Source organism: Colwellia sp. MB02u-10 (assembly GCF_014077185.1).
In the GTDB taxonomy this organism is placed as follows: Bacteria; Pseudomonadota; Gammaproteobacteria; order Enterobacterales; family Alteromonadaceae; genus Cognaticolwellia.
Genome location: NZ_JACGVK010000072.1, coordinates 1 through 57,671, shown reverse-complemented (window position 1 = coordinate 57,671; position 57,671 = coordinate 1). Strand labels below are relative to the sequence as shown.

The following is a 57,671-nucleotide window of genomic DNA, read 5'->3' as shown; positions in this document are numbered from 1 at the left end:
TATTGCTGTTTTCAGGGTTATGGTTGTTAGTGGTTTATGCACCGGTTACTCATTGGGTTTGGGGTGGTGGCTGGCTTGCACAAATGGGCGTTTACGATTTTGCCGGTGGTATTGTTGTTCATATTACTGCTGGTGTTGCCGCACTTGTAGCGGCGTTAGTGTTAGGTCCTCGTCACGGTTTCCCAAAAACGCCGATGTTGCCGCATAACCTAACAATGACAGTGACAGGCGCTGGTATGTTGTGGGTGGGTTGGTTTGGTTTTAATGGTGGTAGTGCTCTAGCGGCGAATGGTGATGCTGCAATGGCCATGTTAGTCACGCATTTGTCTGCTTCAGCAGGGGCACTTACTTGGGCTGCTATCGAATGGAAAAAGTTTGGTAAAGCCAGTGTACTTGGCGCCGTAACCGGTATGGTTGCAGGCTTAGGTACGATTACACCCGCATCAGGTTTTGTTGGACCAGGCGGAGCGTTAATTATTGGTGTTTCAGCGGGTGTTGTTTGCTTTTATTCTACGGTTTACATTAAACATAAACTGAAAATTGATGACTCATTAGATGTCTTTCCTGTGCATGGTATTGGCGGTATTTTAGGTACGTTACTTGCCGGTATTTTTGCCTCAACTGAGCTAGGAGCCTTTAGTGGTTTTGGTTACGCTGAAGGTATTAGTACCATGATAGGACAGGTAACCGTGCAGCTGATTGGTATTGGTGCGACTATTATTTATACCGCGATTGTCTCTTACCTATTATTTAAACTAGTGGCGTTAATGACCAAGGGATTACGTGTGTCGAAAGAGCAAGAAATCACCGGGTTAGATATAACTGAGCATGACGAAGTGGGTTATAACCTTTAAGCACTAACTATTTAATCTGTCATAGGAAAAGGCTGTAACAAGCCTTTTCCTAATATCTCCACCTTGTTTATCTTTAATTCCAAACGCCATTATGGTTAAAATCAGTTACTTTTATAAAAGTAAAAGTTAAATAGCACTTTTTTTCTTGAAAAACGTAGATTTACCCTACTTTATCGATGATTTTTTGTGTAAAATTATCCATCATTTTATTAATCGAAAAAGTCTAGCTAAAGGCCAATATTAGGCCGATGTTAATGCCCGATATTTTTGCATTTAAAAACTATCGGTGCTTTAAAAACGCTTTAGAGGAACTCATGAATTTAGACGATATTATATTGCAGGCAGAACAAGCCATTGCTGCGGCGACTGATCCTGTAGAACTTGACCAAGTTCGCGTTAACTTCTTAGGAAAGAAAGGTTTGTTCACTGAACAAATGAAAGGCCTAAGTAAGTTGTCAAAAGAAGAGAAGCCCAAAGCGGGTCAAGTGATTAACATCGCTAAACAGCAAGTGCAAAAGTTGTTAACTGAACGTGGTGAATTACTACGTGCAGAAGTTATTAAGCAACAACTTGCTGCGGAATCTATTGACGTAACATTGCCAGGTCGTGGTGATGAGTTAGGCGGTTTACACCCAGTTACTCGCACAATCGAACGTATTGAGAGTTTCTTTGGTGATTTAGGCTTTTCAGTAAAGCAAGGACCAGAAGTTGAAGACGACTTTCATAACTTCGATGCCTTAAATATTCCAGAGCATCATCCTGCTCGCCAAGACCACGATACTTTCTATTTTAACCCTAAGTTAGTCTTGCGTACTCAGACCTCTGGCGTGCAAATTCGCACCATGGAAAAAGAACAACCGCCATTGCGAATTATCTCACCCGGTAAAGTTTATCGTAATGATTATGACCAAACCCATACACCTATGTTTCATCAAGTAGAAGGGTTAATGGTTGATAAAGATGTCAGTTTTACGCATTTAAAAGGTGTTTTACATGACTTTTTACATCACTTTTTTGAAGAAGAAGTAGAAATTCGCTTTCGCCCGTCATATTTTCCTTTTACTGAGCCTTCTGCAGAAGTAGATATCATGGGTAAAAATGGCAAATGGCTAGAAGTATTAGGCTGTGGCATGGTGCATCCAAATGTACTGCGCAGTGTTGGCATTGATCCTGAAGTTTATACCGGTTTTGCCTTTGGTATGGGGGTTGAACGTTTAACCATGTTACGTTACGGCGTAAATGACTTACGTTCATTCTTTGAAAATGATCTTCGCTTCTTAAAACAGTTCAAGTAGGAAAGCCATATAATGAAATTTAGTGAATCTTGGTTACGTGAGTGGGTAAATCCTGCTATATCTTCAGATGAATTAGCACATCAAATTACCATGGCTGGCCTTGAAGTTGACGCCGTAGAGGCTGTTGCAGGTGAGTTTAGTGGTGTGTTAATTGGTGAAGTGGTTGAATGTGGCCCGCATCCTGATGCTGATAAACTGCAAGTAACAAAAATTAATTTAGGGCCTGATTACAATAATGGCGAGCTCGCTGATATTGTTTGTGGTGCCAAAAACTGTCGTTTAGGCTTAAAAGTTGCCGTTGCCACCGTTGGTGCTGTTTTACCGGGTAACTTTAAAATTAAAAAAGCAAAACTGCGTGGCGTAGCATCAAATGGTATGTTGTGTAGTGAGTCAGAAATAGGTTTATCTGAAAGTGCTGACGGCATTATGGAGCTAGCAAGTGATGCACCGATTGGTATGTGCGTGCGCGAATACCTTGATCTTAACGATGTAAGCATAGATGTTGACCTAACCGCGAACCGTGGTGATTGTCTTGGCTTAAAAGGTCTTGCACGCGAAGTAGGCGTATTAAATAGCTTAAGCGTTACTGAGCCAAACATTACAGCCGTTAAGTCAACCATTGACGATAGCGTTGCAATTACCTTATCAGCTGAAAAAGCTTGTCCGCGCTATTTAGGGCGAGTTATTAAAAATATTAACATTAAGGCCCAAACGCCTTTATGGATGGTGGAAAAGCTTCGTCGTTGTGGCACACGTGCAATTGACCCTGTGGTTGACGTAACTAACTACGTTTTACTAGAGCAAGGCCATCCGATGCATGCTTTTGACTTATCAGCCATCGAGGGTGGTATAGACGTACGTTACGCCAATGAAGGCGAGAAGTTAACCCTATTAGATGGTAATGAAGTTAGCCTATCACCACAAACACTCGTCATTGCAGACCAAGAAAAAGCACTCGCTATGGCGGGTATTTTTGGTGGTTTAGCTTCAGGTGTTACGAGTGAATCAACAGACATTTTTCTAGAAAGTGCCTTCTTTGCCCCTTTAGCTATTTTAGGTAAAGCCCGTCAATATGGTTTACATACTGACGCGTCACATCGTTATGAACGTGGTATTGACCCTGAACTACAGCGCGATGCTATGGAACGTGCGACTAAGCTTTTACTTGATATTGTTGGTGGTGAAGCAGGGCCAATCGTTGAAGCGGCATCTAAAGAACATATTCCTGCCGAGCGAACAGTCATACTTCGTCGGACAAAACTTGATAGTCGTATTGGTCATCACATTGATGATACCAAGGTTAGCGAAATATTAACGCGCCTAGGCTTTACTGTCGCAGAAAAAGGTACAGAGCAAGATAAAGTTTGGACGGTTGTTGTACCGGCATATCGTTTTGATATCAGCATTGAAGTTGACTTAATTGAAGAAGTAGCCCGCATTTTTGGTTACAACAATATTCCCAATGTTTTGCCAAAAGCAACCTTAGCAATGCGCGAGCAAAAAGAAGCCAAGCTACCTTTAAGCAAACTACGTCATGTTTTAGTTAACCGTGGCTACCAAGAAGCGATTACTTATAGTTTTGTTGATCCAAAAGTACAAGCGCAGCTTCATCCTGGTCAGGCTACTATGATATTACCACATCCTATTTCATCTGAAATGTCAGAAATGCGGGTGAGTTTATGGACAGGATTATTGCAATCAGTTGTCTATAATCAAAATCGTCAACAGAACCGCGTGCGTTTATTTGAAACAGGTTTACGTTTCATTCCGGATGAAAGTGTTGAAAATGGTGTACGCCAAGAAAATATGATTGCCGGTGTACTGAGTGGTCAACGCAGCGAAGAACATTGGGATATTGAAAAAGCAGCAACAGATTTTTATGATATTAAATCTGACGTTGAAGCCTTGCTTGGTTTAACGAGCGACGAAAGTGCATTTGTATTTTCAAAGGCTGAAGTAGACGCTTTACACCCAGGACAAACTGCCGCTATTCACAAGAATGGTGTGCTGGTTGGATATGTAGGAGCCTTACATCCTGAATTAGAACGAAAATTAGGCCTTAATGGTCGGACATTAGTTTTTGAACTTTTATTGTCTGAAATTTGTACACAGAATATACCGCAATCGCGCGACATATCTCGCTTTCCGGCCAATAGACGTGATATTTCTGTAGTGATTGAAGAGCAAGTTAGTGCAAATAAAGTACTACAACTTATTGAAAAGGTTGGCGGAAATTATTTAGTTGATCTAAACTTGTTCGATGTATACCGAGGTAATGGTATTGACTCTGGTTTTAAGAGCTTAGCAATAGCAATGATATTGCAAGACAATAATAAAACCTTAGAAGAAAAGGATATCACTGACGTGGTTAACCGTGTGGTTGACACCTTGAAAACTGAACTAAATGCATCTCTGAGGGATTGAATAATGGCGCTAACAAAAGCAGAAGTAGCAGAACATTTATTTGAAAAAGTTGGGCTGAGTAAGCGCGACGCAAAAGATATGGTTGAAGTGTTTTTCGAAGAAGTTCGTGAAACACTCGAAGCAGGCGAGCAAGTCAAATTGTCTGGTTTTGGGAACTTTGACCTTAGAGTGAAAAGTGAACGTCCTGGACGTAACCCTAAAACGGGTGAAGATATTCCAATTTTAGCACGTAAAGTGGTGACGTTCCGCCCAGGTCAAAAACTTAAAAGTCGTGTTGAAAACGGTAACGGCGAATAAGTTAGCAAGTCAGCTTTGCATTAGCATCGTATAAAAAATCGTATAAAAAAGGTTGCCTCGGCAACCTTTTTTATTGTGAAAAAAATAGCGCTTCTTTTAAATATGGCTTCAAATAATCGTAGTTTTCTTGCTTTTAAAAGTACGTTTAATAGTGAGTAGCATTAACTCTTTCAATAATAATGCACCAATTGCCAGCGATGCACCAGTAGCAATAGCATTTAACTCAAGTGGAATAGCCATGGAAAAATGCTCAGCAGTACCACGAGCAATTTCTTGATCTAAATGCCAAATGAATTGATAAACGCTATGGAGATAATCTGCTTGGGTAATTTGCGTTAAATGACTGTCTAGGTATTCAACACGAACAGACAAACGCTCAATTAGCTCACCTGTGCTGATAATAGATGCTTCAGTATTGTCTTTGTAACGTGTAATCATGGTGATTAGACTGCCATCAAAGTGTTGCTGAGCGATGTTCTCAAATTGGCTTAATTGCGAGCTAGCTTCAGTTAATTGGCCAGCGAGTCGCTGTTGATATTGCTGCATAAACTCAGGCAGTTGCACGCCTAATATAAAAGTAAGCGTGAAAAAACAACGATCAATAACATTGTTAATTAAGGCAAACATAATGGCTAGTTACCTTGTTAGTAGAATAGCCTCACGTTAGCACAACTTCTGACAAAGTTCATCGGCAATATAATGTTAATTCAAAAGTCAGGTTTTTCAGATATTCATACAGAATCGATGTTAATATACTGACCATCAAAACAGTTGCTTTTGACTGAAATTCAATTGGAAATTACTAGCGATTATGCGCAGATCCTCTCATCAACCCGATCATGAAGTCACCACCTTTAATTGGCGTGTTGTTAAACTTTTACTGCCTTATTTATTTGAATTTAAAGCACGTATCTTTTTAGCCTTAGCCTGCTTAGTGCTAACAAAAGTTGCCAGTGTTTATTTACCTTTTATTCTTAAAGATATTGTTGATATTTTAGATAACCAAGAAGAAAACCGAGTTTATTTAGTCCCCTTTGCACTAGTCGGTGCTTATGGCTTGGTCAGACTAACCACGGTTATATTTGCAGAAATTCGCGATACTTTATTCGGCAGAGTAACTGAACGGGCGATCCGCAGAATTGGCTTAAAGGTTTTTCAGCACCTACATAAGCTAGATTTAGACTTTCATTTAAATCGCCAAACCGGTGGGTTATCGCGTGATATTGACCGTGGTACCTCGGGTATTAATTTTTTAATGCGCTTTATGGTTTTTAACATTATCCCCACCTTAATTGAAATTATCATGGTAGTGGGTATTTTGTTCTTCAATTATGGCATTTGGTTTGCGCTAATTACCCTATCTTCTATTGTGTTCTATGTGGTGTATTCTGTTTATGCGACAGATTGGCGCACACGTTTTATACGCGAAGCCAACAAGGCAGACTCATCAAGTAACACCCGTGCTATCGACAGTTTACTTAATTATGAAACGGTAAAATACTTTACCAATGAAGATTTTGAAGCAAAAGCATACGACAGCCAATTAGCGACTTGGGAACAGGCGAAAATGAAGAATCGCTTATCTTTATTTGCCTTAAACGGTGGCCAAGCCCTTATTATCTCTTTTTCGATGACCGCTATGTTGGCATTAGCAGCATACGAAGTTACTTATGGAAAAATGACCTTAGGTGATTTTGTGCTGATTAACGCTTTCATGATGCAGCTTTTTATCCCGCTAAACTTTCTAGGTTTTGTTTATCGCGAAATTAGAGGCTCATTGGCCAACATTGAGCATATGTTTGACTTGATGCTAAAGAAACCCAAAGTAGAAGACAATGACGATGCGGACACTTTGGCCCTATCTGATGCAGAAATTAAATTTACAGATGTATCGTTTGCCTATGATATAAAGCGACCCATCATCAAAAATATATCATTTACTATCAAGTCAGGACAAAAAGTGGCGGTAGTTGGTGAAAGTGGCTCAGGCAAATCTACCTTAGTTAAGTTACTGTTTAGGTTTTACGATTGTGACAGTGGTAAAATAACCATTGATGGGCAAAATATACGTCAAGTAACTCAGCACTCGCTGAGAAAAAATATTGGTATTGTGCCGCAAGATACCGTGTTATTTAACGATACACTTTTTGCCAATGTTAATTATGGTGCACCTGAAGCCAATGAAGAAATGGTTAATAAGGCTTTTAAGCTAGCACATTTATCTGACTTTGTTAGCAGATTACCCGATGGCGCAAAATCTATGGTAGGAGAGCGCGGCTTAAAACTCTCAGGCGGTGAAAAACAACGTGTTGCTATTGCCCGTACTATCTTGAAAAACCCTCGTATTTTGGTGTTTGACGAAGCAACTTCCTCACTTGATAGTCAATCAGAACAAGCAATACTCAGCGCCATTAAAGAAGTTGCCGAACATAGAACTAGTTTGGTGATCGCCCATCGACTATCCACGATAGTGGACGCGGATAATATTATTGTTATGCAACAAGGTGAGATTGTTGAGCAGGGTACACATCAAGGTTTATTGGTTAAAAAAGGCTATTACCACAAAATGTGGCAACTGCAACAAAGTGATAACAGCTAATAACCTAGCGGTTGCTGAGCACCAGTAATAGCAGGTTAGTAAGTCAATACCAGTAGCCAATACCAGTAAGCCAACACCCATATGTAAATAAGTAGAATATTGAGTAAGTTGTTATGAGCACAAGAGATGAAGTTGACCAAACCAAACAATGGCTAGAGCAAGTAATTATTGGGCTCAATTTTTGTCCATTCGCAAAAAAAGAGTTTGTTAATCAAACTATTCATTATTTTACTAGCGATAAAGAACAGCTAAAGTCAGCGCTAGTTGAATTTTTATCGCAATGTCACTACTTACATAACAATCCTGAAATAGAAACGAGTTTATTAATCTATAATCAAGGTTTTAGAGACTTTAATCGCTTTTTAGACTTGGTTGATTATGCCAATGACATTATTGTTGATTATAGTTTTGAAGGCATATTCCAAGTGGCTACCTTTCACCCTGAATATTGCTTTGCTGAGGCTGATTATGACGATGCGGGCAATTTTACCAATCGTTCTCCCTATCCTACCTTACATTTAATTCGTGAACACAGCATGGCAAAAGTACTTAGTGTCTATAAAAATCCTGAGACCATCCCAGATAATAATATCGCTGTAGCCAAGAAGAAAGGCGCTTACTATTTTAAAACCTTGTTGATGAATATTAAAAACAATTATTAGCCTTTTATAACGTTAAGCTCTGTTATCAGTATGTCAGTTTAATCTATCATTACCTCCTGTAAATTGGTATTTATGCCGTGAAGTTAACTGGCTTACCCTATAACCTTGGTAAACTGACTAGGCTGAATGTTAATAACTTTTCTCTGCTTATTCACAGGCAGTGGTTAATTACGATATACTGGTGGCAATTAAGAAAAGCGTCAGTGATACGCTTACTCATTAGGTAATATTTTTGTGGAAAAACTTCCTGTTGAAAACGTTGGTGGTAGTGTCGAAGAGGCTGTAAAAGGTGAATATCACCTTGATGTAGCAACTATATTGAAAGAAGGCTGGCAAATAACCTTAAAATCGCGCATGGCGATTAATTTAGGGCTGTTTACTTGTTTGATGATTGGCATGTTGGTTTCATTGTTAGTGAGCAGTCAGTTGGGTGGTATTGAAGTGGCCATTCAAGATCAAAGATCAGCCACTCTACTTAATATTATCGTCACTTTAGTGGTTTATCCTTTTATCGTTGGTGTTGAAATGATGGGTATTTTCCATTCAGTTGGCTTAAAAACCCGAGCAAAATTGGTTTTTGGTTTTTTAAAGCGAGGCAGCTGGGTTGCTGTTAGTGCCTTATTAACCTCAACCTTGGTTACCATAGGTTTAACATTATTTTACTTGCCTGGTATATTTTTGGCGGTAGCCTTGTCACTCGCATTGCCTTTGGTGGTAGAAAAAAAAATGTCGCCTATAAAAGCCATTTCAATAAGCATTCAAGCTACCCGTTTTCAATGGTTTAAAATTTTCGCCATTTATCTGATACTGGCTTTAGCTGTACTGATATCAGCTTTACCTGTTGTAATGGCGGGTGAATCTGAACTTAGCTTTATCGCTATCGCATTTTTCTTATTTTGTTTAGCTTATATAGTGCCGTTGTTTTATAACGTAAAGGGAATTTTATACCGAGAAATATTTGGTTTACAGATGGAAATAGCCGCTGATCAAACCAAGACAATAAATGACACTTTTTCAGCCTGATTTACCGTATTTTTTCAATATATGAGATTAAAGATCATTGTATAAGGAGCTATTAGCTTGACGATATTTAATAAGCAAAACTTTTTAGGGTTTATTTTTTTAGTTTTGCTGAGTGTGGGGTTAATCGCACCATTTACCTTCTTACCTTTGCCTCAAAGTACACCGACTGAAGAGCCGGTGCCGGTAATACCGAAAACGGTTAAGAAGGTCATTAAAGTAGTTGAGCAACCGTTACACAAAGTCATTTTACCAGACTTCGCTAAAATTCGTGATGTAAAAGAGAAAAAACGTCGTTTTTTTGCTTTTATTAAACCCGCAGTACAGGCTGAAAATAAAAAAATACTGATTTTGCGTGCTGAAGTGGCACGCTTAATTGCACAGTTAACCTTAGAACAGCCCTTTAGTGCGGAAGAATACACTTTAGTAAGCAGTTTGAGCAAAAAATATAAAGTCAGTGAAAAGTTTTCTCTATTACGACAATTATATGAATTACAGCTTAAAATTGACATTATTCCACTAGCCCTTGTTTTAGTGCAAGCGGCCAATGAATCTGCTTGGGGAACCTCTCGCTTTGCTCGAATAGGTTTAAACTTTTTTGGCGTCTGGTGTTATAGGAAAGGTTGCGGCATGGTGCCAGGTAGTCGTAATACCGGTGCTAAGCATGAAGTCGCCGCTTATAGCTCTATTAGTTTAGGTATCGCACGTTATTTGCACAATATTAATACTAACGGTGCTTATACGGTATTTAGATCGATTAGAGGCCAATTACGCGATCAAAACCAGCCGCTAGCACCAGAAATTCTTGCAACAGGATTAATGCGTTATTCTGAGCGTGGCATAGATTATGTTTTGGAATTAACTGACATGATCCGCCATAATCAACATTACTTCGCGCTATATAATAAATAAGCGATAATAAATAAGCGCTATCCAAATGTGCTATTCCTAATTTATGTATAAAAATGGATTTATAAATAAAATCAAATGTTAGGCCAGTTAAAAATTTGCGCTTGAATTGCTTTGAAAAAGTAGTGTTTCCTCAGTTTTTTATCAGTAAAAATAATAACCTCTAAATTAACTATTCTCTTATTATAATGCTATCACAGGTAACTGTTTGGCATTATTTACTTTGGGGACATTATCGTCAAATATTTTAGCTAAAGGCCGTTAAAACTTCAGTCATAGTGCGCTTTTGCTTGAAGAAAAGGTCGATTTTGCATCAGATTTCTTTATAAACCCCTAATACCAATCTCACTAATTATTTGGTTATTTTTACTGGTTAAAATAACCAACTACTGCGTTATTTATTTAATAATTAGAACAACTAGTTATTAAATAAATGCCTTATATTTGGCCATTTTTCCTGCGTATAGAGTAGACCACCTAATTAATGAAATTGGTATAATAGATATCAAGGCATAAGCTAGTTTAAGTCATTAAACAAGAAAAGTTGAACTAGGCGTTTAATGACCCAATTCAACTTTATGTGAGTGATGTTAGCGGTTATTAATCAACATCAAGTGGTGAAATGTAACCATCGGGTTTTAATGCTAATACATCACAATTAAGCCTATCAATAACATGCTCTGCGGTATTACCAATTAGCGCTGCCGATAAACCGGTACGGCCAATAGTACCAAGAATGACTAATTCCGCATCTAATTCAGCGGCTATGCTTTGAATGATATCTTCCGGTAAACCCTCTTTAATATGGGTGTTTTCTGGCGCAATATTAAAGGCAGTTGCATGTGCTAACATCGCTTTTTGATGATGTTTTAACATCGAGCGATTATAATCACTGGCATTAAACTCTGGGATTTCTATGGCAATATTAACTGGCGTACCCGGGAATGAGTTAACTAGGTGTAAATTAGCTTTCATGACTTGGGTTAGCTGTTTAGCTTCTGCTGTGATTTTGTTATTAAGCGCTTTATGTTCTTCCTCTTCACTACCAATGTTTAACGCGGCAAGAATATTACCGTTATCAGGCCATAAATGCTCTTTCACGAGTAAAACAGGGCAAGGACATTTACGCAGAATATGCCAATCGGTAGGAGTAAATATGACAGATTTGAATTTGTCGTGTTGATGAGTACCTTTAATAACAATGTCATAGCCATTATCGAGTACTTGAGCAATAATTTGCTCAAAGGGACGGTTATGCCATATAACTCGACAATCGATAGAAATTCCGCTTAAATCAAGGTCAGCGAGTAAAGACTCTAGCCATTGAGTGCGATCATTAATAACTGATTGGCGCATGGCTTCACGCTCATCACTTGACAGCATGGTGGTCATTTCATAAGAAAAATCATAGATGGTCAAAAATGCGGTAATGCTAGCGCCTGTTTTACGCGCTAATTCTATCGCCCGGTTTACCGCTTTTTGTTCTTCTGTTGTTGGGTCAACAATCGCGAGTATTTTTTGATACTTTTCCATAGCTAATTCCTTTATCAATTGTCTACTAGTGTTATAACAATAGTCTACTTTGAAGCAATAATAGTTGTCTTAAATCAAATTATTATGCTGTCGACGATAAATAATATTTCACGCTAACCATAGCGTGAAATACCTTAATAAGGCAATGTAGAAAAGCAGGTGTTAGCGTTACATTAAAGTGCGGCACATTCGTTTAATTTGTCGAAACTTAGAATAGTAATGAGTTTACCATCAACGGCAATTAAACCATTTTTATGAAAACGGTTAAGCAAACGGCTGATGGTCTCAACCGTTAAACCAATATAGTTACCAATATCACTGCGAGTCATAGATAAACGAAACTCAGATGGAGATAAACCACGGGCATGGTAACGAATACTTAAGGTACTGATAAATGTTGCTAGTCGTTGCTCGGCATTTTTACGATTAAGTAATGTTAGCATCTCTTGATCTTCACGGATCTCAGTACTCATCATACGCAAAATTTGTTTTTTTAATTTTGGCATGCTGTTCGATAAATTATCGAGCGTATTATAAGGGATCTCACAAACCATTGAGGTTTCTAGCGCTTTAGCGAAACTTGGATGTTCAGCATTAGCAATAGCATCAAAGCCAAGTAAATCACCCGCTAAATGAAAGCCAGTAATCTGTTCTTCACCGTGTTTATTAATGGTGTAGGTTTTAAATGTACCCGAACGGATGGCGTAAAGCGCATGCATGGGTTGACCATCGTTAAATATTTGCTCGCCTTTATGGATCGGCAGCTTACGGTCGATAATATTGTCTAAAGATTCTAACTCTTTATCATTGAGGGAAAAGGGTAAACATAATTCACTAAGACTACAGTTTTGGCAGTGAATATGTTGATGAATAGTGCATGATTTATAATTCATAATATCCTTTAAAATTTTTCATGATGTACCCATGAATTTTTCCATGATTTTATATATATATAATGTCCATATCAGGTACGTTATATATATGAAATTAGTATAGTATAGATGCCGTATGAAATCACTAAGCTGGCTGCCATCTTTCTAAATAGTGTATGACTCAATAATGATTTAATACTTATAGTACCTAGTGATACTGAAAGTAAAGCAGGTAAGGTGCCTAGTCCAAAGAAAAACATGATTAAGGCACCATCAAGGGGATCGGCACTAGCCAATGCCCAAGTTAGTGTAGAATATACCAAGCCACAAGGTAACCAGCCCCAGAGTGCGCCTAAAGCGAAAGCACTTTTTACGTTTTTAATGGGAATAAATTTTTTAGTTTGTGGTGCTATGTAGCGCCAAATATTCTTGCCTAAATGTTCAACGCGGCTTAACCACATAAACCACTGGCCTAAATACAAACCTAATAAGATAAGAAAAACACCCGCAACAGTTTTTAACAGTGAAACAGGTACGCCGATATTTTTGGTCGCCATTGAACTGGTGAATGCGACGAGAGCGCCAATAAGACTATAAGAGGCGATACGACCAAAGTTATAGGCCAATATAATTGCGTATTTTTTATGCCGAGAGGTATCAGAAATCGCCGTCGTCAGCATGGTGCTGATGCCACCACACATGACTATACAATGGCCTGAGCCTAATAATCCGATGATAAATGCGGAGAAAAAATCAAGGCTCATAGACTATTTTTTTACCTGTGCGTCTGCTTGCTCTTGTGAGGTGTTTTTTTTGTCTATCTGTTTTTTTATTGGCGTAGCATTATTGCTTTGATGAATGCTTTTTTTATCATTATCATCTTCAAATAAAATGCTCATGCCTTGCTTTTCTAAATCATCAAATTGCTCAGTTTTTACCGCCCAAAAAAAGAGATAAATACCAATAGCGGTAAGTAAAATAGCAATAGGAATTAATACGTATATCACACTCATTTTTTTAATAACCTTAAAGAATTACTTACCACTAATATTGAACTGGCCGACATACCAATGACTGCCATATATGGCGCTATATAGCCCATAACCGCTAATGGCAATACAATGGCATTATAACTAAAAGCCCAAAGGTAATTTTGCTTTATAATTCGCGCAGTACTTAAGGATACCTGTCGCAGTGTTTGCACACCTTTGAGTTTATTGTTCAGTAATATCACATCCGCACCGCTTTTAGCAATATCAGTACCACTGCCCATGGCAATGGACAAATGCGCCGCGCCCAATACTGGAGTATCGTTTACGCCATCACCTATCATAGCTACAGCATGTGAGGCTTGCTGTAGTTTAATAGCATTGACTTTGTCTTGTGCAGTTAAATCTGCTTGTACGCTATTAAGTTGCAGCTTTGCTTGTAATTTATTACAGCCTTGTCGGTGATCACCCGATAACATAACAGTTTTAATGTTTTCATGATGTAAAAAATCAATTAATGCTTTAGCATCTTCACGCAGGCCATCATGTAAATAAAATTCAGCAACTAACTTATCATCTTGCATTAATACGCACTGCGCACTGTGCGCACTGTTGTCATTATGACTGAGTAGCCATGAGTTTTTACCAATTCTGTAATGCTGGTTATTAACCTCACCAGAAATACCGGCACCTGGCGCAACCACCACTTGAGTTGTTGTTTGGCTAAAATCACGAAACGGGCTAAAGGCTTTTGCTAGGGGGTGAGCAGAGTGTGCTTCTAAGGCCGCCGCAATAGCTAACACTTGTTGTTGCCCATCCGGAGCGTTTTTATCTGCAAATGCGCCATAAGTTTTGACTTCTGTAATGGTAAATTCACCCGTCGTTAAAGTGCCAGTTTTATCAAAAGCCATCACCTCAATTTCAGGCATAGTTTCTAGTACATGTGCTGATTTAATCATGATCCCTTCACGGTTAAGGCGAGTAGTTGCACAAGTTAATGCCGTAGGTGTTGCTAATGACAAAGCACAGGGACAAGTTACCACTAAAACAGATAAGGTGATCCAAAACGCTTCTGCTGGTTGATGTTGAGACCAATATATTGCGGTAACAATGGCAACAACTAGGATAAGAGCAACAAAATATTGGGCAATTTTATCTGACAATTGCGCCAATTTAGGTTTATGGCTTTGGGCACTCTCACTTAAGCGAATTAATTGGCTTAAAAATGATTCTTGGTTACTGTGGTTAACTTTTGCTGTTAAATTACCATCACCATTTATAGTACCGGCATAAAGATTATCTAGTGTTGTTTTATGCAATGGCAGTTGCTCACCAGAGAGCATGGCTTCATTGATTTGGCTAGTACCCGTTATTATTTCGCAATCTGCGGGTATGGTTTCACCGGGTTTTATTAAAATAATATCATCCGCTTTTAAATGTGCTGCTGAGATAAAACGTTCAATGCCCTTTTCAATTTTAGTGGCGGTCATCGGCATTAATTTTAATAAATTTGCCGAAATGTCAGCAGCGCGGCTGCGGGCCCTAAATTCTAGAAACTTACCAATCAGTAATAAGAAGGTAAACATGGACACTGACTCGAAATACACTTCACCTTGTTGAGTAAATGTTGCCCAAACGCTAGCAAGAAAAGCCAAGCTAATCGCAATAGAGACAGGTACATCCATTGAAAGTTGTCGCGCTTTCAAAGCAAAAAAAGCACTTTTATAAAACGGGAAGGCGCCATAGCTAACAATGGGTAGGGTTAAGAAAAGGCTAGCCCAGCGCAAATACTGTACATTGTACTCAGCCATATCGGCAAAAGCACCAAAGTATAAACCAAACGCGATCATCATTACTTGCATCATTAAAATGCCTGAAATACCTAAGCGTTTAATAAAGTTTTTTGCTTGTTTTTTATTGGCCTTTTCAGCTGTACTGGCTTTAAAGGGGAGGGCGTGATAGCCAATTTTATCAATTAAACTCAGTATCTCACTGAGTTTAATTTGGTTTTCTTGCCATTGGACTGTTGCTCTTTGTGTTGTGGCGTTAACATTAATTTTATTAATGCCATCGATTTTTCTGATTTGCATTTCTATTAACCAAGCACATGCTGAGCAACTTATACCTTCAATGGTTAATATAGTTTCTTTAAAGCCATCATGATAATAAGCAAACTCGTTTTGTAAGCTTTCATCATCAAGAATTTTATTGCGTTGCAGTTGTTCAGGTATTAATACTTCGCCTTTTTGCGCTGGCGCACTGCGAAAACGGTAATAGTCAGTTAAATTGTTGTCGACAATAGTTTGTGCTACCGCTTGGCAACCTATGCAGCACATAGGTTGGTTAATATTTTCAATACTCGTGGTTAAATTAATGCCATTGGGTACGGTCTCACCGCAATGAAAACAGTCTAGGTTCATTAAGCTTGGCTCATTAATTTGCTTGGGCTGTGTCCGGTGATATCGCAATAAAATCGGATTGAGGTAGGGTGATCACGGCTTGAATTTTCCAGTGATTTTCAAACGGAGTGATGGTTACCTGCCATTTACCGGACACATTTTTATCAGCTTCAAAAATGTGGGTAAAGTTACCGTTGCCGTCAGGTGTTAATACTAAAGAGAAATCTCTATCCGCTAGGGTTGGGTGATAGAAATTGACATTGAGTAAAGGAAATTCTTTTTCTATACCTGTTGGGCGAATAATGAGCTGATCGTCAACAAGTTTTAAACCAAAGTCCATCCCAAGCTTTTGCGCTTGTTTAATTTTACCCAATTCAAGGTTAATCGCTTTACCTTTTTTATAATAATCTCCAACGACCAAAGTGTCAGGATTAGTATTGGCAATAATGAACGTGGCAATGCCGGCAACTACCACGGTAAAAGGCAATATAAATACAAACCATGCCCAAGGTTCTCGGTACCAAGATGTTTTCATGAAAGTTTCTTCTTTGCTGAGAGAGTGAATATTATACGACTATTTGTAAGTGGTAACTATTAAAAAAGCGCTAATCTAGTGAACTTTAATATTTTTAAATAAAAAAAGCCTCAGTACATTACAGTTCCAAGGCTTTGTATTTAATGATTATTTTGATTTTTACTCTTGCGATAAGCTATAAATATAAGCACTAATGACATGAATTTTTTGTTCACCTAGGATTTTATCCCAAGCCGGCATTACACCAGCACGACCATTAGCAATTGACATTTCAACAGCACGCGGCGAACCACCATATAACCAAATATTATCTGTTAAGTTAGGTGCACCTAATGCAATACCCATTGCATCACTACCTTTGCCTTCGCTACCGTGACAAGCCGCACACATGGCAAATTTAACTTTACCTGCTTCTGCTGCTTTTGTGTCAACTTCACGACCACTTAAACTCAAGACATAGGCGGTAACTTCTTTAACACCTTTTTCGCCGCCTAATGCTGCACTCCAAGCTATCATGCCATTTGCCTTACGGCCATGGATGAGAGTAGCTTTGATCATTTCAGGTGAGCCACCGTATAACCAATCTTTATCAGCTAGATTAGGAAAGCCAGTAGCACCACCTGCATCAGAACCATGACACTGGGAACAGTTTTGTAAATACAAGCGTTGTCCAACTTTACGTGCAGACGTTGCTTCATCATCATTAGCGGTTGCTAAGTCAATAATTTTACGCTCTGCGTAGGCATCAAAAATAGGCCCATATTTTTCACCTGCAGCAGCAACTTCTCGGTCGTACTGTACTAACATGCCCGCTGCTTTCGCATTAGCAATGCTTGCTTTTGATTCTGATAAATTTAAAATGCCTTGGTTAGAGCTCTTCCAACCTAATAGGCCTTGAAAGTTACCTAAACCCGGATAAAGCAGTAAATAGCCAAAACCCCAGATAATGGTTAACAAGAAGAAAGTACTCCACCATTTCGGTAATGGGTTGTTCAATTCTTCAATACCGTCAAAGACATGGCCCGTAGGCTCACCTTCTTCAACGTCTGCAAAGTTCTTTAAGCAATAGTTCAATAGTAGATAACAACCCACTAATGTACCCAAGGTAAGAACGGTAATCCAAATACTCCAGAAGCTAGACATTGTTATTAGTCTCCTGTTTGTTATTTTTGTCAGAGTGCTTTAATTCAGTTTCAGTTTCAGTATCTTCTTCAAAAATTGAATTTGCCGCTTCATCAAACGCTGATTTGCGTTTTTTTGAATACGACCAAACCACAATGACAATAAATAATGCCAATATTAATAGGGCAACTAGCCCTCTAAGTGTGCCGTAGTCTATAGTTATCATTTCAGTGCATGACCTAGAGATTGTAAATATGCAATTAATGCCGTCATCTCTGTTTTACCTGCAACTGAATTTTTTGCATTAGCAAGTTCAGCTTCAGAGTAAAGCGGAATAGCATTACCTTGCTCGTCTTTATGGCTACGATTACGGGTCAAGAAATTAAATGTTGATAATTTCTTCTCCGTTAATTCGCCGTCAAGCGTATTTTCAGCTAACCATTTAAACGAAGGCATATTTGACTCAGGCACAACTGAACGAGGGTCAAGTAAATGCGCAAGATGCCAATCGTCGCTGTAACGACCACCAACACGAGCTAAATCAGGGCCTGTTCGTTTAGAACCCCATAAAAATGGATGTTCCCATACGCCTTCACCAGCAACAGAGTAGTGACCGTAACGCTCAGTTTCAGCACGAAAAGGGCGTATCATTTGGCTGTGACAAACATTGCAACCTTCGCGAATATAAATATCACGACCTTCCATCTCTAAAGCGGTATAAGGTCTTAGGTTATCAACTGGTGTTGTGGTGGCTTTTTGAAAGAACAACGGCGTAATTTCAACTAAACCACCGATACTGATTGCAAGAATAGTAAAAATAGCAAACAGACCAACATTTTTTTCAAATTTTTCATGTTTATTTTTCATTGTCGGCTCCCTAACTTATTTCAATTGGCTTAAGACTATTGTCTTTAGCATAGACTGTTTTGTACATGTTATAAGCCATCAATAAGAAACCAACAACAACCAATACACCACCAACAAAACGCATAAAGTAGAAAGGTTTAGAGGCAACTAAACTTTCAACAAAGCTATAAGTTAACGTACCATCAGTGTTAACAGCTCTCCACATTAACCCTTGCATGACACCCGAAATCCACATAGCTACTATGTACAAAACGATACCTGATGTGTGTAACCAGAAATGCACGTTGATCAACCTAGTGCTGTACATGCGACCTTGATTAAATAACACGGGAATTAAGTGGTACATAGCGCCAATTGTCACCATAGCAACCCAACCTAAAGCACCTGAATGTACATGACCTATAGTCCAATCTGTGTAATGGGATAATGCATTCACCGATTTAATAGCCATCATAGGGCCTTCAAAGGTAGACATACCGTAAAAGGATAATGAAACAATTAAGAAGCGCAAAATAGGGTCGTAGCGAAGTTTATGCCACGCACCAGAGAGCGTCATAATGCCGTTAATCATACCACCCCAAGAAGGTAAGAATAATACGATTGACATCACCATACCTACTGACTGAGCCCAATCAGGTAGTGCAGTGTAATGTAAGTGATGAGGACCTGCCCAAATGTACAATGAAATTAATGCCCAAAAATGAACAATTGACAAACGGTAAGAATAAACTGGACGTTCAGCTTGTTTTGGTACGAAGTAATACATCATACCCAAGAAACCAGCCGTCAGTAGGAAGCCTACGGCATTGTGTCCATACCACCACTGCATCATAGCATCGATAGCGCCAGAGTATATTGAGTAGGACTTAAACATCGACACCGGAATAACCATGCTATTTCCGATGTGCAACACGGCTACCGTGAGAATAAAACCACCAAAGAACCAGTTTGCAACATAGATGTGAGATGTCTTACGTTTGACTAAGGTGCCAAAAAACACAATGGCGTAACTAATCCACACCACAGCAATTAAAATGTCAATTGGCCATTCTAATTCGGCATACTCCTTACTTGAAGTGTAACCCATAGGTAAAGTGATAATGGCAAGCACAATAACAGCTTGCCAGCCCCAAAAGGTAAAGGCGACTAACTTGCCCCCAAACAAAACTGATTTACAGGTGCGCTGAACAACATAATATGAAGTAGCGAAAAGTGCACTGGTGCCAAAAGCAAAAATTACCACATTGGTATGCAGTGGACGAAGACGAGAATAGGTTAGCCAGGGTGTTTCAAAATTTAGTGCAGGCCAAATTAATTGCGCGGCAATAAGTACACCTAATGCCGTACCAAAGATCCCCCAAATAACTGTCATTACGGTGAATTGACGCACCACATTGAAGTTATATGACGGATGTTCAAGCGTTGTTGTCATTTTTATTGTTCCGTTACTAAGTTAAATTTTGCAATTTTCTGTAAAAAATAAACTTTTTCATGAAAAATGCTGAGAAGCTATGTTACCTGCAATTTTACCTTTCGCCCATGCTATAAATCAACCGTAAATCTTGATTTAAATCAACAAAAAAACTATGTTGCTGCAATATTGTTCAATAAATTAATAAGCAAGTGCTGATTAATTTTTTTACTCGTTTTTTTATTAGCAAAAAGATACCAGTTAAATTGGGCTAATTTAGCGGAAAGAATTAATTAATCTAAGGTTAATATTTACACGATTAAATTAAAGATAAATGATGGTAACTCAATAATATTGGCAGATACGTTTGGCCAAGATCGAAAAGTTAACTACATGATACGCTTTTTAAACTATTTAACACTAGACACTGGGTTTAATTTAGGAAGTATCTGGCTGAACATTTTCTGTTGAAAACTAAAAAAATCACCAAAGTAACTTTAATACCAAGGCACTTTAATAATAGTTAAGCCCATGTTGTTATTTTGTCATTGATCTTACTTTAATTACTAAGTATTACGGGGTTAATCTTGTGTAAGATCATAGCAAAAGTGAACTCTGCGTTTTTTGCTGAAAATTTGCTATGACGCATTAAATAAAAGCAAATAAAAAAGCGATAAATATCAGCCAGGTTTGTGTATCATGACCAACAAATATCTTTCTTTTATAGTATTTAATGAATATTTCCAAAAAATTAGCGCGCGGCATTTTATTAACATGGTTAGCCATTTTATTAACCGCTTGTAGTCCCCAAGATAAGGGTAACACAACAGTCGATGTTCAGAGTATACGCACTGCACAGTGCATTGCTCAGCAAAGCCAATGTCAATTTGACTTAGCAGGAGGGCAAGTTCAAGTCTTATTCACTGTTGATAGAATAGTTGCTGAACAGGAATTTAATATGGTGCTGAATTATCAAGGTCCACAAGCACTGACCAGCGTTAGTGGTTATCTTGAAGGTGTTAACATGTATATGGGGAAAATACCTTTGTTTATTGAAGAGGATTTTCCAAACAATAAAATGAATAACAAAAAGTTAGATAATGTAAAACCAGAGAAAATGGATATAACTCAGTTAAAGATAGATAATGAATTTGATAGTACATTTGATAGTACATTTGAGAGTGAAACAGCGAGTAAACAAGTGTTTAAAACCGAGGTACTCGTTGGTAGTTGTTCCGCTGAGGAAATGACATGGCGCATATGGTTAACCTTTACCACAGTGGAACAAAAAACCTATACAAAAATGTTAACTGTGGCGAGTTACCGAAGTTAAAAATTCTACAATCATATTCGTTTTATTTAGTCGGTGATCTTGTTGTACGCAGATTTTGTTACAAGGCCTCACCGCTGGCAATAACGTAATAAAATTAGTCTATGCCACTACAAGTCATCATTAGCTAGTCATCCACTTTAAACATTTGCCAGTGAATTGATACCCGAATCATAAGCTTTGTCTTACTGTTATCTTGTATTACTGTTAAGTGCAAAAGCTTAGTTTAACTTATATCAGCTCATGGCTAACCAAATAGCCACTAATATCATTAAACAGCCTGATATTCTATTAAGCAGTTGTACATTGTTTCTTTGGGTTAATAGCTTACCAAGAGTCTTGCCACCAGTGGCGTATAGGGTCATACAAACAAATTCTGATATTAATATTACCGCCACTAAAATGCTTAATTGTGGTGCCAATGGCAGGGTTTTGCTAATAAAAGGGGGTAATAGCGAAATCATAAATGCCCAACCTTTTGGATTGGCTATGGCAGTAAAAAATCCTTGTTGAAATAAGCTGCGCTTTTTAATGACTTGTTGGTGTTGATTTGAATTGGTCAAAAGTTTGCCTTTAGCTCGGCACATATTAATACCAACATATAATAAATATAATGCCCCCATTATTTTAAACGCCTGAAATAGTTCTGGGAACTTAGTCATTATCGTCGCAACACCTAATACAGAGGCAACCGCTACAGTAGCAACACCTAGTAACTCCCCATACATCATCCATAATGTTTTTCTCACCCCGATGGTAATCCCTAAGCTCATGGCTAATGTCATGCACATACCTGGCGTTAAGCTAACAATAAAAAATGTTGGGATAAATAAACTAAGCAGGGTGATATCAATCAAGATGATAACTTCCAGTAAAAAAGGATAAGTAAATATGTCGGCGATAATAACGTAACTTTGTCATTAGAGAAAACTTATATCCAATATTTTTATTAAACCTTAAGGATTCCTTAAGAAAAATAAAATATGATTGCGGCCTTAATACTAGACGAATGAATTTTACTGTTTATGCCAAAAATTTTACCAAAATTATTTAACACTTTTGCCGTATTGGCGTTATTACTCTCCTTGTTGCTAGTTAAAAATACTCAGGCGATATCGATACCAGAAACTAAGTTGCAGCAAACATTAGCCGAACACCGAGGACAAGTCGTTTATCTTGATTTCTGGGCTTCTTGGTGTGGGCCATGTCGTAAGTCATTTCCTTGGATGAACGAAATGCAGCAAAAATATCGTGATCAGGGTTTTGTCATCATTAGTGTTAATCTTGATGCCGATAAAACATTAGCAACAGAATTTTTGTTAGACAACCCAGCAAACTTTTTAGTTATCTATGATCCCGAAGGTGATATCGCGCAACAATTTAATATTCAAGGTATGCCAAGTAGCTTATTAATTGACAAGCAGGGTAACGTGCAGCAGGCACATACAGGATTTTTTACCAATAAAGTAAAGCTTTACGAAACGCAATTAATGGCGTTATTAGCAGTTAAATAGGGAGTAGATTGATGAAAATATTTCAGGTCAAAAAAAATTACTTTAATGCGGATTTACCTTCGCAAATAATTAAGTGTTCGTTATTGTCAGCGGCAATCTTTTTAGTAAGTGGCTGTTCATCATTAGGCGTACAGCCATGGGAACGTGATTTATTAGCGAAAGAAGAAATGGCATTAACCTCTTCAGCGATAGATTCTGCACTTGATGATCATATCTATTTCAGCAAAGAAGCGTCAAGTGGTGGTAAAGGTTTTGGTGGCGGAGGTTGTGGATGCAATTAAATCACAAAAAGGCGCCAATAAACATTAAGGCAGCATTGACTCTTGCTACCTCAGCGTTATTAGGCACATTACCTGTTATTGCCAATGCAGCAGATGAAACGACTACGCCTGCAAAAGCACAGCAAGAATCTTCTTGGGATTTTGAGAGTGCATTTTTATATTATAGTGAAAGCGATCGCGTTTCAGCCGCCGAAGCGGTGATAAGCGCTCAAAAAACTTTTGAAAATGAAGAAGTGTTGAATCTAAAGTTAACCATAGATTCACTCACTGGTGCCTCGGCTACTGGCGCAGCGGCACAACCGAATGTGCAAACATTTACCCGACCTTCAGGCGAGGGAAGTTATCAAACGCAAGCGGGTAAAACCCCGTTAGACGACACATTTAAAGATACTCGCGTACAGCTAAATGCCCAATGGACTCAGCCGTTAGCAGAAAACTATACCGGTAGTGCAGGTGTTCATCTTTCAAAAGAATATGATTATTTATCACTAGGGGTTAATGGCAACCTTGCGTATGACTTTAATAATAAAAACTCAACATTTTCAGTAGGGTTAAGTTACTTTCAAGACACATTTACACCAGAAGGCGGTATTCCATTAGCCTTTGCATCAATGCCATTGGCTTATGACGACGACGATGACGACGAATATGGCAACGACGAAGAGGGTGAAGATGAGACAGTAAATAGCGCGGGTAAAACGGCTTTTAATGCTACGCGCAGAACAGATAGTGACGACAAAACTACGGCAGATATCATGTTTGGTTTTACACAAGTTATCAATCGTCGCATGATCACCCAGTTTAATTACTCTTACTCAAAAGTTGATGGTTATTTAAGCGACCCTTTTAAAATGTTAAGTTTGGTCAATAGCGAAGGTATTGCGCAAGACTATCTTTATGAAAACCGGCCTGACAGTCGTGTTAAGCAAAGTGTATTTGCACAAACTAAATATCACTTTGAACAAAACGTTATTGATATCTCTTATCGTTATATGTGGGATGACTGGGCAATAGACTCTCATACTATTGATTCAAGGTTGAGAATACCACTGTCTCGTAATAGTTATATCGAGCCTCACTTTAGATTTTATCAACAAAGTGCTGCTGACTTTTATCAACCATTTTTAGCAAAATCGAATGCCGTTCCGGAGTTTGCTAGTGCAGATTATCGGATTGGAGAAATGAGCGCATACACCTTAGGGGTGAAGTACGGTATGAAGCTTAGCGGCGGTAATGACTTGTCTTTTAGGTTAGAGTATTATCGACAAGACCCTAAAAATTCAGGCGTTCAAGCACCGGGTGCGCTAGCAGAAGTTGATTTATATGAAAGTGTAGACGCGATTATCGCTCAAGTTAGCTATTCATTTTAACTTCACTTAACTTTGCTTAATTTTTCTTAGATACGCAGGGACGCGTTGAAAAAAATAAAATAGCGGTAAAAATTGGAGAACACTTGAAGAAAAAGCCAGTTAGACAAGTTGAAATTACAGCAACTGACGACGGTCATTGTCTGCGTTTTGATGCCATGGCCAGTCCTTGTGAAGTACTAGTGGCTAGCAAAGATAACAAACTTGCATTGACCTTAGGTAAGCTTATTGCTGATGAAGTATGGCGCATTGAAGATAAATATTCACGTTATCAAGCCAGCAGTGTTTGTTCCGCTATAAATAATAGTGGCGGTCAGGCGTTAGCTATCGATCAAGAAACCTACTTGTTATTAAACTTTGCTGATACTTGTTATCAACTCAGCGATGGTGTTTTTGACATAACATCCGGGGTATTACGGCAAGTTTGGCAATTTGATGGTAGCGACAATATTCCTCATGACAGCGATGTACAAAAAAGCTTAGAAAATATCGGCTGGCATAAAATTGTTTTTGATGAACAGCAAATAATTATGCCAGACAATATGGAAGTAGACTTTGGCGGCATTGGTAAAGAATACGCAGTAGACAGAGCGATGATCATTGCTAACGAATTTACTCAATTACCGCTACTGGTTAATTTAGGCGGAGATTTAGCCGCTAATAAACCCCGTAAAACCAATGTGCCATGGCAAGTAGGTATTGAGCACCCAGGTTTTATTGAACGCAAGCCTATGGTGGTGAGTTTGTTAAAGGGCGCATTAGCCACTAGCGGTGACGCAAAGCGCTTTTTATTCAAAGATAACGTTCGTTATAGCCATATTTTAAATGCAAAAACCGGTTGGCCAGTTGTGCAAGCGCCACGCTCTATTACGGTAGTTGCACCACAATGTATTCAAGCCGGAATATTAGCCACATTAGCCTTAATGCAAGGGCCGCAGGCGGAAGATTTTTTGACCGAGCAAGAGATTAAATTTTGGGCTATTCGTTAACGTCCCTATTAGTTAGTATCTATAGTGCGTAAATTTATCGCTTCTTGCCACTGTCTTTATAAAGCCAATAACATATCAAGTTAACCTTCCTATAGCCGTGTTTAAAATAGCGGCGTTTAATCAGCATTCACGGCAGATTAATACCTTGGCCTGGTAAATAACCACAACTTAAATAACCACTGAACACCCGCTAAATAAAGTTACCTTTTCTACACTTAATCAGCTAGTTAACGCGTTTGAAATAATGGCTGAGTAACTGAAGCCTGTCCCTTGATTTTTCATGACTATTGTAACAAGTACCTTGTATTAATTGGGTATTTCTAGCGTTTTGTGAGGAATACCGTTAGTCTGATAGGTGATTTAAATTCACCATTAATTTTATGACTTTTAAACTGTGGTGAATAAACTTTAGGAGAATTAAGTTGAGTTATATTCGTGAAAAACGTCAGCAAATACTGCTAGGTGCTGGCGCCTTATTACTGTCGATGAGTGCTTGTGCTCAGGATAATTTCATTGCAGCGTATCAATCGTTTGATATTAACGCGATAAAAGCTGATGTAAAAACATTATCTTCAGATAAATTTGCAGGCCGTGAGCCATCAACTGAAGGCGAAATATTAACCACCAACATGTTGATTTCGAGATTCAAAAAACTAGGTTTAACGCCTGGTAATGGCGACAGTTATCTTCAAGCGGTACCGATGAATAGTATAGTGAGTGAGCCAGTTGGCACACTCACCATTGCCGATATAGCCTTTGATTTTCCTAAAAACTATGTGGCTAGCTCACGTCAAACACGTGAACAAATTAGCCTTGAAAACTCTGAGTTAGTTTTCGTTGGTTACGGCATCAACGCACCTGAGTATCAATGGAATGATTATAAAAATATTGATGTCAAAGGAAAGACGGTTGTAGTTCTAGTTAACGACCCAGGTTATGCCACACAAGACCCCGCACTGTTTGATGGCAATACCATGACCTATTACGGGCGTTGGACTTATAAATATGAAGAAGCGGCCCGTCAAGGCGCTGCTGGCGCTATTATAGTGCATGAAACCAAACCGGCTAGTTACGGTTGGAATGTTATCGAAAGCAGCTGGACTGGCGCGCAATACCATCTACCAGCTAAAGAAGTGAATGAAGCCGTTGTTGATGTTGAAATGTGGATCAGCACAGACAAAGCACACGAGTTAATGGCGAAAGCTGGTTTAGATTTTAATACCTTAAAAGCCCAAGCATTGTCGAATAAATTTCAAGCGGTACCACTTAAACTAAACGCTAACATCAAAGTTAACAATACGATTACAGCCTCCGTATCTAATAATGTTATCGCGACAATTCCAGGTCGCACGAGCCCTGATGAACATGTGATCTATATGGGACATTGGGATCACCTAGGCTCTACCGTTATTGACGGTAAAACGCTTTACTTTAATGGAGCACATGACAACGCAACAGGTACAGCAGGTTTAATGCATATTGCTAAAGCCTATAAAGCGTTAGACAAAGCCCCTGAACGCTCAGTAACTTTTATGGCGGCAACAGCTGAAGAGCAAGGGCGTTTAGGCTCACGTTATTTTGCCAACCACCCAACCATGCCATTAAATAAAGTCGTAGGTTTGATCAACATGGACAGTTTAGACATTTCAGGCTTGAAAACTGACTTAACTGTCGTCGGTTTTGGTAAGTCGGCACTTGAAGATTACTTAGCAAAAGCGGCTAAAAGCCAAGGCCGTATTCTAACACCTGAGCAAACCCCTGAACGTGGCTACTATTATCGTTCAGACCACTTTAGTTTGGCAAAGAAAGGCGTACCGGCACTAAGTGCTGGTGGTGGCTCTACTTGGCTTAATGCCGAGCAAAAAGCCATTGGTGAGCAAGTGTCTGCTTTAGTCGCTAAGTGTTATCACCAAACCTGTGACGAATACAATGAAAACTGGGGCTGGCAGGGCATGATCGCAGAGCTGCAAGTCTTCTTTGAAACCGGCTATATGTTAAGCAACACCAAAGACTGGCCAAATTGGCGTGAAGGCAGTGAGTTTAAAGTCGCTCGCGATGCCATGATGAAATAAGTTATTAAGCTTAAAATATCAATACAGGGCTAGATGAAAAACTAGCCCTTTTGAAATAAATCTTCTAAATATAAATCAAAAAAAACAATCACAAAAAAATTACGCAGCGCTAAGCGCCAGATAAACACGCGTAAACTTTATCTGGGTTAATGTAGGGTGGACTTTAGTCCATCAAGTTAAATGAAATTTAACGGCTTTTGGTATTAAGACTCATTAAGAAAAATAATACGGCTGCTGATGTTTTTGGCCTATAGCATTAATCACTCGCTTAACGGTTGTCGGACTAAAGTCCGACCTACAAAGAAATTACAAAAAATTGACCAGTGCTACATGAACAACGATAAACTTTATATGGGGTTAATGTAGGGTGGACTTCAGTCCATCAAGTTAAATGAAATTTAACGGCTTTTGGTATTAAGACTTATTAAGAAAAATAATACGGCTGCTGATTTTTTTTGGCCTATAGCATTAATCACTCGCTTAACGGTTGTCGGACTAAAGTCCGACCTACAAAGAAATTACAAAAAATTGACCAGTGCTAGATGAACAGCCGTAAAATTTATGTGGGGTTAATGTAGGGTGGACTTTAGTCCATCAAGTTAAATGAAATTTAACGGCTTTTGGTATTAAGACTTATTAAGAAAAATAATACCGGCTGCTGATGTTTTTGGCCTATAGCATTAATCACTCGCTTAACGGTTGTCGGACTAAAGTCCGACCTACAAAAAAAGCACAAAAAAAAGCAAAAAAAAACACAAAACAATGGTTTATTATCACGAGCACAGTCCGTTGTTCTACCAACTGATTTTTTGATGGATGTTCATTCATCAAATTCAAGACGAAAAAAAACCTGCTTAAAAAAGCAGGTTCTTTAATGTGGCTCCTCAACTTGGACTTGAACCAAGGACAAACGGATTAACAGTCCGTTGCTCTACCAACTGAGCTATTGAGGAATTGTTCTTTCTACTATACTTGCTAATATAACCGCTAGCAATATCACGACTAGCCATTACATCTTAATGTGGCTCCTCAACTTGGACTTGAACCAAGGACAAACGGATTAACAGTCCGTTGCTCTACCAACTGAGCTATTGAGGAATTGTGCTTCTACTACTTTCTAATATAGCCGTTTTTATATTAAAATAAAAACCACTACTTCTTAATTTGGCTCCTCAACTTGGACTTGAACCAAGGACAAACGGATTAACAGTCCGTTGCTCTACCAACTGAGCTATTGAGGAATTGTTTTGAAAGCCGCTACTGGCTAACGGGGCCGAATATTAAAGGCCGCATGTCATACTGTCAACACAAAAGTTCGAAAAAAATCATTTTATTGCTCGTTTGCTCAAATTGCAGGCGTTGTTGATAACATTCCTGCATTTTATGACGAATAAATGCTCAGCACTAAAAATAACAACTAAAAATAGAGTTATCCACTTTATCTGTGGATAACTATGTGGGTTAAAGTGTACGTTTACGTAAGGCAAACGGTAGAATGCGGCTTGTAGCCAAATAGAGATTTTTAAGACTAACTTTAAATATTAATTAATAACAAGTAGTTAGTGTGATATTGTCGTGTTTTTGCTCATGTTCGTGTGTTTTTTGTTCAAGAGTGATGTTTTATACATTTATGGTGTTTTTTTCAAAGAGCAGCGTAGTCTATTTTATTTCAGCTATATTATTTTTTCTTCAAGTTGTCACATTATTATCACTAATAAAATATATACGTAGCGAGACCGATCGCGATCTTTTACAATGGCAGGTGAATTCGGTTCATCACTTACGTTCAAAAATTAATGATTAGGACTAAAACTATTCACCAAATAAATCTACTTAAAGACCCCGTAGGTCCAACGTTAAAAACAATGACAGTGCCGATGATCTATGGCCTGATTTTATTGATGACCTTTAACTTAGTTGATACCTTTTTTGTCGGGTTATTGGGCACAGAGCCTTTAGCCGCAATTAGTTTTACTTTTCCTATTACCTTTACCGTGATCAGTCTCACTATAGGCTTAGGGATAGGTACCTCAGCCGTTATTGCAAAAGCGCTGGGTAAAGGTGACAAAGCGACGGCAAAAAACCTAGCAACCAGCGCATTATATTTGTCAGCAATCATTGTTGGTATGCTAGCCGTTATCGGTTATTTGCTGATTGATGAAACCTTTTTACTTTTAGGGGCTAGCGAAGCACTGCTACCCTTAATCCATCAATATATGGACCTCTGGTTTTTAGGGTGTATTTGTTTAATTGGCCCTATGATAGGTAACGCTATTTTGCGTGCTGATGGCGATACCAAAACACCCAGTATCATTATGGGTAGCGCCGGCTTAATCAATGCCGTATTAGATCCTATTTTTATTTTTGGTTTTGGGCCCGTACCCGCTATGGGTATTGAAGGTGCAGCCATTGCTACCTTAATATCTTGGTTATTCGGTTTAGGCTATGTTTTATATATTTTAGCGGTTAAACGCGATTTAATTCACCGCCATTTAATGGCCGTTAAAGACTTTATTTATTCGGCACGTGATATTTTACATATTGGCTTACCTGCCGCGGGCGCAAATATGTTAACACCGGCGGCTTCGGCCGTGTTAACCGCGATTGTAGCTAACTATGGCGCATCAGCCGTAGCTGCTTTTGGGGTGGGGTCAAGAATTGAATCTATTGCCTGTTTAGTGGTGTTAGCGCTGTCGATGACATTACCGCCCTTTATTAGCCAAAACTTGGGTGCCGGCAAGATGAAGCGTGTTGAAGAGGGCTACAAAACCTCAATCAAATTTGTTTTAGGCTTTCAGGTGCTTGTTTATGTTGTGCTCGTGTTAGCCGCGCCGTTTATTGCCGACGTGTTCTCTAAAGAGCAAGCGGTTGCCGATATTATTAAACTTTTTATTTGGATTTTACCATTAGGCTATGGTTTTCAAGGCGTTATTATTTTAACCAACTCATCATTTAACGCACTGCATAAGCCTATGGTGGCGCTGGTGTTAAGTGTTATTCGTTTATTTATTTGTTATGTGCCGTTAGCTTATATGGGTAGTTTGTGGTTTGGTATAGAAGGCTTTTTTATCGGAGCTTTACTTGGAAATGTAGTGATGGCGGCTATTTCTTATGGCTTGTTTAACAAGCAATGTGAAAAAGATCGGGTCACGGCAGAGGTTATTACTTAATGAAAGCGTTAAAAATACATTCAGATTATACTCCCAGTGGCGATCAACCTACGGCGATCGCAAAATTGCTTGATGGTATTGAATCAGGTTTAGCACATCAAACCTTATTAGGGGTAACCGGCTCAGGTAAAACTTATACCATAGCCAATGTTATCGAAAAGCTGAATCGTCCCACCATGATGCTAGCGCCAAATAAAACCTTGGCGGCACAATTATACGGTGAAATGAAAGATTTTTTCCCTGATAACGCCGTAGAATATTTTGTTTCTTACTATGACTACTATCAACCAGAAGCCTATGTGCCAACCACTGATACTTTTATCGAAAAAGATGCCTCGATCAATGAACATATTGAGCAAATGCGCTTATCGGCAACCAAATCACTGTTAGAGCGAAAAGACGTCATTATTATCGCCTCTGTCTCAGCCATTTATGGTTTGGGCGATCCCGAGTCCTACTTGAAAATGATGTTGCATATCAGCGTTGGCGACATTATTAATCAGCGTGACATTTTAAGGCGCTTAGCTGAATTGCAATATGCACGTAATGACATGGCATTTCAGCGCGCCACTTATCGTGTGCGCGGTGATGTTATTGATGTTTTCCCTGCTGAATCAGACCGCATGGCCTTACGTATTGAATTATTTGATGAAGAAATTGAGCGCATTAGCATATTTGATCCACTCACCGGCGCTGTTGAACGCACCGTTGCTCGCGTCACTATTTATCCTAAAACCCATTACGCGACACCACGCGAAAAAATAGTGGCTGCGGTTGAAAAAATAAAAATTGAATTAAAAGACAGAGCGACTCAACTAAAAGATAACAATAAACTTATTGAAGAGCAGCGCATAGTGCAACGTACTCAATTTGATATTGAGATGATGACCGAACTGGGTTATTGCTCCGGCATAGAAAACTACTCGCGCTATTTATCGGGCCGGGGACCAGGAGAGGCACCACCAACATTATTTGATTACTTGCCCAGCGATGGCTTGCTGATTATTGACGAGTCACACGTCACCGTGCCGCAAATTGGTGCTATGTACAAAGGTGACCGTTCGCGCAAAGAAAACCTTGTAGAATATGGCTTTAGATTACCTTCGGCACTTGATAATCGCCCAATGAAGTTTGAAGAATTTGAAGCCCTGTCGCCGCAAACTATTTACGTTTCTGCAACGCCAAGTCACTATGAACTTGAAAAGTCAGCAGGTGAAATTGCTGAACAAGTCGTTAGGCCCACCGGACTGCTTGATCCCATCATAGAAGTTCGCCCCGTTGACACGCAAGTTGATGATTTACTATCTGAAATTCGCAAACGGGTAAAAATTGATGAAAGAGTTTTAGCCACCACATTAACCAAACGCATGGCGGAAGATCTCACCGATTATTTAGACGAACACCAAGTTAAAGCGCGTTACTTACATTCTGATGTTGATACAGTTGAGCGAGTAGAAATCATCCGAGATTTTCGTTTAGGAAAGTTTGATGTGCTAGTAGGTATTAACTTACTGCGTGAAGGTTTAGATATGCCAGAAGTTTCTCTAGTCGCGATTCTAGATGCCGATAAAGAAGGCTTTTTGCGCTCAGAACGCTCACTTATTCAAACCATTGGGCGAGCGGCACGTAATATTAATGGCCGAGCAATTCTATATGCTGGGCGCATTACCGGCTCAATGCGTAAAGCGATTGATGAAACCGACCGACGTCGCGTTAAACAGCACCAATACAATCTTGATAACAACATAACCCCGCGTGGCGTTAGACGTAATATTTCTGATGTAATGGACCTTGATGGCGGCAAAACTCGTGCGGCAGCCGCATTAAAAGCCGCTGAGCCAGCGTCAGAATATGAAACTTTCTCAACTAAACAAATTGATGCAAAAGTAAAAGAACTAGAAACAACCATGTTTAATCATGCCCAAAACTTAGAGTTTGAATTGGCCGCGTCGGTACGAGATAAAATCACTCAATTACGCGATCTGCAGTTGGCCACCTAGCGCGTTAAAAATTTATTGATCCAGTTAATTTTTAGCGGCCAATAAATCTTGTATAGATTATAGTTGAGGTCGGGGTTTAGCCCGGCAGATTATCATCCACAGAGCCTATCTAGCTTCAACGTAAGCTAGATGTAGGGCCAATGTAGGTTGGACTTTAGTCCATCAAGTTAAATGAAATTTAACCGTGTTTGGTATAAATTCAGAGTGAAAAAATAATGCTAGCTGCAGATGTTTGTTAACCCATCACGTCAATTACCTGTTTAACGGTTGTCAGACTAAAGTCCGACCTACAAAAAATTAAAAAATTAAAAAATTGCCCAACGCGAGATTATCATCCGCAGAGCCTATGTAGCTTCAACTTAAGCCCAGCGTAAGCACAATGTAGGTTCGATGTAGGCTCTATGTAGGGTGGACTTCAGTCCATCAAGTTAAATGAAATTTAACCGTGTTTGGTATAAATTCTGAGTGAAAAAATAATACTAGCTGCAGATGTTTGTTAACCCATCAGGTTAATTACCTGTTTAACGGTTGTCAGACTAAAGTCCGACCTACAAAAAATCAAAAAATTGCCCAACGCTAGATTATCATTCGCAGAGCCTATGTAGCTTCAACTTAAGCCCGACGTAAGCCGAATGTAGGCCCTATGTAGGGTGGACTTTAGTCCATCAAGTTAAATGAAATTTAACCGTTTCTGGTATAAATTCAGAGTGAAAAAATAATGCTGCAGTTGTTTGTTAACCCATCAGGTTAATTGCCTGCTTAACGGTTGACGGACTAAAGTCCGACCTACAAAAAATATCCCAACGCGAGACTGTCATTCGCAGAGCCTATGTAGCTTCAACTTAAGCCCAGCGTAAGCCCAATGTAGGTTAGATTTAGGCCCTATGTAGGGTGGACTTCAGTCCATCAAGTTAAATGAAATTTAACCGTTTCTGGTATAAATTCAGAGTGAAAAAATAATGCTAGCTGCAGATGTTTGTTAACCCATCAGGTTAATTGCCTGTTTAACAGTTGTCAGACTAAAGTCCGACCTACAAAAAATATCCCAACGTTAAATTGTCATTCGCAGAGCCTATGTAGCTTCAACTTAAGCCCGACGTAAGCCCAATGTAGGTTCGATGTAGGCTCTATGTAGGGTGGACTTCAGTCCATCAAGTTAAATGAAATTTAACCGTGTTTGGTATAAATTCAGAGTGAAAAAATAATGCTAGCTGCAGATGTTTGTTAACCCATCACGTCAATTGCCTGTTTAACGGTTGACGGACTAAAGTCCGACCTACAAAAAAAATTCCCAACGCGAGATTATCATCCGCAGAGCCTATGTAGCTTCAACTTAAGCCCAGCGTAAGCCCAATGTAGGTCAGATGTAGGCCCTATGTAGGGTCGACTTCAGTCCATCAAGTTAAATGAAATTTAACCGTGTTTGGTATAAGTTCTGAGTGAAAAAATAATGCTAGCTGCAGATGTTTGTTAACCTATCAGGTTAATTGCCTGTTTAACGGCTGACGGACTAAAGTCCGACCTACAAAAAAATATCCCAACGCGAGACTGTCATTCGCAGAGCCTATGTAGCTTCAACTTAAGCCCGACGTAAGCCCAATATAGGTTCGATGTAGGCCCTATGTAGGTTGGACTTTAGTCCATCAAGTTAAATGAAATTTAACCGTTGTCAGACTAAAGTCCGACCTACAAAAAATTAAAAATTAAAAAATCAAAAATTGCCTGAGACTTGTCTCTCAGGCTAGCCTCTGTCTTTCTGGGCGACTAAAACTGATTAAAGTATTGCCGCGATATCACTGGCGATATCGGCGGGCTTAGTGGTGGGGCTATAACGTTTTATCACTTTACCTTGATTATTAACCAAGAATTTTGTGAAATTCCATTTGATGCTTTTGCTGCCTAAGAGCCCTGGTGCTGCATTTTTTAGGTGCTGATATAACGGGTGGGCACTATCGCCATTAACCTCTATTTTACTGAACAGGTCGAATGAAATCTTAAAGTTAAGATCGCAAAACTTTTTAATTTCACTGTTCTCTGCTTTTTCTTGTTTACCAAATTGGTTACAAGGAAAAGCCAATACTTCAAAGCCTTTGTCTTTGTATTCTTGATATAGTGTTTCTAAACCTGCATATTGTGGCGTAAAGCCGCAAGCACTAGCTGTGTTAACGATCAACAGGGTTTTACCTTGATATTTAGTAAAATCAACGGCTTCATTTTTATAATTGTTGGCACCAAAGGTGTAAATAGTGTTTGTCATAAGACTCAACTGGTCTGATCAATGTGAAAACAGAATAAGGTATCGGCGTGAAATTAACAAGATCCACGCGTCAGCATTTCCATCTAGCAGGCAAGTATATTTAGCAGATAATAATAGCTAGCAAGCGGCTGATATTTAGCGTTTATTCAAGCGGGTACTCAATAGCTATAAAACCGCTAAAAAAGACGAAAATCACGCGTGAAATTAACAAGATCCACGCGTCAGCATTTCCATCTAGCAGGCAAGTATATTTAGCGGGTAATAATAGCTAGCAAGCGGCTGATGTTTAGCGTTTGTTCGAGCGGGCACTCAATAGCTTATAAAACCGCTAAAAAAGACGAAAATCACGCGTGAAATTAACAAGATTCACGCGTTAGCACTTCCATCTAGTAGGTAACTATATTGAGTGAATAATAATAGCTAGCAAGCGGCTGATATTTAGCGTTTATTCAAGCGGGCATTAAATAGCTGATAAAATTTAAATCTTAGTTGGGTTTTATTCCGCAGGGCTTGCGGTGTAAAAGGAAGATAACCTAACTATCTAAAGAACCCCTTATTTTTGTAGCAAATCTCGCCTAAGCGACCCCCTTGGGGCGGGGGAGTATTATTCTTATAAAACAGTTAAAAAAGACGAAAATCACGGGTAAAACTACCTATGAAATTTCGCCTAGCGTTAAAATATCGCTTGATCAGTTATTACAGTCGGGTCAATAAACTTGAAGTGTCCCAGCGTTTACCACCATTTTTTTGTACATCGGCATAAAATTGATCTACTAGCGCGGTTAATGGCAGGGTAGAGCCATTATTTTTTGCCTCAGACAGGGCAATGTCGAGATCTTTTCTCATCCAGTCAACCGCAAAACCAAAATCATATTCGCCTTTTAACATGCTTTTATGGCGGTTATCCATTTGCCAAGACCCAGCAGCGCCCTGACTGATCACTTCAACAACCTGCTCGCAATCTAGCCCTGCGTTTTGACCAAAATGCAAAGCTTCAGCTAAACCTTGTATAACACCCGCGATACAAATTTGGTTCATCATTTTTGCCAATTGGCCGCTACCGACAGGCCCAAGTAATTTACTAAATTTGGCATAGCATTGCATAGCACTTTCAGCTGCGGCGTATGTGTCTTGCTCGCCGCCGACCATAATTGATAATTGGCCATTAATAGCGCCAGCCTCGCCACCTGATACGGGCGCGTCTAAAAACCCTAGATTAAGCTTAGTAGCTTGTTCAGCGAGTTCGCGAGCAACCGTGGCCGACGCTGTGGTATGGTCGACAAGAATAGCCTGAGTTTTCATGCCTGAAAATACGCCATCTGGCCCTAACACCACTTGGCGTAAGTCATCATCATTACCGACACAAACGAAAACAATGTCGCTGTCTTTCACCGCTTTTGCTGGTGTGCTAGCCATGGCTCCACCGTATTGCGCTACCCAGTGTTGAGCTTTTGTTGTTGTGCGATTATAAACAGTTACCTCATAACCCGCTTTTTGCAAATGGCCCGCCATAGGAAAACCCATAACACCTAAACCAATAAAAGAAACTTTTTTCATATTGTTCAACCTATTAAAATTAAATTTGTTAACGTTTATAGCAGATATAGAGCGCTTAGCTTTAGCCGATAGTTGTTGTATGGAGCAAAATTTTACTGGGTTTTAAACCGCTTAGCTATCAGCGAAATTAAGCTGTTATATTTAAAGAGTTAGTTACAGTTTAAGTCATGAATGCCAGTAAAGGATAAAAGTAGCGCGGGTATAGCCATTGAATTATTTTCATTAAATTATTTTTATTAAACAATACCAAGCTCACTCATTTGCTGATTATGTTACCTGGTTTCAATAAGCCACTAGCACTAACATTAGCACTATCACTAGAGCGTTATTTAGCTAACCATCAGCACAAGGCGTTATTAACTAAACGCCTTGAATTTGGCTATTTTTTCTGGGGATAAACTAGGCCAGCTAATCAATAAAACCGGTATAATCAATTCAAGCAATATTATTTGCTGATATATTCAAACAAGGCTTTTAATAACTGCATTTTTTCAGTGTTGTTTTCATGCTCAAAGGCCAAGTTTTCCAACTTCATCATATACTCATCAGCGCTCAATAAACCTTTAGTGCCATACTGAAGACGATTTTGACAATGTGCCTGCCACTTTTGTTGCTCGCCGTCGTCTAGGGTATAAGGAAAATTACGCGCCCGATAACTAAACAACAGGGTATTTAATCGCTCATCTTGAAACTGAAAAGGGTGCGTGCCTAATTGCTCTGGCGCTAGTTGGTGCAATATATCCATTTGCGCTTTGTCGCCATGCGAGAAAAATTTTCCGCCATATAAGGCAAATTCAGCTTCTACTGGTTCATCACCAAAGTCATTACTGGCAAAAACATCGGTTAATTTATCTCTAAGTTCAGTATGTTGCTTAAGGCTTTTTAGATGTTCTAAACAAAGCTCGCGAGGAATGTTTAAGCGTTCGGCATTTTCAGGTAACAAGGTTTTTGCTGGCGCGACAATAGGGCACTTATTTAAGTGAATTAACTTAACGGGGATGGGTAATTCATCTTCTGCTAATTCATCATAACGGGTATATAAACGTGCTTTTATCTCCGCACTAGACAGTGCAAATAACGGCGATGGGTCAAGCGCTAAATCTACCGCTATTACGGCATTTTTATTAATAGGGTGATAACAAATCGGCGCAAACCAGCTAGTGCAACCATGTAAAGAAGAGACTTTACTTGAGGTATGAACAATAGGGGTCATGTGGTAAACATCAATTAGCTCAGCCACTTGCTTCTTATTCTTCAAATTAAAGATAAAGTCATATAACTTTGGCTGCTTTTCTTTAATCAGCTTTGCCATAGCGATAGTGGCATATACGTCACTCATCGCATCATGCGCCGCTTCATGGTCAATACCATTCGCTTTTGTTAGCAACTCTAAACGAAAACTAACCACTTGTTCGCCGTCGCGTTCAACCGTTGGCCATTCAATACCTTCAGGGCGCAAGGCATAGCAAGCGCGTACCATATCTATAATGTCCCAGCGGCTATTACCATTTTGCCACTCACGTGCGTAAGGGTCGTAAAAGTTGCGATAGAATAAGTAGCGAGTTACCTCGTCATCAAAGCGAATACTGTTGTAGCCCGCTACACAAGTGTTAGCTTGTGAAAATAGTTGGTGAATACGCTCAGCAAATTCAGCCTCACTTAAGCCTTCTCGCAAAGCCTTTTGTGGGGTAATACCCGTAACTAAACAAGCTTCAGGGTGCGGCAGATAATCAGCGGGTGGCGAGCAATAAAACATTTCAGGCTCACCAATAATATTTAAATCGAGATCTGTGCGAATACCGGCAAACTGAGAGGGTTTGTCAAATTTTGGTGATATCCCCCAGGTTTCATAATCGTGCCAAAGAATAGTGGGCTGTGTATGTGTGTTTTGATTAGTTGGCATTGGTATGTTTTTGTCCCGTTTTTATTGGCCTGAAATTAACTTGTTGTGTTTTTTATTTTATTGAGAGCTAAGTTATTTATGCTTATTCATTGTTTTTGTCTGCACTGTTACCTACAGAAAAATAACCCTTGTGTAGGTAGTGGATGAAGCTATCACATCCTATATTAAAGAAATATCATAATAAGAGCCATGATAAACCTTTCGAGGTTACTGATCGAGACTCTATCAGTATAAGAGTTTCTGCAAAAGGCAAAATTGCTTGGCAATTCAGATTTAGTTATAACAATAAAGCTGACTGTTTGAGATTAGGGCATTATCCTAATGTGTCTTTGCGTGATGCCAGAAAATGAGTTATTACATTAGGTTTTACTTGGTTCTTCTTTGAGTGAAACAAAAGTGCTAAACAGTAGCGAATTATCGTCTTTAACTATTTGATGAGTTTCATAAAGTTAAATAATTGCATCATTACGCAGGAAGCGACTTGTCTTTGTGTTTTTAAAAAATGGCTATGGGAAGTAACTGCTTAATAGCTTGCACAGATTATGGGGCGATCGCGGTATATAAAAGCCATAGAGATTTTATTTATGTAGTAGGCAATAATTAATCAAAAGTTGTTGTATATCTTGCTTTTGCGAAATGATGACATCACCGATAATCCTGACGCTATTTCTTTCTTCTTTTATTCGGTATAGAAGTCTGAAATCATCTGCTGTGAACTCTCTAAACGTACGGACACCAAGCTCTAACAGAGGTTGAGATATCGGCGCGGCGGTTGAAGTAAAACTCACTAGGCTTTCAAATCGTTCGATGAAACCCTCAACACGAATAATAACCTGTTCTTCACTCGAATAAGGACTTAAGTGATCGATAAGGTCATTCAAAAGATTGTTAAAAGTTTCAGTGTATTCTATCCGAACTTCATTTTTTATCATTTTTCGCCCTTTGAATACGAACGACGGTTGGCCAAACCTTGTTTGAGATCAGCGCTAGATATCACACGATCGTTATTCGTATCGTCAACAGAGAAAGATGCCAACTTCAATAAGGCAATAGCTTCGTCTCGACGCATTCTATCGTCATAAGATTCAATAATATAGGCGGGTGTGCCATTCTGGGTAATGGTCATCGGCTCTTCGAGAGGAAGATTAGCCGCATTTTTTTTTAGGAAACTGATAGTTTCTACTCTCATTATAATTCACCGTTATTACTTTGCTTTTAGTGGTCTAAATATAGCCTGTATTTAAGCTTCTTGCAACTTAGTAGCACCAACACTTAACTGGAACAGAGCTTTAATCATATATATTTAGTTTTCTAAGGCGGCTTGGGCAGAGTACCTATTCTAAAATTTCCAACCGCAGAGTTAATTAAACGACAACAGTTTAAAAAAGAGCAAAGTTATTGACTAATTCACTTACTGAGAGAGCCTTTAGCTGGATGTTGGTTTGTGAAGTTTTAGGTATTAAAGGCTCTATTAATCCAAACGGAATGCGGCATTGGGTAGCACAGAGTATTTTAGCCAAAGAGTCAAACAACTACCGAAAGGCCGCTAACGCGCTAATGGATATGGTTGCAATAATGATGGCCATTTATGGTAATAACAATCACTCACCAAATGAATCTGAACCAGTTGATTTTTTGAATTTACTCTCTAATTTACATGAAGATATATAATTGTATTAATTTTTAATGCATTGATAGGAAACAATAATGTGGATAAGCTTTGTGTCACAATGGAAGTATAAAAATACCTACGCGAAAGGAACCCGCGCTTGCCTCCTCAATTTTATAATGAAAATGCCAATAAGCTAGCCCAGCAATACCTGTCAAAATCATTTGATGAGGTACATCAAAGTTGGTCGCAACTTTTGCCATCCGTTATAAAAAATGCTTATGCGCGTATTCTTGATTTACAAACCCTTGAACAGTGGGGCGAATTTTCACTGCCTGAATCGACTTGGCTGGCGTTTAATCGCTACGCCTGTTGGATTGAACCTGTACTAGTCAGTGAATGGGTAAAAACCATGGCAAGTTATGCCGGTAATGCACAATATAAAGCGCCTGAAAATCAATATAAATTAGCCCAAGCGCTGAATTGGGCAGAGCCTAAACGCACGATTGTTGATGTACGTAAACGCTTTGAACTCATACAAAATGCATTGCCAAAAGACCAAAAAATACAATGCGTGTGGTCGGCTAAATCATTGAAACAACAATACGATATTGATCACAGTATGCCTTTTGCTCGTTGGCCGAATAACGATTTATGGAACTTACTACCAACGGATAGCCAAATGAATAATCAAAAAAGCGATAGATTGCCAACCGAGCAGAAATTAAAAGTGGCTAAAGAAAGAATTCAACATTGGTGGCAAGTTGCTTGGCTTGATGACGAGTTCAAAACCCTAGAGCCCTCAGATTTTTTAAATAATAAGAAGAACCAAAGCCAACGATTTTTCGCTGAGGCTAACATTGCCTTGCCGGGGTTAAATTCAGATAACTCATCAGTAGATGATTTATTTGAAGCTTTGGTGATGCAACGTGGACGACTGAAAGAAATGCAACAATTGAGAGAGTGGTGAATGTTTCAATTTACTCTGTCCTCATTTATTCTTTAACTAGCATGTCTCTTTGGTGCGCTAAGCGGAATAAGACCAGTCAAAATATTAAGGGTCAACTTTCCGATAATACAGAGGACATAAATTTAATTATTCCATGGTGGTTTGGGATATAAAGCGACATAGAAATAATGCTTTTTGCCTACACCACTTAAGATTCAGGACAACTAACGTTAATATATATTAACGGTAACTCGCTCGCGTTACAGGTATCGATTCCAAGTTGATATCTCAGCTAATGTGAAAAAACACCAAAGGAATATCTAGCTAAACCTGGATCGTTAGCTGTTTGTAACTGATTAGTTAAACATAAATAAAAGTTGACGCCTGTAACGTTGCGGGTTACTGTTATCTCGTTACTGATTACCCACCCCTCTATGTGAAGTTAATAAATACTCAATAGTTTAGGAAAGTGTTCTTGATGACAACTCAAACAATCAAGGAAAAACCATGACTTTAACTATAAAGATTTTTAACAATTACATACGAGAACAAGGGAGTACAAAAAGTTGGCGATTAAAGGTTTTAAAAACAAAGAGCTTGAAGCTTTTTTCTATTACGATGAAAGAAAAGGCTTAAAAACAGAGCATATAGCTAGATTAGGCATGATACTTGACGCAATAAATTCATCCCACCATCCAGTTGACTTACAGGCTCTTTATGGCCATAAATTTGCACAAAAAAAAGGGTCAGGAAAAGGTGTTTATAGCATCGTTGTTAACGGTAATTATCGAGTGACGTTCCAGATAAAAGACGATGGTGCGGTGCTACTTGATTATCTTGATTACCACGGAAAAAATATAAAAGCGCAGTGACGCTTTTCCTCTATATAATTTGCATGAAAATGTGCAAAAGAGCTATAGCCTTTATATGCTAAGTAAGGGTTTATTGGAGAAAAAAATGAGATCAACTAGAAAACCTTCGCATGTAGGTGTATTTTTTAAAATGACCGTATTAGATGAAAGAGGGATATCTATAGTATCAGCAGCGAAAAGTTTAGGTATAACAAGGAAGGCATTAAGCGAATTCACAAATGGAAAATCTAAATGTTCACATGCTATGGCTAGACGCTTATCTGAAGCGACAGGCACAGGTGTAGCTATTTGGATTAACATGCAAGCAAATATTGATACATGGGAAGCTGAGAATATGGAGTTACAGGGAAATCCTGTCACACCATTAGCTTTAAAGGCTTAGCCTATATAGGTCTTGGTTAATTTAATCAAGACCTAACCAAAATACAATACCACCATTTAAGGTGGTTTTTTTATGCCTGAACATTCAAAATAACTTGAAAATTAAGTAATCTATGAAAATAATAATTAGCGAATTAATTATAACTTTATGGGATTAATAACTTTAATAAGTCATAAATAATAACTGATTGAGTGGCTATTTTCGTATCCGTTTTGCCTCTTCTTTAGTAATTACCAATAATGTTTTCATGTTAAATAATATAATTATGTATATTCACAATGAAAAATAAGAACGAGAGTTGACGTTAATGATACTTAACGTCAACTAGCCTTCTATTGTAATGGAAATACTGGTATCAAAGATATCTGAGCTAACGCTTTCTTGAATTTACTCTCTAATTTACATGAAGATATATAATTGTATTAATTTGTAATGCATTGATAGAAAACAACAATGTGGATAAGCTTTGTGTCACAATGGAATAATAAAAATACCTACGCGAAAGGAACCCGCGCTTGCCTCCTCAATTTTATAATAAAAATGCCAATAAGCTAGCCCAGCAATACCTGTCAAAATCATTTGATGAGGTACATCAAAGCTGGTCGCAACTTTTGCCATCCGTTATAAAAAATGCTCATGCGCGTATTCTTGATATTGGCGCAGGCTCTGGTCGCGATGCTAAACATATAGCGCAACTTGCCGCACAAACTCACGGCACCGAAAACAAGGTTCAAGTAGTGGCTGTTGAACCTGCCAACCTATTGGCTGAACTTGGTGCACGGCAAACCACAGGACTTAACGTAAAGTGGCTGACAGATTCATTACCCGCATTAAGCGTTATCACCAAACAAGAAGTCAGCTTTGACTTAATCCTGTTAAGCGCAGTTTGGATGCACATCCCGGTAAGTGATCGTGCTCGCTCAATACGTAAATTAGCTAATTTACTTAAACCCGGTGGTAAACTGGTTGTTTCTCTCAGGCACGGACAAACCATTGAGGATCGCAACGAACGTAAAATGCATACCGTGTGCGCTGACGAACTTAAACAACTCGCGAGCGATGTTGGGCTATTTACTAAACTAGAAACACAAAAAGAATCAGACAAACTCGGCCGTGATCACGTTTCATGGCAAACCCTAGTATTGCAAATGCCAGACGATGGCACGGGCGCTTTTCCTTTTATTCGCCATGTCGCACTAAACGATGGCAAAGCAGCAACCCATAAACTGGCCTTACTTAGAGTTTTATTAAGAATTGCCGATGGTCATGCAGGCGCAGTGCTAAGGCGAGAGCCATCACCATTTGGCGATCGCGTTATTTTACCCGTAGGCTTAGTCGCGCTGTATTGGTGTCATCAGTACAAAGACTTAATAGATGATCATAAACTTTTTCAAACACCCAATAAAAACCCAAACATGGGTTTTATGAAGGCAGATGGCTGGCATAAATTAACGGAACTAAAATCTTCTGATTACCGCATTGGTAACTTGTTTTCCGGTGTTGATGCTATAGCACTACACAAAACACTCTCTGCGGCAGTCAGTAATATTAAAACGATGCCATGTCGTTATATCACCTTCCCTAATAGAGAAGCCAATAGTGATAACACCGTATTTGAAGTAGCCAGCAAAACGGTAAAAGCCAAAGACAGCATCTTTCTTGATTTACAAACCCTTGAACAGTGGGGCGAATTTTCACTGCCTGAATCAACTTGGTTAGCGTTTAATCGCTACGCCTGTTGGATTGAACCTGTACTGGTGAATGAATGGGTAAAAACCATGGCAAGTTATGCCGGTAATGCTCAATATAAATCGCCTGAAAATCAATATAAATTAGCCCAAGCATTAAACTGGGAAGAGCCTAAACGCACAACTGTTGAGGTACGTAAACGTTTTGAACTCATACAAAACGCATTGCCAAAAGACGAAAAAATACAATGTGTGTGGTCGGCTAAATCATTAAAACAAAAATACGATATTGATCACAGCATGCCTTTTGCTCGCTGGCCGAATAACGATTTATGGAATTTACTGCCAACCGATAGCCAAGTGAACAATCAAAAAAGCGATAGATTGCCAACCGAGCAAAAATTAAAGCAGGCTAAAGAAAGAATTCAACACTGGTGGCAAGTAGCTTGGTTGGAACCAGAAGATCAGATTCAGAAACGATTTTTCGCTGAGGCTAATATTGCACTGCCAGGGCTACATTCAGATAACTCGTCAGTAGATGATTTGTTTGAGGCTTTGACGATGCAACGTGGACGATTGAAAGAAATGCAGCAACTGAGAGAGTGGTGATGCTAAATTTTCTCTGACCTATTAAGTACCATAGCTAAAACACTAATAAATTCGAGTTGATTTATTATTAGGAAAATTTTTCAATGATAATAAATATTAATACACTTATAAATAGATAACATTATGATTTATAGTATATTGTTGTATTTATAAGTGTAAGTGTAAGTGTTTATAGGGGGGTAGCTGAGCTATTCATGCTTATCCAATTAATCGCGAGTTTTTAACTAGAAACAATAAGACTTAAAGTAATAAACTTACCAATTATTTCCAACTAAAAGTAGTTATCAATGATCAATAAACACAAATTATTTATTGGCTCTTCTGTCGAAGGGTTAGTCTTTGCAGACTCAGTAAAAGCAATATTAGAGCACAGTTCAATAAGAGCTGAAGTTTGGACACAAGGAACTTTCATGGCGAATGGATATCCCCTTGAACAACTTGAAGCTGCGCTAGATAAACATCAATATGGTCTGTTTGTAATGACTCCTGATGACATTATTTTACGTAGGGATGAACAACTACCTGTTGCACGTGATAATTTATTACTTGAATTGGGGATGTTTATAGGGCGTTATGGAAGAAATAACTGCTTTATTCTAATTCCTAGGGGTGAAGGGGCACCTAAAATGCCTAGTGATTTAACTGGATTTAATACTATTGATTATGATGCAGATTGGAGCCGTGAATCAATAGATGCTGCAATGGGAACACCTGTAAGAAACCTTAGAGTGGCAATTGAAAAAATTGCAGTAGGACAAAAAAAAGTAGTATCTACAGAGCTATTAGTTGAAGAGAAAAATAAAGTATTAGAGTCCCTATTTTCTTTAGCTATTAGTACAAAACCTGAAAATATAATGGACTACTTAAAAATAGAAAAAGGTATATTTAAATATCATATTGATGCATTGATCTCTGGTGATTATATACAAAGTTGTGACAAAGGAATGCTTTCAATTACAGAAAAAGGCCGAAAGCAAGTTGTTGAAGTGATCAGATAAGTGATAATAATGGGTAGGATATGAAAGGAAATATACTTGGCGATATTAGGGCCGAACATGATGTTAGCATGCTGGAAAGCGCATTTTGGCAAACTATAGAATATAAGGCACTCCTAGAATCTTACGATCGTTGTATTATTGTTGGAAGGAGAGGGACTGGGAAAAGTGCTCTTGTCCACATGTTATCAAAACACTGGCAAAATAGACCCAAAACAGAAACTCTAGTTATTACGCCTGTAGAAGAGCAAATTATAGGCCTTAGGGATGTTTTAAAGCTTTTTGGAAATAACTACCTACATGTTAAAGCTGGAAGTAAATTAGCATGGCGATATGCTATTTATATGGAAGTGATAACTTCACTTGCTGCTCATTATAAACTTAAATCATTTTTAGATGGATCTAGTATCCAATCTCATCTAATCGAATGGGGCCCCAAAAAAAGAAATATTGCTAGTAAGATTAGAAAAAAATTATTATCTATTTTAGAAACTGATGATCCTAATAAATCGCCTGAGTCAAGAATTGCAGATTTATCTGATTCATTTGAATTAGAACTACTTGAAGAGGTGATCCTTGAAGCAACTGAAAAAGCAAATATTCAATTTGTATTATTTGCAGACAAACTTGATGAAGGATACACCCCTGATGACTTAGGCGTGGCTATAGTAGACGGTTTCATACAGTCCGTTATTGATATAAAGCACTCTTTAAATGAAAAAGTTATCGCTTTTGCCTTTGTCAGAGATAATATTTATCGCGCAATATCGAAAAATGATCCTGATTTCACTAGAAATATTGAAGGTCAAACATTACGCATACACTGGGATGAATACAACTTATTCAATTTAGTATGTAATAGGTTAAGATTTGCATTTAAAACTACCATTGAAAATAATGCTAGAGTTTGGGGGGGGCACACTGCTGATGAGCTAAAAGGATCCAGAGGCTTTAGAATTGCTTTACAATTAACTTTGTATAGACCTAGAGATATTTTAGTTTTACTAAATGACGCTTTCCTTCGTGCAAAGAATCAAGGTCGAAACAATATTATTTTAGCTGATTTAAATGCTACTGCTAAAATAATTTCTAATAATCGTTTGATGGATCTCCATAAAGAATATGAAACTGTGTTTCCTGCTTTAGACAAGTTCACAGCTTGTTTTACAAATATATCTCCTGAAATGACAATACTTCAAGCATGTGTATTAGTAGATGTTGCTTTGAAAATGGAATCAATAGCAAGCAAACTGATTTTACAGGATCTGATATTATCAAATAATCCTAATCAAGTAATACAAAGGCTTTATAGTGTAGGTTTTCTAGGGATTTATAATGATGAGTCTTCATCATATGTATTTTGTCATGATGGTAAAGACCCCGATCGTGATTTTTCTGATGACTCAAAGATTCTGATACATCCTTGTTATTTATTAGCACTGGGCTCTAATATGGAAATGAACTTAGCTCAGGCAGAAGAGATACATGATGAATACGATATTGAGGTAAGTTCGAAAGATCAGGAGTTTAGAAAGCAAAAAATCGGCTCCCTTATGTCTGAATTAAATACAATAAATGACGGTTTAGATGATAGAAATGAATTTAATTCATGGGTGTTTAAATCATTGAAAATATTACTTGCGTCAAATTTGGTAAATATAAAAATATCGGATAAATTAAATTACTCTACCATTATTGCTCGTAACATGAGTAATGCTACTGTGTGGAAAGAAATATCACAAGTTTATCAAACCGATGACATTATGTTTGATATCCATAACAAAAAGTTATTAGAGAAGAATGACTATACAGAGCTTGCAACAAGAATTGACAACAATAAGCATAAAATAGCTTTTATAGTAAATAGAGGCCATGATAATAACATTTCAAAGGATAGGGAAGTGAAATGGGTTCGCGAGATATACTCTGAAAAGGGAATTATCATTATCAAATTATCTTCAAAATTTATTGAAAGACAGCTATCGAAATCTAGAAACCCCCAAAAGCATGATGATGTGAATAAGGAACTGCAAAAGTTATTATCTCAGTATCACAATATGTGGCTACCAAAGAAAAAAAAATAATACTATTTTAATGAAGTTAAATCTTAGTGAAGTGGATGGGATCAAATACACTTCTAATTGTATACATATGGTTAAGTACAATTTTGATGAGTCTATAGCCTATCAACCCACCGCCAACTTAGCCGTCTCATGCCACAAGTACGCTGGCATGGGATGTTTTAACTTCCATGTAATATTCATCGGCTGACTGCCTTCATATTTCACAAAATCTACTGGGCCAAAATTGACAAAACCCATAGTTCTGTCATTTTCATCTTTGCCTTGTTCACGGACAAATAACAGGATGATCTTCTTCGCTTCTTTCTGTTGAATGTAACCTAAACCTCGGCCTGAATTGGGTCGTGCGCTGTTCTGAGTTTGCCAGTGAAACAAGGTTGGGCTAATGGCGTAATCATGGTACATGGTGGTGGCTGAAAACTGTTTTTCGCACTTATTCAAGGTTACAAATAACAACTCGGTATTAGCGTTAGCAATATTTAACACACCTTCACGACTTGATGATTTTTTAGTAAAAGTGCTATCGCCAAACGCTACAAGAATATGTTCTTTCGGGTAGCGAACATGCATGTTAAGTGGTGATGCATCTACTTTCGAGTTACCCACCGTTGGCATAGCAAACTCACTGACTTCAAGCCGTTCAATAAGTATTGAAATAACCTCGCTTAACTCACCTTGAAGTGTTGGGTTTTTCAGCGCAGCTAAGCTTTCCCTTAAACCTTCAGATAAGTCATCACTCGCACTTTTTTTGCCTGCTTTGTCCCAAAAATCGTAGTGACACATTAAGGCAAACTGTTGTTGGTGCTGTTGGACGTTTGGCTCTGTGTTATCACAATTGAATGCCGGTATTGAAGAATCGTTATCGCAAAGTGCTTTAATAAAACGTAAATACGAAATTGATGAACAGTTTAATAATCTATTATTAATGGCTCGATAATAAGCCGCATAAAGTGCTTTATTCTCTAGTGCTATTTCGTTGTTCTTGCTTGCAGCAACTAATACTGACCAACCGCCAAATGTGCCAATTTTGATCTTGTAAATATCTTCTAAGGTAATGCTATCGTTAAGATGTAAAAAGTTAGTTAGTGTTAACGGTAATTTTGTATCATGCTGGAAACTTATTATTAAGCTGAATAGCCTATTTCTGTTTAGTGACGCTTGGCTGATGTTTTTCAAGATCATGGCTTGCGTCTTTTCTTGCAATTCAATGCGGCAACCTAAGGGCAGGTGAGGGAAGCCTTGCTTCACTTCTTTGCCAATGGCCTGATTGGTTTTCCCTACTAATGCTCTAAATTTGCTAGAAAAGTCGTATTCTGGCCGTGAATTACCGACAAAATCTAGAATAGTGCAACATTCTTTATTTTCAGTTAAGCGTAAACCTCGGCCGAGTTGCTGTAGAAAAATCGTTAAACTTTCGGTAGGGCGTAAAAACAGCAAGGTATCTAGCTCTGGAATATCGACACCCTCATTAAATATATCAACGACAAACAATACATTTATTTGCTTTGATTTAAGTCGCTGTTGCTGGTGCTCCCGTTCACTACTGTTATCACTGGTTAATACATCACAAGCAATATTATGCAGGGTGAATTTTTGCGCCATAAATTTTGCGTGTTCTTTACTGACGCAAAAGGCGAGGGCGCGCATTTGTGATATGTCGGTAACTACCTCTTGCAAGCTTTGTATAATCCGCAAAACCCTTTGGTCGTTATAGGTATAAAGGTGAGTTAACTCGGCAATATCATAACGGCCTTTAGACCACGAAATTTTAGTTAAGTCGGTATCATCATCTATACCAAAGTATTGAAAGGGTGAAAGATGGCGTTGATTTATCGCTTCAGGTAATCGTATTTCTGCGGCAATAACATTACAAAAATCACTGAGAATATCAGTACCATCATGGCGCTCGGGTGTTGCGGTTAATCCTAAGAGTATTTGTGGGCTAAAGTGCTTTAATACTGTGCGATAACTACTCGCTGAAATATGATGAACTTCATCAATAACAATGTAATCAAAGTAATCTTCACTTAAGGCTAACGGTTCCGTTTGACTGTTAAGCTGATTATTTAACGATTGAATAGAGGCAAAGAGGTGCTGATATTTGCTTGGTTTGTTATTACCAACCCATAACTCACCAAAAGCGCTATTTTTTAATACGCCACGATAAGCACCGAGTGCCTGCTTTAATATTTCTTCTCTGTGGGCAATAAACAAAAACTTTGCTTCGGGATTTTTAGTATAGAAACGGGCAAAGTCAAAAGCCGAAATAATGGTTTTACCTGTGCCTGTTGCGGCAACCACTAAGTTACGGTAGCGATTATGCAAGTTTCGCTCAACCTGTAATTTTTCTAATATAGTTTGCTGATGCGAGTGTGGTTTGATATCAAAATAAAAACTTGGCGTTGCGTTATTGAACGTGCCTTTTGCTTCTTGTAGGGCGGTGTTTAATTTTTCACGGCTTGCTGCTTTACCATCAAAGTACTCAAAATCCGGTGATTCCCAATAGGTTTCAAAAGTGCTGAGCGATTTTTCAATGATATGCGGTATTTCTTGCGAGGTAATTTTAAGGTTCCATTCTAAGCCACTGGTTAAGGCCGAATGCGATAAATTAGACGAGCCAATATAACCGGTATGAAAGCCAGTATTGCGCATAAATAAATACGATTTTGCATGCAGGCGTTCACGGTTAGTATTGTAACTAAGCTTAACTTCAGTGTTGGGTAATGAGGCTAAAAACTCTACCGCTTTTGCATCGGTAGCGCCCATGTATGAGGTGGTGATTATTTTTAATTTTTTGCCGCTTCGGGCGAAAGACTCTAATTCATTTTTAAATATTCGAATGCCAGTCCATTTGATAAAGGATACCAGCCAATAAATTTTATCTGACGATTGAATCTCTCTTTTAATTTCAGTCTCTAGTGAAACACCAACATTACTACCGCAAAATAATTCACTCTGCGTTAGCCCGGTTCTCGGCATAATCGCGTCTACGTATTTGGGTAAGTCAGCAGCAATGGGGTTTGATTTATCAAATAACGCGGTAAGAATTTTGCCTTGGCTATCAAGTAAGTTATCAGTGATTAAGGCTTCATCTTTAATGTGCGCGCTAAGCCACTGAACAATAGTGTTTGCGAGATTTATTTGATCATGAATTCTAGACTCGCCATTGGGCACTGAGTCCATAGCAATTTCAATCAAGCGGGTTAAGAAACGTGATAACCAGGTTGCTGCTTCGCCAGCCTCTAATAACCGTTCGCCAACATGGAAAGTTTCTCTATCTAAGTTTTGCTCAACTAATTGCGTAATTAACTGCTCGTAGATACCGGTGGTATTCATGAAAATCCTTTTTATTTTAAACGCTTACTTGCTGTAGGGTATAGTAAATTAAGAAAGAGATAAATGAGGATTTATATTTTTGATAAAGCAGTCAGTAATCAAGAAAGTATTAAAAAACAGCAGCAAAGAAAATTTTAAGCTGTTTTTTAATACTTACCTCTTACTGCCCGCCATAAGTACAGGAAAAACCTTTGAATATAGAGCGCGCTGTATGACGAGTTAGAGTAAAGGTTAGCGAGCTATGCTTTAGTGCGTTACCTTATATACTTATATATTAAGAGGAACTGCTAACTGTTTAATCTGTTAGACGAATAATAAGGTTAGCCGTTAGTTTTTGTGGCTAACTTAAACATCGCAATCAAAAAAGCTAACACATTGAGAACGCCCACTGTTTTTTGCAGCATATAAAGCGGTGTCTGCTTCATGAATAAGTGTTTCGTAATTATTGTCTGATGAACGAGAGCAGGTAAAACCAATACTGACCGATATAGAAACGGCTTTTGAGTCATAATAGACAGGTGTATCAGAAATAATATGCCTTAGCTTTTCTGCTATATAGGCTGCGCCAGTTAAATCGGTACCGGGTAAAAATACACAGAATTCTTCACCGCCATAACGCCCTATAACATCACTTAAACGTAATGATTCAGTACAGCGTAGCGCCACTTGCCTCAGTACTTCATCACCACATAAATGGCCGTACTGATCGTTGATTTTTTTAAAAAAGTCCATATCAAACATAACAAGAGAAACTTGGTGTTCATATCTGTTAACTCGACTCACTTCATTTCGGAAACATTTTTCCCAATGAGATCGGTTATACAGTTGTGTTAAACCATCAATACTGTTGATACGCTTTAATTCCATGACGGTATCTTTGAGTTTCATGGTGGCTATTGCGATATCGGTCACGTCTTTAATGGTAACGCAAACATACTCAACATTATTATCTTGGTCAAATATGGGCGTAAAACAGCAATTTTGATACATAAAATCAACACCACCGGTGACAGAGCGGCCATGTGGAAACTTAAATAAGTAAGGTCTTTGTTCCCAGCCAGAATAAGACGGGCTCTTCAAAATTAGCACACTTTTAATTTTTCTTTCAAACCATTTTTGAGGTAAGTCAGGAAAGCAATCAAAGAGATTTAAATCAACAATATCATCAGAGGTGAACTGACAACGAATAGCCATATAGTCGTTCCACAGATGCACAGTAAAATCTTTATCTACAACAAAAACGCCACTATCAACGCAATCAATAACATTATTAGTGTAAGAAAATTTATTCATCATAATATTTACAACTCATCAATAAGCCGGTTTAAAACATTTTGTAAGTATTCAACCGAAGAATCTGGCATCAAAAGCAATAAGTCACAATGAAACGAATGCTTATCGACAATGAATTGTATTTTTATAGAAAGCGCATGATCCCATATCAAGTGATCTTTATTGAGTAAACTCTCGATTATGATGGATTGCCCCATCATCGATGGTGGCGTACTAAAAAAACGTTCTGATATTTGTTGCGCAATACCCGACAAACAAGCACCATTGATAATATTTGAAATTTCAAGGAGCATTTCTTCTTGAACTTCATACGTGACTTCGTCATCTAAATCAATTAATTGTGCCAGCTGTTCGAAATCGGTGTTGCTGAATATGGTAATGGATTCACCACAAATATTAGGATCTACTACATGAGTATAAAAACCTTGACGGACCGCCGATATTTTTTCAGCCGGTATCAATCGTTTTAATGTTGTAATTAAACTTTTTGCTGCAAAAATTTCAATCGAAGGCACAGATAAAGTAACATATTGTTCAAATAGCACAGAAAGCGATTTGCCTGCCTGCCCCATACCTATGTTACAAATTTCTTGTAAATAGTCTCGTTGATCTTCAGTAAAATTGAAACTATTTTTCATAGTAATTTATGCTTTTTCAAAATGTCTATTAATGTGGTTGCAGAGATAGGTTTTCTAATAAAATCTAATGCTCCGGCGGCTTCAACTATTTTTTTCGCTTCGTCTTGAATATCTGCAGAAATAACAATGGTATTGATAACCATAGCTTCAGCTTGCATTATTTTTAATACGCTAAAACCATCTAATACCGGCATGGTTAAATCTAGAAATAAAAGATCTATTTTCTCAGTACGAAGCACATCAAGTGCCTCTTGGCCATTTTTTACTATCTGTGAGTTTGCGGCCCAACCTTCAGGAAGTATTCTTTGGAGTTGTTTTCGTGCCACATTCGAATCATCACAAATTAATATAGAAATTGTCATTTTTATCCTGTTGAGTTAGTAAAGCAAAAGCGTAGAGAGTTATAATAATCCCTAAATTTAACTCAAGGCTGCCTTCAAGTTAGATATCAATAAAATTAATATACACATGAAAATCAATTATTAATTAGCTTTGAAGGCATGAATGTAGGACTACCAACTATAATACCACTCAATGTGGAAAATAGGTGATTTATTGGCTTTGAATCCCGCCGAGGAGGCCATTTTTGCAAATCACCGGTCTAAACCGAACTAAAAAACAATCAATATCACTCACACCCTCTTAAAAAAAAGCACGATTCAGCTAGAATTAGTTCATTTATTTCTTGTTTAATCCGCACTAAATAAAAGCGTGTACATTGAGGCGTATAGAATAGATTGTCGTTCTTCAAAGGCTAGTTATAGCGGCTATGTTTCATCATAGTGCCACAAGATACTTGGCTGGGTCATCGCATTACTCAGTGTGATTTTTCGCTCTTTTTTTGTTCATATAAATCAACCGTTAAACCCAGTTTTATCTGTTGTTGTGTAACATTGGGTATCAGTTTTCTACTGTTATAAATAAAAGTGTACCTAGTTGTGACCCACGGAGATGATTTTTTTGTGTCTCAGTTATAAAAGTTTATAAGGCAGTAAATTGGCACTAAGTGACTAAAGAAGTAACTGAAAATTAAATTTTTTATTAAATCAAAAACATCTTAAACGTTTCAATGTAATAGCTGACCAAGAAATGCTCAGTATTCATATTTCAGCCCATAGTAGATTAACTTTTTAGTATCGTTATAGGTATCATAATAAAGCGATTCGCAGCACATTAGGGAGGTATGCTGATATACCTTTGAAACAAGCGTGTGAGAAGATACTAGAATTGCGGTAAATGTTGAACGATGGTCTTTCCATCCATTGTATTAGTTCTTCTGTTCTATTTTAGCTTCATTGCCGTAAGCTTTTCTTCCAGGAATACGCTTGCCCTTGCTGCTGATATTCATGATTTATAAGTGCCTTTCTGATTCATTCTCTACGCTTACATGTAATGGTTTATCATTTGCGTAATAGTAAATTTAATCAAAGCTTAAATAGTCACTAATCAAAGCTTAAATAGTCACTATAAATAGCATAACTTGATCTATTTGCTTTTCATAACCATTAATAATGAAATCACAGGCTAAGCCGTGTCTTTTACAGATATGATTATTAGTATTATTTAACTCTGAAGCTGCATGCTGATCAATTGAAGGATATATACCGGAAGCACTATTTTTTTGAATAAATCTGTTTAGCTCAAGTGTTGCAATAAAGTAATCGGCATGAAAATTATTTGGTATTTACAGTAGCAAAGTCATGGTGTAGAGTACGAAATATAGCAATAAAATCAACAAGAATACGTAATAGTTAGTTACGCTTAGCTATACAATTTTAGCTGACCATTACTTAGCCTGTTATTTGGCGTTAGAGCGAATAGAAAATCAGGAGGCAATAATGACTGAACTGATATATTTGATTTACGCAAGCAAAGCCTCTATCGACATTTCCAAACACGATATAGTGGTTTTGTTGGAAAAATCTAGAAATAAGAACAAATCTCTGGATGTCACCGGAATGTTAGTCTCTGATAGCGGTAGTTTTTTACAGGTCATAGAAGGCGAAGAAAAAACCATAAACCAGCTGTTTTCGACTATAAGCGGAGACGGTCGACATGGCAGTATTGTAAAGATAATATCTGAAGTTATACCAGAGCGCCGATTTAATGACTGGACCATGGGTTTTGCATCGCTATCGAGACAGGAGTTGGCGAAAATTGACGGAACAAACGATTTTTTCACTGAAAATACGTGTCTGGTCAATATTAACAAAGGTAGAGCAAAGAAGATTCTTGATGCTTTTGCGCAAGGGCGATGGAGATTGGAATAATCAAAAATATTAAATATACTCACGCATTCCAACCAATCATTAATATTGACGCTGGCAAAGTGGTTTCTTATGAAGTGTTGTTGAGAGGAAAAAATAATGAACCTCCCGGTTTCATTTTTGACCAAGTGCCCACTGAACGCTTAATGGAATTCGATCAAGCTAGTCGAGAGCGCGCTATAAAGCTAGCTTCTAACCTTGGGCTTGAGTGCAGTTTAAGTTTAAACTTTACACCTGGTTCCATTTTATTTGAAGGCGGGAAATATGTGGAAAACACAGTTGCCGTTTCTCAATATCACGGTATAGATGCCAAAAAACTCATCATAGAGATTACAGAAAGCGAAGCAATTATTAGCTCCAATGAATTGTGGAATGCACTAAATAAGTTGCGTAGAATAGGGGCAACAATCGCAATTGACGATTTTGGTGCAGGATATGCCGGTTTAAACTTGCTGGCAGATGTGCAGCCTGACTTGATAAAACTGGATATGTATTTGCTGAGGAATATTGATAAAAATGGTCCACGGCAATCAATCGTCAGGGCTATATCTGATGTTTGTCTGGATCTTGGCATAGATGTGCTCGCTGAAGGAGTTGAGACCGAAGAGGAATTCGACTTTTTAAATAAATTAGGGGTGTCCTTATATCAGGGATATCTTTTTGCAAAGCCAGGGTTTGAGTGCTTTCCGCCTGTTTCAATTCAATATCTGAAAAGATAAGCAAGCCCGAACAATGGCGTTAACTCGGACGCGTTTTTCGTTCGCTGCGCTCACTGCAAATGCGCCCGTTACAGCTAGCGTTATAAAGCAAAGACATTTTAGTGTTCTTTGTATGTTGAGTGCAAACAAAACCCTCCAATCAGTACGCCATTATTGCTTATAGTTATTATGGGTGGCATAGTGAATTTACAGTGAATTTGCAGTAAGTTTGATAGTAAATTAGCATCTTTAATTGTTATCAACCCATCAATAAAAATTTTACCCAGAGAGATAAATGACTATAAACCTGTCTAATAACTACCAAGCACTTGGCACCAGCTTTTCAGAGCAAACATTTCCTGCACCTGTGGCTGCGCCCTCATTATTATTGTGGAACGAAACCTTAGCAAAAACCTTAACTATCCCTTTTAGTCAAAAAGATGATGCTGAACTTATCGCACAATACTTCTCAGGTAATCAATTAATTGAAGGAAGTAAGCCGGTTTCACAAGCTTATTCTGGGCATCAGTTTGGTAACTTTAATCCGCATCTTGGTGATGGTCGTGCACATTTATTAGGTGACATTGCTGATACCGAGGGGCAACGCTGGGATATTCAGCTTAAAGGCTCAGGCGTTAGTTCTTTTTCACGTCAAGGTGATGGTCGTTGTGCGCTTGGCCCAGCGCTGCGCGAATATATGATGAGTGAAGCTATGTTTGCGCTTGGTGTGCCAACTACGCGTTGTTTAGCTGTGGTTACTACCGGTGAAAATGTATATCGCGAGCGACCTTATGACGGCGCTGTTGTTACCCGCGTCGCGACAAGCCATATCAGAGTGGGTACTTTTCAATATTTTTCGGCGCGTAACGATACTGACTCGCTTAAAAAATTGACAAATTATGCTATTAATCGACATTTCCCAGCATTGTTGGTTGAACAGAAGGTGGCAACAACTAAAAACCCTGATGATGAAACAACGGCTGATGATATTAGTAGCGAACAAGTGCTTAAATTTTTCTCTGCTGTATTGTCAAAGCAAATACCTTTAGTACTTTCATGGTTAAGGGTGGGTTTTATTCATGGCGTGATGAATACCGACAATATGACTATTTCAGGAGAAACCATAGATTACGGCCCGTGTGCCATGATGAATGCTTATGATTTAGACACTGTTTTTAGCTCAATTGATCGCAATGGTCGTTATGCTTTTGGTAAACAAATAGGCATTATTCAGTGGAATATGACACGACTAGCCGAAACCTTATTACCCTTAGTGGCTAGCGATGAAGATGATGCAGTAGCGAAAATAGAGCCGTTATTAGCGCAATTTCATCAAGATATTCAGCAAGGTTACTTGACTATGATGGCGGCTAAAATTGGCATTAATGAACCAGAGCAAGGTGATGCTCAGTTGATTAATGACTTACTGGCCATTATGCAAAAGCAAAAGTTAGATTACACACAAACCTTCACTGCTTTAACGAAGGCACTGAACAAAAGTGAGATTGAAGCGCCACTAGCCGAGATGCTTAATGAATGGTTACCTCGCTGGTATGCTCGAATTGAGTCATTTAAAGCGGCTGCACACAGGTTAATGGTAAGCACTAATCCTGTTGTTATTCCAAGAAATCATCATGTTGAAGCGCTATTAGCGTCTTGCCAAGAAACTGGTGATTTAACGGCGCTAGATAAATTTTTAGCGGTATTACGACAACCTTATACAGAAATTACTGATACTAAACACTATCAAGATGCACCTGTTGAAGGCGATAACTCTTATCATACCTATTGCGGTACCTGATCTGCGCTATAAGGTTTGTATCATGAATAACCGGGAGTAATAACGCAGACAGTCATGGTTAATGTGCTGTTGACGAGGTTAAATTTCATTTAACTTGTTGGACTGAAGTCCAACCTACAAAGGGCCTGCGGGTGATCCTTTGGGGTTGGGCTTTTTTTGTGATTTTTTATGATTTTTTATGATTATTATTGTGATTTTTTTGTGCTTTTTGTGCTTTTTTTGTAG

47 protein-coding genes, 3 tRNA genes and 1 pseudogene (1 of these 51 running past the window's edge) are annotated in these 57,671 nt (G+C 38.4%); 27 read left to right on the top strand and 24 right to left on the bottom strand.

The window, feature by feature from the left end; all coding sequences use genetic code 11:
* From H4J59_RS02135 to H4J59_RS02120, 4 genes are all read left to right on the top strand, one after another.
* Positions 1–854: the 3' portion of an ammonium transporter gene (locus H4J59_RS02135; protein WP_182236436.1), read on the top strand. The gene continues 439 nt to the left of window position 1, outside the view; 854 of the gene's 1,293 nt are visible here — the last part of the coding sequence; its start codon lies beyond the left edge, outside the window; its stop codon occupies positions 852–854.
* A gap of 314 nt (positions 855–1,168) precedes the next feature.
* Positions 1,169–2,149, top strand: coding sequence for a phenylalanine--tRNA ligase subunit alpha (gene pheS / locus H4J59_RS02130; protein WP_182236434.1), 981 nt, complete (start codon positions 1,169–1,171; stop codon positions 2,147–2,149).
* A gap of 12 nt (positions 2,150–2,161) precedes the next feature.
* Positions 2,162–4,573, top strand: coding sequence for a phenylalanine--tRNA ligase subunit beta (gene pheT, locus H4J59_RS02125; RefSeq protein WP_182236432.1), 2,412 nt, complete (start codon positions 2,162–2,164; stop codon positions 4,571–4,573).
* Positions 4,574–4,576: 3 nt separating this feature from the next.
* Entirely contained in the window at positions 4,577–4,870 is a 294-nt protein-coding gene (locus H4J59_RS02120; RefSeq protein ID WP_182136316.1) for an integration host factor subunit alpha, read from the top strand.
* Between the two features lie 108 nt (positions 4,871–4,978).
* Here the strand turns inward: H4J59_RS02120 and H4J59_RS02115 are convergent, their stop codons facing one another.
* Positions 4,979–5,497 (bottom strand): DUF2937 family protein, encoded by a 519-nt coding sequence (locus H4J59_RS02115; protein ID WP_182236430.1) that lies wholly within the window; start codon positions 5,495–5,497, stop codon positions 4,979–4,981.
* A 184-nt stretch (positions 5,498–5,681) separates the two neighbouring features.
* Here H4J59_RS02115 and H4J59_RS02110 point away from each other — a divergent pair, with 184 nt between their 5' ends.
* From H4J59_RS02110 to H4J59_RS02095, 4 genes are all read left to right on the top strand, one after another.
* Positions 5,682–7,469: an ABC transporter ATP-binding protein/permease gene (locus tag H4J59_RS02110; protein ID WP_182185191.1), complete on the top strand. Its 1,788-nt coding sequence runs from the start codon at positions 5,682–5,684 to the stop codon at positions 7,467–7,469.
* 113 nt (positions 7,470–7,582) lie between these two features.
* Entirely contained in the window at positions 7,583–8,131 is a 549-nt protein-coding gene (locus H4J59_RS02105) for a DUF1415 domain-containing protein (RefSeq protein WP_182236428.1), read from the top strand.
* A gap of 234 nt (positions 8,132–8,365) precedes the next feature.
* A complete protein-coding gene (locus H4J59_RS02100; RefSeq protein ID WP_182236426.1) occupies positions 8,366–9,154 on the top strand; it encodes a hypothetical protein in 789 nt (262 codons plus the stop codon).
* Positions 9,155–9,211: 57 nt separating this feature from the next.
* Positions 9,212–10,063 (top strand): glucosaminidase domain-containing protein, encoded by an 852-nt coding sequence (locus H4J59_RS02095; RefSeq protein ID WP_259369354.1) that lies wholly within the window; start codon positions 9,212–9,214, stop codon positions 10,061–10,063.
* 597 nt (positions 10,064–10,660) lie between these two features.
* Here the strand turns inward: H4J59_RS02095 and uspE are convergent.
* The 10 genes from uspE to ccoN all read right to left on the bottom strand — a co-directional run bounded on the left by uspE (position 10,661) and on the right by ccoN (position 19,809).
* The gene (gene uspE, locus H4J59_RS02090) at positions 10,661–11,593 is read right to left on the bottom strand and encodes a universal stress protein UspE (protein ID WP_182136321.1); all 933 of its coding nucleotides are present in this window, start codon (positions 11,591–11,593) and stop codon (positions 10,661–10,663) included.
* A 173-nt stretch (positions 11,594–11,766) separates the two neighbouring features.
* Positions 11,767–12,486, bottom strand: a complete 720-nt coding sequence (gene fnr, locus H4J59_RS02085) for a fumarate/nitrate reduction transcriptional regulator Fnr (protein WP_182236424.1) — start codon at positions 12,484–12,486, stop codon at positions 11,767–11,769.
* Positions 12,487–12,566: 80 nt separating this feature from the next.
* The gene (locus H4J59_RS02080; protein ID WP_182236422.1) at positions 12,567–13,229 is read right to left on the bottom strand and encodes a sulfite exporter TauE/SafE family protein; all 663 of its coding nucleotides are present in this window, start codon (positions 13,227–13,229) and stop codon (positions 12,567–12,569) included.
* Between the two features lie 3 nt (positions 13,230–13,232).
* Positions 13,233–13,478: a cbb3-type cytochrome oxidase assembly protein CcoS gene (gene ccoS, locus H4J59_RS02075; RefSeq protein ID WP_182236420.1), complete on the bottom strand. Its 246-nt coding sequence runs from the start codon at positions 13,476–13,478 to the stop codon at positions 13,233–13,235.
* The gene (locus tag H4J59_RS02070) at positions 13,475–15,874 is read right to left on the bottom strand and encodes a heavy metal translocating P-type ATPase (RefSeq protein ID WP_182236418.1); all 2,400 of its coding nucleotides are present in this window, start codon (positions 15,872–15,874) and stop codon (positions 13,475–13,477) included. Before H4J59_RS02070 ends, ccoS begins: the two co-directional genes overlap by 4 nt.
* Before the next feature lie 13 nt (positions 15,875–15,887).
* The gene (locus H4J59_RS02065; RefSeq protein WP_182236416.1) at positions 15,888–16,388 is read right to left on the bottom strand and encodes a FixH family protein; all 501 of its coding nucleotides are present in this window, start codon (positions 16,386–16,388) and stop codon (positions 15,888–15,890) included.
* Between the two features lie 159 nt (positions 16,389–16,547).
* Complete coding sequence (gene ccoP / locus H4J59_RS02060) at positions 16,548–17,531, bottom strand: cytochrome-c oxidase, cbb3-type subunit III (RefSeq protein WP_182236414.1); 984 nt, start codon at positions 17,529–17,531, stop codon at positions 16,548–16,550.
* The gene (locus H4J59_RS02055; protein WP_220469693.1) at positions 17,524–17,736 is read right to left on the bottom strand and encodes a cbb3-type cytochrome c oxidase subunit 3; all 213 of its coding nucleotides are present in this window, start codon (positions 17,734–17,736) and stop codon (positions 17,524–17,526) included. The genes ccoP and H4J59_RS02055 overlap by 8 nt, the downstream gene beginning before the upstream one ends.
* Positions 17,733–18,377 carry a cytochrome-c oxidase, cbb3-type subunit II gene (ccoO, locus tag H4J59_RS02050; RefSeq protein WP_182236412.1) on the bottom strand — a complete coding sequence of 215 codons (645 nt, stop codon included), beginning with the start codon at positions 18,375–18,377 and terminating at the stop codon, positions 17,733–17,735. The genes H4J59_RS02055 and ccoO overlap by 4 nt, the downstream gene beginning before the upstream one ends.
* A 10-nt stretch (positions 18,378–18,387) precedes the next feature.
* Complete coding sequence (gene ccoN, locus H4J59_RS02045) at positions 18,388–19,809, bottom strand: cytochrome-c oxidase, cbb3-type subunit I (RefSeq protein WP_182236410.1); 1,422 nt, start codon at positions 19,807–19,809, stop codon at positions 18,388–18,390.
* 712 nt (positions 19,810–20,521) lie between these two features.
* Here ccoN and H4J59_RS02040 point away from each other — a divergent pair.
* Positions 20,522–21,121, top strand: coding sequence for a hypothetical protein (locus H4J59_RS02040; protein ID WP_182236408.1), 600 nt, complete (start codon positions 20,522–20,524; stop codon positions 21,119–21,121).
* Positions 21,122–21,354: 233 nt separating this feature from the next.
* On the opposite strand, the gene H4J59_RS02035 is transcribed toward H4J59_RS02040, so the two are convergent.
* Positions 21,355–21,975, bottom strand: a complete 621-nt coding sequence (locus tag H4J59_RS02035; protein WP_182236406.1) for a LysE family translocator — start codon at positions 21,973–21,975, stop codon at positions 21,355–21,357.
* 168 nt (positions 21,976–22,143) lie between these two features.
* Between H4J59_RS02035 and H4J59_RS02030 the strand changes: the two genes are divergently transcribed.
* From H4J59_RS02030 to H4J59_RS02010, 5 genes are all read left to right on the top strand, one after another.
* Entirely contained in the window at positions 22,144–22,632 is a 489-nt protein-coding gene (locus tag H4J59_RS02030) for a TlpA disulfide reductase family protein (RefSeq protein WP_182236404.1), read from the top strand.
* A gap of 11 nt (positions 22,633–22,643) precedes the next feature.
* A complete protein-coding gene (locus H4J59_RS02025) occupies positions 22,644–22,913 on the top strand; it encodes a DUF4266 domain-containing protein (protein ID WP_182236402.1) in 270 nt (89 codons plus the stop codon).
* On the top strand, positions 22,904–24,283 hold the full coding sequence (locus H4J59_RS02020; protein ID WP_182236400.1) for a DUF3570 domain-containing protein: 1,380 nt from the start codon (positions 22,904–22,906) through the stop codon (positions 24,281–24,283). Before H4J59_RS02025 ends, H4J59_RS02020 begins: the two co-directional genes overlap by 10 nt.
* Positions 24,284–24,366: 83 nt before the next feature.
* Positions 24,367–25,269, top strand: coding sequence for an FAD:protein FMN transferase (locus H4J59_RS02015; RefSeq protein ID WP_259369353.1), 903 nt, complete (start codon positions 24,367–24,369; stop codon positions 25,267–25,269).
* A gap of 485 nt (positions 25,270–25,754) precedes the next feature.
* The gene (locus H4J59_RS02010; RefSeq protein WP_182236467.1) at positions 25,755–27,341 is read left to right on the top strand and encodes a M28 family metallopeptidase; all 1,587 of its coding nucleotides are present in this window, start codon (positions 25,755–25,757) and stop codon (positions 27,339–27,341) included.
* An 877-nt stretch (positions 27,342–28,218) separates the two neighbouring features.
* Here H4J59_RS02010 and H4J59_RS02005 read toward each other — a convergent pair.
* From H4J59_RS02005 to H4J59_RS01995, 3 genes are all read right to left on the bottom strand, one after another.
* Positions 28,219–28,294: transfer RNA gene (locus H4J59_RS02005), tRNA-Asn, on the bottom strand.
* Positions 28,295–28,363: 69 nt separating this feature from the next.
* Positions 28,364–28,439 (bottom strand) — tRNA-Asn (locus H4J59_RS02000).
* Positions 28,440–28,506: 67 nt separating this feature from the next.
* A tRNA-Asn gene (locus H4J59_RS01995) sits at positions 28,507–28,582 on the bottom strand.
* Between the two features lie 555 nt (positions 28,583–29,137).
* On the opposite strand from H4J59_RS01995, the gene H4J59_RS01990 reads away from it, so the two are divergent.
* Both H4J59_RS01990 and uvrB read left to right on the top strand, forming a co-directional pair.
* Positions 29,138–30,511, top strand: a complete 1,374-nt coding sequence (locus H4J59_RS01990; protein WP_182236398.1) for an MATE family efflux transporter — start codon at positions 29,138–29,140, stop codon at positions 30,509–30,511.
* Positions 30,511–32,511 (top strand): excinuclease ABC subunit UvrB, encoded by a 2,001-nt coding sequence (gene uvrB, locus H4J59_RS01985; RefSeq protein WP_182236396.1) that lies wholly within the window; start codon positions 30,511–30,513, stop codon positions 32,509–32,511. The genes H4J59_RS01990 and uvrB overlap by 1 nt, the downstream gene beginning before the upstream one ends.
* A 1,774-nt stretch (positions 32,512–34,285) precedes the next feature.
* Here uvrB and H4J59_RS01980 read toward each other — a convergent pair.
* The 3 genes from H4J59_RS01980 to sbcB form a co-directional block, all read right to left on the bottom strand.
* Entirely contained in the window at positions 34,286–34,768 is a 483-nt protein-coding gene (locus H4J59_RS01980; protein ID WP_182236394.1) for a glutathione peroxidase, read from the bottom strand.
* A gap of 696 nt (positions 34,769–35,464) precedes the next feature.
* Positions 35,465–36,325 carry an NAD(P)-dependent oxidoreductase gene (locus tag H4J59_RS01975; RefSeq protein WP_182236392.1) on the bottom strand — a complete coding sequence of 287 codons (861 nt, stop codon included), beginning with the start codon at positions 36,323–36,325 and terminating at the stop codon, positions 35,465–35,467.
* Positions 36,326–36,770: 445 nt separating this feature from the next.
* Positions 36,771–38,228, bottom strand: coding sequence for an exodeoxyribonuclease I (gene sbcB, locus H4J59_RS01970; RefSeq protein ID WP_182236390.1), 1,458 nt, complete (start codon positions 38,226–38,228; stop codon positions 36,771–36,773).
* Between the two features lie 143 nt (positions 38,229–38,371).
* On the opposite strand from sbcB, the gene H4J59_RS19765 reads away from it, so the two are divergent.
* Complete coding sequence (locus H4J59_RS19765) at positions 38,372–38,578, top strand: Arm DNA-binding domain-containing protein (protein ID WP_182236388.1); 207 nt, start codon at positions 38,372–38,374, stop codon at positions 38,576–38,578.
* 228 nt (positions 38,579–38,806) lie between these two features.
* Here H4J59_RS19765 and H4J59_RS01960 read toward each other — a convergent pair whose 3' ends face one another.
* Positions 38,807–39,160, bottom strand: a complete 354-nt coding sequence (locus tag H4J59_RS01960) for a type II toxin-antitoxin system RelE/ParE family toxin (RefSeq protein WP_182236386.1) — start codon at positions 39,158–39,160, stop codon at positions 38,807–38,809.
* Positions 39,157–39,417 (bottom strand): type II toxin-antitoxin system Phd/YefM family antitoxin, encoded by a 261-nt coding sequence (locus H4J59_RS01955; RefSeq protein ID WP_182236384.1) that lies wholly within the window; start codon positions 39,415–39,417, stop codon positions 39,157–39,159. Before H4J59_RS01955 ends, H4J59_RS01960 begins: the two co-directional genes overlap by 4 nt.
* Positions 39,418–39,626: 209 nt before the next feature.
* On the opposite strand from H4J59_RS01955, the gene H4J59_RS01950 reads away from it, so the two are divergent.
* The 7 genes and pseudogenes from H4J59_RS01950 to H4J59_RS01920 all read left to right on the top strand — a co-directional run bounded on the left by H4J59_RS01950 (position 39,627) and on the right by H4J59_RS01920 (position 47,416).
* Positions 39,627–39,899 carry a hypothetical protein gene (locus tag H4J59_RS01950; RefSeq protein WP_182236382.1) on the top strand — a complete coding sequence of 91 codons (273 nt, stop codon included), beginning with the start codon at positions 39,627–39,629 and terminating at the stop codon, positions 39,897–39,899.
* A gap of 230 nt (positions 39,900–40,129) precedes the next feature.
* A pseudogene (locus H4J59_RS01945) lies at positions 40,130–40,807 on the top strand (HNH endonuclease domain-containing protein); the annotation flags it as partial.
* Positions 40,808–41,352: 545 nt separating this feature from the next.
* Complete coding sequence (locus H4J59_RS01940; RefSeq protein ID WP_182236379.1) at positions 41,353–41,658, top strand: type II toxin-antitoxin system RelE/ParE family toxin; 306 nt, start codon at positions 41,353–41,355, stop codon at positions 41,656–41,658.
* 85 nt (positions 41,659–41,743) lie between these two features.
* A complete protein-coding gene (locus H4J59_RS01935) occupies positions 41,744–42,040 on the top strand; it encodes a HigA family addiction module antitoxin (protein WP_182236377.1) in 297 nt (98 codons plus the stop codon).
* A 515-nt stretch (positions 42,041–42,555) separates the two neighbouring features.
* Entirely contained in the window at positions 42,556–44,337 is a 1,782-nt protein-coding gene (locus tag H4J59_RS01930) for a methyltransferase domain-containing protein (protein ID WP_182236375.1), read from the top strand.
* Between the two features lie 287 nt (positions 44,338–44,624).
* Positions 44,625–45,335, top strand: coding sequence for a TIR domain-containing protein (locus H4J59_RS01925; RefSeq protein WP_182236373.1), 711 nt, complete (start codon positions 44,625–44,627; stop codon positions 45,333–45,335).
* A 20-nt stretch (positions 45,336–45,355) separates the two neighbouring features.
* Positions 45,356–47,416 carry a P-loop ATPase, Sll1717 family gene (locus tag H4J59_RS01920; protein WP_182236371.1) on the top strand — a complete coding sequence of 687 codons (2,061 nt, stop codon included), beginning with the start codon at positions 45,356–45,358 and terminating at the stop codon, positions 47,414–47,416.
* Between the two features lie 102 nt (positions 47,417–47,518).
* Here the strand turns inward: H4J59_RS01920 and H4J59_RS01915 are convergent, their stop codons facing one another.
* The 4 genes from H4J59_RS01915 to H4J59_RS01900 form a co-directional block, all read right to left on the bottom strand.
* Complete coding sequence (locus H4J59_RS01915; protein WP_182236369.1) at positions 47,519–50,749, bottom strand: DUF3427 domain-containing protein; 3,231 nt, start codon at positions 50,747–50,749, stop codon at positions 47,519–47,521.
* A gap of 345 nt (positions 50,750–51,094) precedes the next feature.
* Entirely contained in the window at positions 51,095–52,045 is a 951-nt protein-coding gene (locus H4J59_RS01910) for a GGDEF domain-containing protein (RefSeq protein WP_182236367.1), read from the bottom strand.
* Positions 52,046–52,050: 5 nt separating this feature from the next.
* Positions 52,051–52,680 (bottom strand): hypothetical protein, encoded by a 630-nt coding sequence (locus H4J59_RS01905; RefSeq protein WP_182236365.1) that lies wholly within the window; start codon positions 52,678–52,680, stop codon positions 52,051–52,053.
* The gene (locus H4J59_RS01900; protein WP_182236363.1) at positions 52,677–53,042 is read right to left on the bottom strand and encodes a response regulator; all 366 of its coding nucleotides are present in this window, start codon (positions 53,040–53,042) and stop codon (positions 52,677–52,679) included. The genes H4J59_RS01905 and H4J59_RS01900 overlap by 4 nt, the downstream gene beginning before the upstream one ends.
* Positions 53,043–54,518: 1,476 nt before the next feature.
* Between H4J59_RS01900 and H4J59_RS01895 the strand changes: the two genes are divergently transcribed.
* The 3 genes from H4J59_RS01895 to H4J59_RS01885 all read left to right on the top strand — a co-directional run bounded on the left by H4J59_RS01895 (position 54,519) and on the right by H4J59_RS01885 (position 57,446).
* Positions 54,519–54,950, top strand: coding sequence for a BLUF domain-containing protein (locus H4J59_RS01895; RefSeq protein WP_182236361.1), 432 nt, complete (start codon positions 54,519–54,521; stop codon positions 54,948–54,950).
* Positions 54,935–55,666: an EAL domain-containing protein gene (locus tag H4J59_RS01890; protein WP_220469692.1), complete on the top strand. Its 732-nt coding sequence runs from the start codon at positions 54,935–54,937 to the stop codon at positions 55,664–55,666. The genes H4J59_RS01895 and H4J59_RS01890 overlap by 16 nt, the downstream gene beginning before the upstream one ends.
* A 274-nt stretch (positions 55,667–55,940) precedes the next feature.
* A complete protein-coding gene (locus H4J59_RS01885; RefSeq protein ID WP_182236359.1) occupies positions 55,941–57,446 on the top strand; it encodes a YdiU family protein in 1,506 nt (501 codons plus the stop codon).
* Positions 57,447–57,671 lie beyond the last annotated feature (225 nt).

What these genes read in the sequence shown, in the direction of transcription:
- pheS (WP_182236434.1), top strand. Translation starts at nt 1,169, where the DNA reads ATGAATTTAGACGATATTATATTGCAGGCAGAACAAGCCATTGCTGCG.
- pheT (WP_182236432.1), top strand. Translation starts at nt 2,162, where the DNA reads ATGAAATTTAGTGAATCTTGGTTACGTGAGTGGGTAAATCCTGCTATA.
- H4J59_RS02120 (WP_182136316.1), top strand. Translation starts at nt 4,577, where the DNA reads ATGGCGCTAACAAAAGCAGAAGTAGCAGAACATTTATTTGAAAAAGTT.
- H4J59_RS02115 (WP_182236430.1), bottom strand. Translation starts at nt 5,497, where the DNA reads ATGTTTGCCTTAATTAACAATGTTATTGATCGTTGTTTTTTCACGCTT.
- H4J59_RS02110 (WP_182185191.1), top strand. Translation starts at nt 5,682, where the DNA reads ATGCGCAGATCCTCTCATCAACCCGATCATGAAGTCACCACCTTTAAT.
- H4J59_RS02105 (WP_182236428.1), top strand. Translation starts at nt 7,583, where the DNA reads ATGAGCACAAGAGATGAAGTTGACCAAACCAAACAATGGCTAGAGCAA.
- uspE (WP_182136321.1), bottom strand. Translation starts at nt 11,593, where the DNA reads ATGGAAAAGTATCAAAAAATACTCGCGATTGTTGACCCAACAACAGAA.
- fnr (WP_182236424.1), bottom strand. Translation starts at nt 12,486, where the DNA reads ATGAATTATAAATCATGCACTATTCATCAACATATTCACTGCCAAAAC.
- H4J59_RS02080 (WP_182236422.1), bottom strand. Translation starts at nt 13,229, where the DNA reads ATGAGCCTTGATTTTTTCTCCGCATTTATCATCGGATTATTAGGCTCA.
- ccoS (WP_182236420.1), bottom strand. Translation starts at nt 13,478, where the DNA reads ATGAGTGTGATATACGTATTAATTCCTATTGCTATTTTACTTACCGCT.
- H4J59_RS02070 (WP_182236418.1), bottom strand. Translation starts at nt 15,874, where the DNA reads ATGAACCTAGACTGTTTTCATTGCGGTGAGACCGTACCCAATGGCATT.
- H4J59_RS02065 (WP_182236416.1), bottom strand. Translation starts at nt 16,388, where the DNA reads ATGAAAACATCTTGGTACCGAGAACCTTGGGCATGGTTTGTATTTATA.
- ccoP (WP_182236414.1), bottom strand. Translation starts at nt 17,531, where the DNA reads ATGTCTAGCTTCTGGAGTATTTGGATTACCGTTCTTACCTTGGGTACA.
- H4J59_RS02055 (WP_220469693.1), bottom strand. Translation starts at nt 17,736, where the DNA reads ATGATAACTATAGACTACGGCACACTTAGAGGGCTAGTTGCCCTATTA.
- ccoO (WP_182236412.1), bottom strand. Translation starts at nt 18,377, where the DNA reads ATGAAAAATAAACATGAAAAATTTGAAAAAAATGTTGGTCTGTTTGCT.
- ccoN (WP_182236410.1), bottom strand. Translation starts at nt 19,809, where the DNA reads ATGACAACAACGCTTGAACATCCGTCATATAACTTCAATGTGGTGCGT.
- H4J59_RS02040 (WP_182236408.1), top strand. Translation starts at nt 20,522, where the DNA reads ATGAATATTTCCAAAAAATTAGCGCGCGGCATTTTATTAACATGGTTA.
- H4J59_RS02030 (WP_182236404.1), top strand. Translation starts at nt 22,144, where the DNA reads ATGCCAAAAATTTTACCAAAATTATTTAACACTTTTGCCGTATTGGCG.
- H4J59_RS02025 (WP_182236402.1), top strand. Translation starts at nt 22,644, where the DNA reads ATGAAAATATTTCAGGTCAAAAAAAATTACTTTAATGCGGATTTACCT.
- H4J59_RS02020 (WP_182236400.1), top strand. Translation starts at nt 22,904, where the DNA reads ATGCAATTAAATCACAAAAAGGCGCCAATAAACATTAAGGCAGCATTG.
- H4J59_RS02010 (WP_182236467.1), top strand. Translation starts at nt 25,755, where the DNA reads ATGAGTGCTTGTGCTCAGGATAATTTCATTGCAGCGTATCAATCGTTT.
- H4J59_RS01990 (WP_182236398.1), top strand. Translation starts at nt 29,138, where the DNA reads ATGATTAGGACTAAAACTATTCACCAAATAAATCTACTTAAAGACCCC.
- uvrB (WP_182236396.1), top strand. Translation starts at nt 30,511, where the DNA reads ATGAAAGCGTTAAAAATACATTCAGATTATACTCCCAGTGGCGATCAA.
- H4J59_RS01980 (WP_182236394.1), bottom strand. Translation starts at nt 34,768, where the DNA reads ATGACAAACACTATTTACACCTTTGGTGCCAACAATTATAAAAATGAA.
- H4J59_RS01975 (WP_182236392.1), bottom strand. Translation starts at nt 36,325, where the DNA reads ATGAAAAAAGTTTCTTTTATTGGTTTAGGTGTTATGGGTTTTCCTATG.
- sbcB (WP_182236390.1), bottom strand. Translation starts at nt 38,228, where the DNA reads ATGCCAACTAATCAAAACACACATACACAGCCCACTATTCTTTGGCAC.
- H4J59_RS19765 (WP_182236388.1), top strand. Translation starts at nt 38,372, where the DNA reads ATGAAGCTATCACATCCTATATTAAAGAAATATCATAATAAGAGCCAT.
- H4J59_RS01960 (WP_182236386.1), bottom strand. Translation starts at nt 39,160, where the DNA reads ATGATAAAAAATGAAGTTCGGATAGAATACACTGAAACTTTTAACAAT.
- H4J59_RS01955 (WP_182236384.1), bottom strand. Translation starts at nt 39,417, where the DNA reads ATGAGAGTAGAAACTATCAGTTTCCTAAAAAAAAATGCGGCTAATCTT.
- H4J59_RS01935 (WP_182236377.1), top strand. Translation starts at nt 41,744, where the DNA reads ATGAGATCAACTAGAAAACCTTCGCATGTAGGTGTATTTTTTAAAATG.
- H4J59_RS01925 (WP_182236373.1), top strand. Translation starts at nt 44,625, where the DNA reads ATGATCAATAAACACAAATTATTTATTGGCTCTTCTGTCGAAGGGTTA.
- H4J59_RS01920 (WP_182236371.1), top strand. Translation starts at nt 45,356, where the DNA reads ATGAAAGGAAATATACTTGGCGATATTAGGGCCGAACATGATGTTAGC.
- H4J59_RS01915 (WP_182236369.1), bottom strand. Translation starts at nt 50,749, where the DNA reads ATGAATACCACCGGTATCTACGAGCAGTTAATTACGCAATTAGTTGAG.
- H4J59_RS01910 (WP_182236367.1), bottom strand. Translation starts at nt 52,045, where the DNA reads ATGATGAATAAATTTTCTTACACTAATAATGTTATTGATTGCGTTGAT.
- H4J59_RS01905 (WP_182236365.1), bottom strand. Translation starts at nt 52,680, where the DNA reads ATGAAAAATAGTTTCAATTTTACTGAAGATCAACGAGACTATTTACAA.
- H4J59_RS01900 (WP_182236363.1), bottom strand. Translation starts at nt 53,042, where the DNA reads ATGACAATTTCTATATTAATTTGTGATGATTCGAATGTGGCACGAAAA.
- H4J59_RS01895 (WP_182236361.1), top strand. Translation starts at nt 54,519, where the DNA reads ATGACTGAACTGATATATTTGATTTACGCAAGCAAAGCCTCTATCGAC.
- H4J59_RS01890 (WP_220469692.1), top strand. Translation starts at nt 54,935, where the DNA reads ATGGAGATTGGAATAATCAAAAATATTAAATATACTCACGCATTCCAA.
- H4J59_RS01885 (WP_182236359.1), top strand. Translation starts at nt 55,941, where the DNA reads ATGACTATAAACCTGTCTAATAACTACCAAGCACTTGGCACCAGCTTT.